Here is a 56,327-nt window from a genome sequence, read left to right as displayed (position 1 = left end):
CCGGATCCGGCGCGGGCGGCACCGGTTGCACACCGCGCTGCAGCTGCTGCGCCGAATCCATCTGCTTCTTCGTCAGGTCCTGCACCACGTCGACCTGATCCCCCACCTGCAAATAGGCGCTCGCGATACGCGCACCCGCCGAATTGGCCGAGCTCGCCGCGCTGCCCTGCCAGATGCTGTCCAGCGCATTCGCGAACCGCTGAATCTGCTCCGAACGCTGCGGCAGCTTCGTGTTCAGCTCCGATGCGGCCTGCCACGACGGGTGCAGCTTGCTCACATCCGCCGCGGACCACATATCGTAGATCTGCTCGCCGGTGTACGCCACGACAATCCCCCTACTTCGTCTTTTTCAGCGTCGTCACAATCTCATCGGCTGCTTTTTTGGCCATACCGCACGCATAATCCCCGTTTTTGGTCTTGTCGTCGTTATACCAAATGTTGACGACCATCTTGTCTGTCACGGCGAGGCCGAGACCGCACCCGCCATTCTTGCGATTGTCCGTGGAATCTCCCACGACCGCGGAGTATCCCTGCACACTGCCCGGAACGAAGTAGGGCCACACGCCCTTCTTCTTGTAGAGGTCACTCGGTGAAAAACTCGGCTGAGGCCCGTAGTTCAAGGTGTTCCCCTCGGCGACGCCATCGGCCCCCGAGTCCGTCACCGCACAAACCGTGCCCAGGGAGTCCTTTTTCGGTTTCGCCTTCGGATGAGCGATTCCCAGTGCGTTGACTTCACTCTTCCCCAGCAGGAGACACACGTTCCGCTCATCGAGATACGGCTGGATATTCAGCGGCCGCGGCACCGAAGGCCCCGCTGCCGGATCGACCTGCGCCGAACCGGCACTCGAGGCAGGGGTCGAATCCCCGGCACTGCCGGAGACCTCACTCGAGCAGGCGGTCACCGAACCCAGCAGCACCAGGCCGGTCAGGACCGCGAGCACTCGCCGATTCGTCACAGTTTTCCCCTATAGTCCCGGAACAGCACGCTGCTCTGGTGATCGTTCTCGCGATACCCGTCGAGGGCCGCCTTGATGTGGTCACGGTAGCCGACCAGGTCCGCCCGCACCTGTTCCAGCCGTTGCACGAGTTCCCCGCCCCGCTGTTTCAGCGCATCGGCGTGCAGCACGCTTCCCTCGGGATCCGGGGCAGGCGGCTCGGCCCGTTCCACCCGCTTGGCGGTGACCAGATCATCATCCGCGGCACTCGCCATATCGGCGACCTGCTTGTGCAGGGCGCGGAGCTCATCGATGTCCACCCGGACCTGCTGACCACCGCCAGGAGCCCCGCCCTGATCGGCCATGTTCGCCCGGATCTGCTGCTGCAGCTCCTCCGGGGACTTGTGCTGCTTGTCCGCTCCCGGACCGGTGTAGGTGTACCCGCCATGGGAGTCCGGCGGTGCCTGCGCGCCATCGATCGCGTCACCGGCATTGGGCAGATTCGCCCCGCCCGGCCCCGAATGCGGCGTACTCATGCGGCACTCTCCCCTGTTCTGCTACTGCGCGGAGAGTAGCATTCCGACTTCGCAACTCGCAGGGATTTCGGCGAAATACACACGAAAATGCCCCGGCACCGTATCGGTGCCGGGGCATTTCCTCGGAGTTCTCGCTCAGGCCTTGCGGGTGCGCTTTGCCTTGCGCGGCGGGGGAAGCGCTCCCTCGGCACGCAGTTTGGCCGCGTGCGAGGCGAGTGCGTCGACCAGGTCCTGGACGTTGGCGTTGTCCGGGCGGACATCCACCCGCAGGCCGAACTCGACGGCGGTCTCGGCGGTCTTGGGGCCGATGCACGCGATGAGCGAGCGCGCGTGCGGTTTCCCTGCGATACCAACGAGGTTGCGCACGGTCGAGGAGGAGGTGAAGCAGACGGCGTCGAATCCGCCGGTCTTGATCATCTCCCGGGTCTCGGCCGGCGGCGGCGCGGCCCGCACGGTCCGGTAGGCGGTGACATCGTCGATTTCCCAGCCACGGTCCCGCAATCCGGCCGCGAGGGTTTCGGTGGCGATGTCCGCGCGCGGCAGCAGCACCCGGTCGACGGGGTCGAGAATGTCGTCGTGCGGCGGGAAGTCCTGCAGCAGTCCTTCGCTCGACTGGTCACCGGAGGGAATGAGTTCCGGAATGATGCCGAAGCCACGGACCTTTTCCGCGGTGGATTCGCCGATGCAGGCGATCTTCACGCCGGAGAACGCCCGCGCGTCGAGGCCGAATTCGGCGAATTTCTCCCAGACCGCGCGCACCGCGTTGGCCGAGGTGAACACGACCCACTGGTAGCGGCCGTCGACGAGACCCTTGACGGCGCGCTCCATCTGCGCGGGAGAACGCGGCGGTTCGACGGAGATGGTCGGCACCTCGGAAGGAATCGCACCGTGGATACCGAGCCGTTCGGACATCTCCCCGGCCTGTTCCTTGGTGCGGGGCACCAGGACCTTCCAGCCGTAGAGCGCGCGGGATTCCCACCAGGACAGCTTGCCCCGGTTGGCGACCTCGGCCCCGACGGTGACCACGAGCGGACCGACGAGTTCACCGGCGTCCCTGGCCAGGGAGTCCAAAGTGGACTCGACGGTGCGCTGCTGGTGCCCGGTTCCCCCGGAGGTCACCGCGACCGGGGTGGAACCCGCGTGCCCGGCCTCGATGAGCGAGCTGGCCGCTTCGGCGAGGTTCGCACCGGCGGCGTGCAGGACGAACGGCCCCGGCGATGCGGCGAGCACCGGCCAGTCGACCTCACCGCGGATATCGGCCTCGGTGTGCGTGGAACCGAGCGCGATTCCGGCGTAGGTGGGCACCGCGGTCGAGGAGGAGACCCCGGGGATCACGTCGAAGGCGATGCTGGTCCGGGAGACCGCTTTCGCTTCGGTGACAGCGGATTCGAGGGTGAACGGGTCACCGTGAATCAGCCGGACGACGTTGTTTCCCGCTTTCGCCTCGTTCACCAGATCCTTGGCGATATCGGCCTGTTCTCCCGCCGCGGTGCGCAGTTCGGCCTGCTCGCCGATCGAATCGAGAATGGCCTGCGGCACGTCGGCGTCGTGCACGACGAGTTCGGCGTTCGCGAGCAGGGTGCTCGCCCGGACGGTCAGCAGTCCGGAATCGCCGGGGCCGGAGCCGACGAAGGCTATCCGGCCTTGTGTCTTTCCGCGCGTCATCTTTCCTCTTACTCCATCATCAACAGGTCGATCCAGGTTCTTCTTGGTTACTGCCCAGCCCAGTCGGCACTGCGCTTTTCAGTTGACACTGGGCAGCGAAACCGCGCCACGGTCCAGCAGTTCAGCCGCGACCTCGCGCCCCAGTGCCTCGACTCCGGCGAGCTCGCCGAGTCCGGAAGCCCGGAGCAATTCGTCGTCCGGAGTGGCCGCGACCCCGCGCAGGGACACCCGCTCCACGACCTTGCCCTGCTCATCGAGGTCCTCGACGACCTCGGCGAGCGCGCCGACCGGGGCCTGACACCCCGCTTCGAGCGTGGCCAGCAGCGCCCGTTCCGCGGTGACCGCGGCGCGAACGCGCGAATCGTCCAATGTGGACCGGAGCAGGTACTCCACGTCCACGTCCTCGCACCGGCATTCCACGGCGAGCGCGCCCTGGGCCGGTGCCGAAAGCATCTGCAGCGGGTCCAGCAGTTCGGTCACCTGACCGAAGTTGCCGGTCCTGCGCAGCCCGGCCGCCGCGAGCACGACCGCATCCACCTCACCGTCGTGCACCTTGCGGATGCGGGTGTCCACGTTCCCCCGGATCCCGACCACCTCGAGGCCCAGCCCGAGCGCACGCAGCTGCGCGGCCCGTCGCGGGGAACCGGTGCCGATCCTGGCCCCCGGCGGCAGCTCACCGAGGGTGAGCCCGTCCCGCGCGATCAGCGCGTCCCTCGGGTCCTCCCGTTCGGGCACCGCGGCCAGCGAGGTCCGCGGGTCCGGCCCGGTCGGCAGGTCCTTGAAGGAGTGCACCGCCACGTCGACGGTACCGGTGGCCAGCGCGTCGCGCAGTGCGTTGGTGAACACACCGACCCCGATCTCGCTGATCGGCCGTTCCCGGTCGGCATCGCCGGGGGTGCGGATGGTGACGATCTCGGTCTCGGTTCCCGCGGCGCTGAGCCGGTCGGCGACGAACTCGGCCTGGGCGAGCGCGAGCGCGCTGCCCCGGGTCCCGATGTGCAGCCGGTTGGTGGAATTCGATCGCACCGCGCTCAACGCGGCCCTCCTTCGGTTTCGGACACCGCGACCGGCGCGTTCGGGTCGAGGTTGAACAGCTCACGCAGCGCGTCGGCGTACTCGATCCCACCGGGATCCGAGGCGAGCTCCTTGACCCGGACGGTCGGGGTGTGCAGCAGTTTGTCGACCACGCGGCGCACGGTGTAACCGAGTTCGGCGCGCACCTGGTCGTCGAGTTCCGGCAGCTTGGCGTCGAGCCGGAGCATCTCGGCGTCGACGACCTCGGCTGCCCGCTTGCGCAGGGCGGTCACGGTCGGGGTGACCGCGGCGGAGCGCTGCCCGTCGAGGTAACCCTTCACTTCCCTGGTGACGATCTCCCGCGCGATGCGGGTCTCCTCGCCGCTGCGGCTGTTCGTGAGCCGCCGCTGCAGCGATTCGATGTCCACGATCGTGGTGCCCGGCAGCTCGGCAACCTCCGGGGCGATGTCCCTCGGCAGCCCCAGGTCGCACAGCACCAGCCGATCCCGCACGGCACTGCGCACGGTCTCCGCGTCGAGCACGACCTCACTCGCCCCGGTCGCGGTCACCACGACATCGGCCGAGCGCAGCTGCTCGGTGAGGGTGTCGAGGCCCGCGGCGCGCGCGTCGGTGCCCTCGGCCTCGATATTGGCCGCGAGCCGCCGCGCGTTGTCCATGGTGCGGTTCGCCACGATGATCTCGCCGACCCCGGCACGCCGCAGGTGCGCCGCCGCGAGCCCGCTCATCGCGCCCGCGCCGACCAGCAGCGCGGTGCGGCCCTCGAGCCCGCCGAGCGCGCCCTTGGCGTCCTCGAGCGCCTCCGAGACCACCGAGGCCCCCGCGTGGTCGATCCCGGTCTCGGAATGCACCCGCTTGCCGACCCGCAGCGCGGTCTGGATCAGCTCGTGCAGCACCTGGCCGACCGCGCCGCGCTCGGTCGCCGCCTGGTAGGCCGCGCGCACCTGGCCGAGGATCTGCGGCTCGCCGACCACCATGGAGTCGAGCCCGGAGGTGACACTGAACAGGTGCTCGATCGCGGCACCCGAGTAGTAGACGTAGAGGTTGTCGACGAGCTCCTGGGTCTCGCACCCCGCCGCGCGGGAGAGCACCGAGCTCACATCGGAGAGTCCGCCGTGGAAGGTCTCGACCGCCGCGTACACCTCGACCCGGTTGCACGTGGACACCACGGCGACCTCGGAGACGTTGGCGCAGCCGAGCAGTTCGTCGAGCAGCTTCGGCAGGTCCGCACCGCTGACCGCGGCCCGCTCGAGGGTGCGCACATCCGCGGTCCTGTGGGAGAGCCCAACAGCAAGCACGCTCATGACGGGTTCGTCACCATCCCGTTCGTTCCTTCTTCGGCCGCACGCGTGCCGGCCCGCCGCGCCACGTGGAATGACAGGATCTGCATCTCCACGGCGAGGTCGACCTTGCGTACCTCTACATCGTCCGGCACCACGAGCTCAACGGGTGCGAAGTTCAGGATGCACCGCACGCCCGAAGAAACCAAACGCGCGCACACCGACTGCGCCGAGGAGGCGGGCGTCGCGATCACCCCGATCGTGATCCCGCGCTCGGCGCACACCTCGGTGATGTCCTCGATATGCGAGACCTGGATGCCTCCTACCGGCACACCCAGCAGATCCGCGTCCACATCGAACAGCGCGCGAACCGGGAAACCCCTTCCCGGGAAGCCGCCGTAGTTGGCCAGAGCGTGACCAAGATTACCGATCCCGACGACCGCCACGGCCTGGTTCGCGGTGAGGCCGAGGACACGTTCGATCTCCTCGGTGAGCACCCGGACGTCGTAGCCGACCCCGCGGGTGCCGTAGGAACCGAGATAGGAGAGGTCCTTGCGCAGCTTCGCCGAGTTGACCCCGGCAGCGGTGGCCAGTTCCTCGCTGGACACGCTCGTGACCTCGGTTTCGGTCAGCGAGGAGAGCGCACGGAGGTACACGGCGAGACGGGAGACCGCGGCCTCCGGAATCGGACCGTGCTGCCCGTGTGCACTCTTGGCCACGTACTCGCTCCCGAGGGGTTCATGCTTGACCGGCGCGCAGGCGGGAATGCCGCGCGAATGCGCCCTGAACCAAGGTATCCAACTCGGGAACGATTACACAAAACGGCTGGTCAGCCGGTTACAGTGGCTTGTCGATGATGAAGATCGTGGCGTTGGCCGCCTTGATGTTGCCGCAGATCACGTTCGCCTTCGCGCCATCGGACCCGGTCACGGTCAGCTCGTCGCCGGACCCGGAGACGCTCAGCTTGCCGTTGCCCGCGAGCGTGCTGAACTGCTTGCCCTCGGTCAGCGAGGACCGGTTCTGCTGCTCGGTGAGCACCTGCTGGCGCAGCTTGTCGGCGCTGTTCGGCGCGGTGGCGCTGTCGGTCGTGGCGAACACGGTGTAGTGCTCACCCTGCTTGTTCAGCTCCGGCCCGAGCCCCGCGCGCTGCACGGCTTCGGAGAAGTTGGCGAGCATCGGGATCTTCGCGATGGCCTCGGCGGCGGGGAGATCGCCGGTCTGCGTCTGCGGCAGCTTCGAGCAGGCCTTGCCGAACGGCGCGCCCGCCTCGTTCGAGGAGCTTGCCGGGCTGGCCGAGTTCGCGCCGTTCAGCGGTGCCATGGCGTTGCCGTCGCTGACCTCGTTGCCGCCCTTGGCGGGCTCCTCCCGGTTCGTGCAGCCGGCGACCGTGACCGCCGCGATGATCGCAAGGGCGACCGCACCGGCCGGCTTCTGGAACTTCCGCACTTCTGCCTCCTCCTTCATCCGCCAGCCCTATCTTCCCCGCACGGCTTCGCCGGGTTATCGGTGGGTACGGCGAACCGGCTCGGTGAACACCGTGGAGACCGGGCCGTCCTCGTCGTAACCGTTCTCCGCGAGCCAGCGGATGAGCACCGAACGCACGCTGGCCAGGGTCGGCCGCTGCCCGGGATCGGAGTGCAGCACCTCGCCGAGCAGCCCGGCGTGCACGCTGTGAGCTGGCAGTTCGCGCGGATTCTCGGCCCGGGCCGCGGCCATCAGCGCGGCCATCGGCGTCTCGCGGGTGCCCCGTGGCGGCTGCCCGCAGAGCGCGAAGCTGACCGTGGCCGCGAGCTGCCAGGCATCCGAGGCGGGCGAGGCGCCCTCCCCCGAAGCGGTCTCCGGCGCGAGGAAATCGGGTGTGCCCATCATCATGCCGGTCTGCGTGAGCGTCGAGTCGCCCGCGCTGCGCGCGATCCCGAAATCGATCAGGTGCGGCGAGCCCTCCGGGTCGAGGATGATGTTCGAGGGCTTCACATCCCGGTGCAGCACACCCTGCTGGTGGGCATCGTCCAGCGCACCGGCCATGGTCGCCCACAGCCGCGCGGCCGCGATGTCGTCCAGCCCGCCACCGGCCGCGCGCACCGAATCGGACAGCGAGGAACCCGCGATGTACTCCATCACCAGGCCCATGCCCTCGGGTTCGCTGGCGATGTCGAAGATCTTCACGCAGTTCGGGTGCCGGACCGCGGCCAGCGCGCGCGCCTCGCGCATCATCCGCTCCTCGGTCTCGGCGTCCGGGGCGTGCGCGAACTTCACCGCGACGGTGCGGCCCAGGTTGGTGTCCTTGGCCAGCCACACGGTGCCGAACCCGCCCTTGCCCAGCTGGCGGATCTTGCGGAACCGGCTGCCATCGGCCGGGATCGTCTCCGGGTCCTCCTCCATGAACGGCAGCGGGCCCGGGGTGTCCGCGAGCCGGTCACCGGGCAGCTCCGGTTCGGGTTCGGGCTCCAGCTCATAGCGCGGCGCCGGGATGCGATCGATCACCGACCAGCGCGGCGCACCGGGGAGCAGCACCAGCAGTGAGCCGATGAGCAGCATCGGCACGTAACCGAGCCAGGCGGAGACCATCACGTTCGCCGGGAGCCCGAAGGTGGCCAGGATCAGCAGCACGTGCGGGATCCACAGGCACAACCGGCCCGGCCAGCGCGGTCCACGGCGGAACGCGGCGCGGGCGAGCAGCGCGATGCAGATCAGCCCGACCAGTGGCACGCCGACCAGCAGTGCGACGTAGATGACCTCCACCGCGCGGCCGTTTCCCGAGGAGGTCAGCGCGTGCCAGACGTTCGGGCCGCCCATGAAGTACGAGCCCTGCTGGCGCACGAAGCAGGACCGGCCGCCCGTGCTGATCCGCCCGGAGCCGAGCACCTGCCCGAGCGCACGGAAGGCCAGCCAGGGCAGCAGGGTCGCACCGACCAGGCCGAGGACGCCGAACACGGTCAGCAGCGGAGCCGGATAGCGATTGCCGGTCCCCTTGCGCACGATCGCGAAGATCAGCGCGATCAGCACCGGTACCAGTGCGAACACCGCACCGGCGAGCGCGGTCGTGGAGAGCCAGTCCCCCTTGCAGAGCGGGAACGGGATGATCCTGTGCAGCGAGGTCAACAACGCAGCGACGAGATCGGTCACCAGGTCCACTTCCCCGCTCTCCTCGGGCTGCCACGTACAACTCTCCCCCACGATAGATGGCGACCACAGCGACGGATGTAATGGTGCGCACCCGTGTCGCTACCCCGAATGGCGGTAATTCCTCATCGGGCCCCCGCCGACCACCGCTGGAACAGGCGCGCGTAGGCCCCCTCCTGCTCGAGCAGTTCGGTGTGCGGGCCGAGTTCGGTGATCCGGCCGTCCTCGACGACGGCGACCCGGTCGGCCGAGCGCGCGGCCCCGAGCCGGTGCGCGATCACGATCACCGTCCGGCCCGCCAGGGTCGCGGCCATCGAGCGGTCGAGCTCCCGTGAGGAGTCCGCGTCGAGCAGTGAGGTCGCCTCGTCGAGCACCACGATCCGCGGATCGGCGAGCACGAGCCTGGCCATCGCCAGCTGCTGGGCGCGCGCGGCCCCGACCGTGACCGCGCCGTCGACATCGGTGTTGGTCACCCCGCCGGTGATCATCGTGTCCAGTCCGGCGGGCAGTTCGCCGAGCCAGTCACCGAGACCTGCCGTGCGCAGGGCGGCGCGCAGCTGCTCGTCCACCGAGTCCGATTCGGTGATCGCGAGGTTCTCCCGCAGGCTCGCGGAGAACACGTGCTGTTCCTGGGTGAGCAGCACGACCTGCTCGCGGATCCGTTCCAGGCCCAGTTCGGTCACCGGAACCCCGCCGATCCGCACCGATCCGCCGGTGGGCTCGTACACCCCGGCGATCAGCGCGCCGAGGGTGGATTTCCCCGCACCGGAGGGGCCGACCAGCACCATCCGTTCCCCTTCGGCGATCTCCAGATCCACCCCGTGCAGCACCTCGTGGCCTGCGCGGTAGCCGAAGCGAACCCCCTGCAGCCGGACCTCGTGCCCCTCGGGTGCCGCGCTCGGCCGCGCGGTTTCCCCGTGGTCGGCGCGCAGCTGCTCGACGCCGAGGATCCGGCGCAGCGCGGCCGAGCCGGTCATCAGCTCATCGACCCACTTCAGCAGCTCGTAGAGCGGGTCCGAAAGCGCTTGCGCGTAGAGCACCACCGCGGCGAGGGCACCGATACCCACCAGTCCGGACTGATAGCTCCACCAGCCGATGAACAGGATCGCGAGCAGCGGGAGCACGTAGGCAAGCTCGGCACCCGCGTCGAAGGCACCGATCAGCCGCGCCTGTTTGCGCCCGTTCGGCCGGAGCACGCCGAGCACGAGCGCGTTCACCTTGACCCGGCGCGGCGCCCTGCCCAGCTGATCGAGCACCCGGCCGCCGTCCACCGTCTCCGCGATGGTGGCCTGCGCATCGGCCGCCGAGGCGAGCTCGATATCGATCGCGGTCCGCATCCTCGGCCGGTACCAGCGCACCGCGACCACGAACACCGGGACCGCGATCAGCATGCCCAGCGCCGGAAGCGGAGCGGTGAGCAGCATTGCGACCGCGGTGAACAGCACCGTCACCGTGGCGACCAGGATCTCGGGCACCGCCTTGCTCAGCCCTTCGTCCAGCTTGTCCACACCCGAGGTGGCCCGGGACATCAGGTCACCGCTCGAGGTGGACTCGACCGTTGCCAGCGGCAGGCGCAGCGTGGCGGCCACGAATCCCTGCCGCGCGCTCGCGAGCAGTTTCTCGCCGAGCATGATCCCGCGCAGCCGCGCGTACCGCAGCAAGACCGCCTGCACGATGAGGACCGCGAGGAAGGCCAGCGCGATACTGTCGACCGTCTCCACCGTGGTGCCCGCCACGACCGCGTCGAGCAGGTGCCCGAGCAGCCGGGGCGCGATCAGGCCGACGACCGTCGAAGCGGCGAAGCAGCCGAGCGTCACGGCGAAGGCCGCCTTGTTCGCCAGCGCGGTGTCGATGATCCAGCGCCGGACACGCGCCGCGTCCGCGAGCGGGAACCTGCGCATCACACCGGCTCCCGTTCGTCCGCGGACACGGGATTCACCCGGAGCCGCACATCCGCCACGTCCGTCCACAGTGGACTCTGACTGAACACCACGGTCGTCTTCCCCGCGCGCAGCCGCGCGATCCGGGCAGCGATGCGGGCCTCGGTGTGCGCATCGACCGCCGAGGTCGGTTCGTCCAGCACCAGTACATCCGGATCGGTGGCCAGCGCCCTGGCCAGCACCAGCCGCTGGCGCTGACCGCCGGAAAGCGACCGGCCCCGCTCATCGAGCAGCCCGTCCGGAATCTGCTCGAGTACCTCCTCGGCCTGCGCGGCATGAACGGCGCGGCCGACCGGTAGCCCGCCCTCGGTGGCCAGTTCCTCCCGCGCCGGCCCGGAGAACAGCAGGTCACCACCCGAAGCGAGGATCATCCGCGCGCGCAGCTCGCCGCGGGGCACCTCGGCGAGATCGACCCCACCGGCAAGCACCCGGCCACCCGGCTCCGTCTCGCCGAGCCGGACCAGCCGCTCAGCGAACCCGGCCGCGTCCGCTCCGGCGTCCACCACGGTGAGCCGGCCTGCCGGGAACACGAGCCCGGTCTGCTCGTCGCGCAGGTCCAGGTCTCCGGGTGGCAGTGCGCGCGAGCCTGCCGGTTCTGCCGGTTCGGTACCGATCTCCAGCACCCGGCACACCTTTCGTGCGGCCACGAGCGCCGAGGTCACCGAGTCGATCGCGGCCGTGGTCACGGCGACCGGCACGACCAGATAGGCGGCGGCCCCGTAAAAGGCGATCAGCTCGCCGACGGACAGCTCACCGGCCACGACCAGGCGGGCACCGAGCCAGGTGATCGCCACGGTGACCAGACCGGGAAGCAGCACCTCGCCGAAGGAGAACCAGGAGTCCACCCGGCCGACGGCGACCCCGGCCGCCCGCACCCGTTGACTCGTGCGGTCGAACCGTTCGCCGAAGGCACGCTCACCGCCGATCCCGCGCAGCACCCGCAGCCCGGCGACGATGTCGGCCGCCATGGTGGCCGCCGCGCCCACCTGCTCGCGCTGGCGTGACTGCCTGCGCTGCAGCGGGCGGACCAGCGGGCCGATACCGAGCACCGCGAGTGGCACTCCCACGATCACCAGGGTGGCCAGCAGCGGTGAACGCGGGAACAGCAGCACCGCGACGACCACGAACGAGACGAGCGCACCCACGATCGCGCCGATAAACTCCGCGAACTCGGCGATGTGGTACCCGTCGGTCGTGCCCGCGGTCGCCACCTCGCCACCGCGCAAGCGTTTGCGTACCGCGCCACCCACCTCGGCGGAGTGGTCGTGCACCAGCTCCTCGACATCCCAGGCGATGTGCGTCCAGATCAGGCCGGACAGATAGGGCCCGAAGGCACCGCCGAGCAGCATGGCCGCACCGAGCGCCGCCATCAGCAACACCTGCGAGACGAGGGCGTCGAAGTCACCCTTGGCGATCCCGTCATCGATCGCGGTGCCGATGACCAAGGGCAGCACCGCGGTCGGCACGATCTCGACACTGCCGAGCACGACAGCGCCGAGAAGGAGACCGGCGCGCCTGCGCAACAGCGACCGGAGGAAGCGGACCGGGCCGCGTGAATCAACACCCCGCACGACTGCGCAGGCTAGCCACGGAGACGGGCGCCCAACCACTGATTTTACGGCGTCACCGCCCCCGGAACCGCGCCATGCACGGGGCAATTATTCGGTTGTGGACAGGTCATCATCCAACGGCGCCCCCAATCCGGCCCGGTGTCCCGGACGGGTTCGGTGTCAGCGGTTCGTGGCCCCGGTGACCGCGCTCGCCCACTGCTCGCCCGCCACCACCACGTGATCGAGGAACCGCAGACCGAGCGTGGCCGCCGCGTCCATGAGGACCTGGCTGGAGCGCTTGTCCTGCCAGCTCGGCTCCGGGTCGCCGGAGGGATGGTTGTGCGCAAGAGCGAATCCGCGGCCGTCCTGGCGGAGCACGACGTTCAGGATCTCCCGCAGCGGGAGCGGGACCTGATCGATACAGCCCTCGGCGAGCACGATCCGGTACCGCAATCGGTCCCGCGCATCGGCCACCAGCACCACGAGCCGTTCGGTGCGCGCGCCGAAGAACAGCGGCCGGGCGACCGCGGCGATCTCACCGGCCTCGTGCAGTTCGGAGGCCGGCTCCGCGGGTTCTCGTGCCCGCGAGGCGAGATGGAAGGCCGCGACCAGGCTGGCCGCCTTCACCGTTCCAACCCCGGTCATCCTGGCCAGCTCCTCGGGGCGGGCGTTCGCCAATCGCTGCAGGCCACCCTGCTCGGCGAGCAGCTGGGCGGACACGTCGAGCGCGCTCGCCCCCACCTTGCCGTTGCGGAGCAGCACCGCCAGCAACTCGGCATCCGTGAGCGCCTGCGGGCCCAGCGCGAGCAACCGCTCCCTCGGACGCTGATCCCCCGGTATTTCCGTCATCGGTATCGACATCGTCTTCTCCCCTCAGTTTTCGGCTGATGCCCGGCATGATGCCCGGGAGCACCGACAGAAACGTGGCCTTCGCCACGGGAGAGCGCGCGATCGGCGGAGAAGAATTGCCGTCGTAGCGTTGCGTAGACTGAATGCACCGAGTGATCACATACGGCGACGGTAACTTCATCCACTCGTGGGGTGACCAGGTATTGATCTCAGGGCATGATACTCATCGATGGTTGCCGAACAGACCGGAAATGACGCATGCTCGCAGTCAAGCGAGCCGTTCAGAACCGTCTGCGGCTTGAACAGACTCGGCTCCGGCAAGCGGAGTGCAGATCAGCGAGCGGAGAGGGGCACGCACCATGGTCGCGCCGGCAAGCGCAGAGACACCGGCTGGTGTCGACCTGCGCAAGCTCGCCGCGCGCCTCGCATGGACGTTCCTGTTCACCGTCGGCCTGGTGCTGTGCTGCTCGGCGATCGCCTCGGCCGCCGAGAAGCCCTCCGACGGGCAGAGTGGCCAGCAGCAGGAAGAGCACGCCGATAGCTCGCCGGGCCTGCTCGGCGGGCTGACCAAGGGCCTGACCGGAACACTCGATTCCACGGTCCGCAGCCTCCCGGTCGTCAACCAGATCGTGCGAACACCGGAACCGGAAACGCCCGCGCCGAAGCCCTCGCACTCCTCGAGCTCCGGCGGACACTCCAGCGGTGGCCTCATCGAGCTCCCGATCCACGGCCACCAGTCGCCGAGCCACGTCGACGCGTCCCCGAGCGCCAGTGGTTCGTACGTCTCCGTGCCGGAGAAGCCGAGCAAGAGCGAGCCGGCACCGGCCAAGCAGGAACAGCAGACGGCGGCCAAGCCGAGCAAGCCCGTCGAGCACACCACGCAGCGGCACACCGAACCCACGCACCCGGTGGCGGCCTCGGTCGCCTCCAACCAGCAGATGAGCTCGGCGAAGCCGGATATCAAGCCGGACACCTCGAAGACCACCGAACAGCGGCACAAACAGCGGCTTCCCGAGCCGGTGCCCGCCGATCAGGGCGGGCCCACGGCCACCCAGGGACATTCCTCCGGGTCCGGCGGTGGCGATCGGGGCGGAAACGGCGGAATGTTCGCCATTCCCGCCCCTGCCGATCAGCTCACCGTTCCCTCGGCGCGGCTCGCCGACGCGGCCTACACGGTCCGGCATCCGAGAACCGCGCCGAGCAGGCCGAGCGTCTCCCCCGACTGACCTCCGAGGCGAGTTCCGCGGGACCCGTGTGTCCACGCACCCCTCTCCCGGCCGGCTATCGCGGCCGTTCCTCGCTATTCCCGCACGAACCCAACTGACCGCCGGCGCCCCAACAGGCTCCCGATCGGTTCACCGCGCCCGAACCGATCGGGTATCGCCCCGAACGCCAGGCCGCGCGTTGCCCCACGCGCAGGCCGCATCGGGGCAAGCGGACCGGGTGCCGAGTCGTGCCCCCGACTCGGCACCCGGTCTCGCCATTTCCGGAGCCTTTCAGAGCTCATTTCGGAGCCCTTCCCGGAGCCCTTCCGGAGCTCCTTCAGACCACCGGCAGATCCGGTGCCTCGACCACCCCATCGGCACCGTGCAGCCGCGCCGAAGCCGCCGCGATCACCCGCACACACTCGCGCAGCTGCTCGGCCCGCTGGGCGAACGGAACCCGGATCCACCGCTCCAGTCCGCCGTGCGCGCCGAACCGGCCACCGGGAACGAGCCACACCCCGTCCCGCTCCGCCTCCACGACCAACCGGGTGCTCACCGGCTCGGGCAGCTCGCACCACAGCGAGAGCCCGCCGCCCGGAACCCGGAAGCTCCACTGTGGACAGTTCGCGCGCAGCAGGCGCACCAGTTCGTCCCGGCGTTCGCGCAACAGCTCCCGCCGCTCCCCGAGGTCTCCGTCGAGCAGTTCGGCGAGCAGCAGCTGCTCGAAGATCGGCGCACCCAGATCGGTACGCGCGAGCCGCTCGATCACCTCCCGTTCCGCCCGCACCCAGCCGATCCGCAGGCCGCCCCAGTGCGATTTGCTCGCCGAACCGATCGTGATGACCTGACCGGGCGCGAGAGCGGCGAGCGGACGCGGCGCCTCGGCTCCGGTGTAGTCGAGCTCCACGACGGTCTCGTCCACCACGAAGGGGATCTTGGCGCGCCGCAGAATCCGGCCGAACCGTTCCCGGTCCGGCTCGCTCATCCGGTGCCCGGTGGGGTTCTGGAAATCGGGCACCACGTACCCGATCGCCGGATTCGCGGTGCGCAGCGCGGTTTCCACGGCCGGGAGATCCCAGCCGGACGCGGTCATCGGCACCGCGAGCGGACGCAGCCGGGCCCGTTCCACGGCGAGCAGCGCGTTCGCATAGCTCGGCTGCTCGATCAGGCAGCGGGCCCCGGGCGCGGTATACACCTCGAAGATCCGGGACAGCGCGGTGAGCGCGCCCGTGGCGACGAGCACCTGACCGGGTTCGGTCGGCAGGCCGCGCGCGGTGAACCACTCCGCGATCCGGGCTCTGGTCTCCGGGACGCCGAAGGCCGTGTATCCGCTCGTCTCGAGGAACCGGGGGAACCGCAGCCGCGCGGCCTCGAAGGCACGCATCAGCCAGGGCACCGGTTCCGGGGCGGCGCGGGCGAAGTCGATCACGCCAGGGCCCGGCTCGCCGAGACCGAGCCGTGGCGTGTCCCCCGGAAGGCTCGCCCAGGATCCGGAACCCTGCCGGGAGTGCACGAACCCGTCGGCGCGCAACCGGTCCAGCGCGGCGCTGACCAGGGTGCGGCTCGCCGGAAGGGCGCGCGCGAATTCGCGTTCCGCGGGCAGCAGGGTGCCGATGGCCAGGCTCCCCTCGATGATCAGTACCCGCAGCGCGGCCGCGAGCTCGGCGGCGGTGCGCCTGCTGCCCTCGGCATGCCAGGAGCCGAGCAGGGCGACCAGTTCGCGCGCGCCGATCCGCGCCGTCGTCGGATGTGTCACCCGGCCAATTATCCCCGATTGGCCTTTGGTTCGCAGACCAATTATCCGCGATGCTGGTCTCATGGCTGTCGATCTGTCCCCGGTCGCCATCCGGGTCGCCGCCCCGCGCAGGCTCATTCAGCTGTTCGCCGGGCTCGCCCTGTATGGCTTCACCAATGCCATGGTGGTGCGCGCCGACCTCGGCCTGGATGCCTGGAACGTGCTCAACCAGGGCCTCTCCGATCGGCTCGCTCTACCGTTCGGCCTGGTCACCGGGCTGGTCAGTGTCGTGGTGCTGCTCGCGTGGATCCCGCTGCGGCAGCGGCCGGGATTCGGCACCATCGCCAACATCGTGGTGATCGGGGTGGTCGTGCAGCTCGGCTTGCTGATCATCCCGCCGCAGCACTCGCTCGCCTGGCGCATCGCGCTGCTGGTCGGCGGCATCGTGCTCAACGGCGTGGCCACCGCGACCTACGTCGGCGCGCGCCTCGGCCCCGGCGCCAGGGACGGGCTGATGACCGGGCTGCACCTGCGTACCGGGTACTCGATCCGCCTGGTGCGCACCGGCATCGAGGTCACCGTGCTGATCATCGGCTGGCTGCTCGGCGGGACCGTCGGGATCGGCACCGTGCTCTACGCGCTGTCCATCGGCCCGCTCACCCAGTTGTTCCTGCGCGTGGTCGCGTACCGGGGGCGGTAGCCTCGGGCGCGTGTCACCACGGATCGAATGCGCCGAGGCCGATGGGGTCGGGGTCGACGGGCGAACGCGCCCGAGCGAGGACCGGATCGCCGTGCTCGAGAACGCCGTCATCCTGCTCGACGGCGCGACCAATCTCGTGCCCGGCAGGCGCAGCGGCGGCTGGTATGCCGAGCAGTTGTGCACGGAACTGAGTGCGCGGCTGCGCGCCGAACCGGATGCCGGACTGGTCACCGTGCTGGAGACCGGTATCGCCGAGGTGGCCGAGCGGTTCGGGCTGGTTCCCGGGGATTCGCCGTCCGCCACGGTGGCCATGCTGCGGGTGGGCGCCGACCGGGTGGACGCGCTGGTGCTCGCCGACTCGCCCGTCGTGCTGCGCACCAGCGAGGGCATCGAGGTGCTCGCCGACGACCGGCTACGTGAACTGCCCCGATCCGGTGGCGGCTACCGGAAACGGCTCGCCGAGGGCGGTGGATTCGGGGAGGGGCACCTCGCCGCACTGCGCGCCGGTGCCGAGGCGACCGGGCGACTGCGCAATGTGGACGGTGGCTTCTGGGTCGCCGAGGCGGATCCGGGCGCTGCGCGGCAAGCGGTGACCGGAAGCTGGCCGCGGGGCCGGGTGCGTGCCGCGTTACTGGCCAGCGACGGGGTCTCCTGCGCGGTGGACGACTACGAAATCCTGGACTGGGCCGGGGTTTTCCGGCTGGCCGCCGAACAGGGACCGGGTGCGGTCATCGAGGCCGTGCACACTGCCGAGCGCGCGGATCCGGACGGGGCGCGCTGGCCGCGGCCGAAGGTCTCCGACGACAAGGCGCTCGCCTACCTGGACCTGGAGCCGACCGGATGAGCGCGCGCAAGAACATCAACACGATCGACTGGTTGATGCTCGCGCTCGCGATCATCTCCGTCGGCCTGCTCATCTACGCGATCTTCTACAGCAACAATCCGGAAACCGAGCACTGGATATTCGTCGCGGACACCTCGATCTGCGGCCTTTTCCTGCTCGAATTCCTGTGGCGCTGGCACAAGCACGGCTGGGAGAAATGGTTCCCGCTGCGCAACTGGTACGAAATACTGGGCATGATCCCGGTGGCCCATCCGGCACTGCGCGGATTCCGGCTCATCCGGGTCGTCGTGGTGCTCATGCGGCTGGGCCGGGCCGCCGACCGGGCCTTCGGCGAGCAGTTCACCCAGCGGCTCATCGAGCGCCTTTCCGCCCCGATCGTGCGGGCCATCAAGAAACCGATCACGATCGCCGTGCTGGACGAGGTCGTCAAGGTGCTGGAAACCGGGAACTACCCGCAGAATCTGGCGCGGTCCCTGGAGGAGAACCGCACGGAACTGCGCACGATCGTCGCGGAGAAGCTGCGCGAGGATCCGCAGGCCGGACGGCTACGCAGGCTTCCGTTCCACGACGAGGTGGTGCAGGGGGTCATCGACACCGCGTTCCGGATCGTGCTCGAGGTTCTCGGCGACCCGCGCATCGACGAGTTCTTCGCCGATGTGGTCAAGGAGAACCGCGAGCAGATCCGCCGTGCCGTGCAACTGGGGCTGCACGAGCAGGAGGACGAGGATGCGGAGCAGGAGTTACCGGTGAAGACCCAGCACCGGGTGCTCGAGGAGGAGCAGCACCACGGGCCGAGCGTGACCATCAAGGAAGGGCATCGAGCTCCCTGAACAGGTCGACCGCCAGCGCGTCCACGGTCCTCTCCGGATGCTGGGCGTCGGGCGCCAGGTTGCCCATCATCGCCAGCGCCGTACCCGAATCGGGGCAGAAGAGCGCATAACTGGAGAAGCCACCGGTTCCCCCGTCGTGCCCGAGAATGGCGCGCCCGCTCGGCAGGGTGCCGTGGATCCAGTCCAGGCCGAGGCCGACCTTGCTCGCCGGATCCGTGAAGTGGACTTTCTGGGTGTTCCGGATCGCCGCGGCGAACGGCCCGGATTCCGGGGCGAGCTGATGACCGAGATAACGCAGCTGATCGTTGACCGTGGAATACGCCGAGCAGCCGGCCGCAGCGAAGGTTTCCCCTGTCCAGTCGGGAACCGCCTGGCCCTGGCTGTATCCCTGCGCCTTGCGCTGCCGCTGTTCCGGATTCAGGCACAGCGCGGTGTCCCGCAGCCCGAGCGGGACTGTGATCGTGCGCAGCATCTGGTCATACCGTGAGGAAAGCGCCTGACCGAGAAGCGCGAACCCGAAATTGGAGTAGTCGAATTTGGTACCCGGAACGCTTCCCAGTTTCGTCTCGGCGAGAAACCGCGCCAGATCCGCACGGGTGATCGCGCGATAGGGATCGAGCGGATCGAACCCGGGAACCTTGTCGATGTTCGCGGGCAACCTCGGCAGTCCGGAGGAATGCGTCGCGAGGTCCACCAGCCGGATTTCCTTGCCCTGCGCGGTGGGAACCGGCCAAGGAACGCGGTTGCGTACCGGTTCGTCGAGCCGGACCACACCGCGCTCCACCGCCTCGGCGAGCATCAGCCCGGTGAACGTCTTCGTCACCGAACCGAGCTGGAACACGGTGTCCCCGTCCGGGCGCGCCGAGCCCGCACCGGCGAGCCGTCCGGCCCCTTCGACGTACTGCGTGCCGCCGCGGAGCACCCCGCAGACGAGACCGGGAAACCCATAGGAGATCCCTTTGTCGAGATAGCGCCGCAGCAGGGCAGGCACATCGCCGGTGGCCGCATTGCCCGCCGTGGCGCTGCCACCCGCGAGCGCCACCGCACCCACTCCGGCCAGGCTCGCCCCGAGGAACCGCCGTCTGTCGAACGTCATACTCCGTCCTCCTCAGCCGTGGGACTCTGATTTACGAGATTCCGTAATGGGAGGGCCGCGGTGGCGACCACGACGAGCAGCGGGATCACCCGCGCCCCGGGGACCGCGTAGCGCCCGCGGCCCGTGGTCTCCAGCCAGCCGGCCGCGACGAGTTGCTTGAGGTGGTGATAGAGCTGCCCGGTGGTGCCGAGTTCGGCGAGTTCGGCGAGTTCGGCCGCGGTCCTGGTGCCCGCGAGGATCTTCTGCACGAGCAGCATCCGCACCGGGTGGCCGAGCGCGGCGAAGCTGCCGGAGAGCTCGGACCAGTCGATGCCGAGCAGCCAGTCCGTCGGTGCGCCCTGCTGCCAGCGATAGTGCTCGCCGTTGGGCAGCGCGGTTGCCCCGGTGAACAGTACCTGCCCGGAGTCCTGGGCACCGCGCTCGAGCAGGCCGTTGAGCGCCCAGAACGTGTCCTCGCCGAGTTGCCCCGTCGCCGCCTCGATCCGCGCGACCCGCTCCTCGAGCGCCGCGAGCCGGGCGGCGGTCCCCTCTCGGCCAGACATGCAGGAACTATAAATATTACGTAATTCATGTGCAAGTGCCACAGGGGTGAGTTCGGTTGGTAGAAACGGGTCATGGCACATGGCAGCCTCGCGGACCTGCTCCGCCGGATCGACCGCGGCGGTTACGGTCAGTACCGCCGGTTGAGCGGAACCTGGGAGCTCGACCGGATCGGCATCGAGGTGCAGCGGGTACAGGCGGATCCGTTCGCCCCGCCCTCCCGGATCCGGGTCACCGTGCCCGCCGAGGTCGCCGATCTCTCGCCGGAGTTGTGGCGCGGGAAGGCCCGGGCCACCGCGCTCGCTTCGTACCTGGTGCGCCGGTTGGCCGCGAATCTGCGCGGGGGCGCGTTCCGGGTGGACGCGGGCGGCCAGGAGGTGCTGGCCCGGTCCTCGAGCGAGGTCGCCGATGGCGTCGTGCACTTTCGCATCGGCATCCAGCTCCCCGGCAAGGGCCGCACCATCGACGGGGTGACCGCGCACCGCCTGCTGTGCGAGCAACTACCGCAGGCCGTACGGAAAGCGCTCGATTTCCGGTACGAAACGGCCCGCGAATTCGTCGAGACGATCGAGGACTCCGCGGCACTGCGCGACAAACTTCCCGAGCTCGGCCTGGTCGCGTTCGTGGCCGATTCGGCGCTGCTTCCCCGGCGCAGCGGAATCGACGACCGGCCACTCGAATCGGGCGGAATTTCCTTCCGGTCGCCGGAATCGCTTGCTGCCAAGGTCGAGCTGCCGAATCGCGGAACCGTCAGCGGAATGGGAATTCCCGAGGGCGTCACGCTGATCGTGGGCGGCGGATTCCACGGAAAATCGACCCTGCTGCGCGCCATCGAGCGCGGTATCTACGACCATGTCCCCGGTGACGGCCGTGAACTCGTCGTGGCGCGCACCGATACCGCGAAGATCCGTGCCGAGGACGGGCGCGGTGTCGAACGCGTCGACGTGCGCCCCTTCGTCGGCGAACTGCCGACCGGTTCGGACACCGGCGACTTCTCCACCGAGAACGCCTCGGGTTCCACCTCCCAGGCGGCTTCCATCATCGAGGCCGTCGAAGCCGGGGCACACACCCTGCTCGTGGACGAGGACACCGCGGCGACCAACCTGATGATCCGGGACGCGCGCATGCAGGCGCTCGTCGGCAAATCCTCCGAACCGCTCACCCCGTTCGTGGACCTCGTCCGGCCGCTGCACGCCGAGCACCAGGTGTCCACGATCATCGTCATGGGCGGCTCCGGTGACTACCTCGACATCGCCGACCGCGTGCTCATGCTCGACTCCTACATCGCGAGCGAGGTGACCGAGCAGGCCCGCGCGATCGCCGCGACCCCGACCGGGCGCGCCGTCGAGGCCAGCACCTTCGGCCCGATCCGGCATCGCAGCCCCGAGCCCGGTTCCGTGGACGCGCGCGGTAAGAACGGGCGGACCAGGATCCGCAACCGCGGCACCGACACCCTCCTGCTCGGCGAGAGCGAGATCGACCTGCGCGCACTCGACCAGATCGTGGATCCCAGCCAGGTCACCGGAATCGGGCTCGCCATCGAGAAACTGGCCCGGTCCGGCGCCCTCACCGACACCATCGCGGCCGCGCTCACGCACTACGCGGCCGAGCTCGCCGATGTTCCCGCACTCGCGGCGGGCAGCACGGACGATTTCGTCGTACCGCGCGCACTCGATATCGCCGCGGCGCTGAATCGCTTACGCACCTTGCGCATCCGAGACCTGAAGTCGTGATCGGCTCCGCGGTCGTACTCGGGGCCGGAGTGGCCGGGCTCGCCGCGGCGGCCCGGCTGCGCGAACACGGCTGGCGGGTCGAAGTGCTGGACCGCGCGGCGGGCCTGCCGGAATCGGGGATCCCGCTGGCGGTTCCCTGTCCGGAGCTGGACGGGCCGGAGTACCGGGTGCGCGAGCTGCACGCGGACGGCCGGGTGCGCGCCGAGGGGACCCGCATGGTCCAGATCACCGAGTACGGCACCTTGCTGCGTGGCCTGTACGAGGCATCCGGCGATGTGGTGCGGTTCGGGGTGGATGTGACGGATCTGGGGCAGTTGAGCGGACACGATGTGGTGCTGGCCGCGGATGGGGCCCGCAGCATGGTGCGCAGGGCGCTGTTCGGGGAGGGTTATGAGCCGCGCCCGGTTCGCGGTGCGACGTGGTTCGGGATCACCGGCACGCCGGTGGCCTCGGTGACCGAGACCCGGGGCCACGGTGCGCGGCTGCTGTCCTTCCCGCTTCCCGATGGCCGCACCGGATGGTTCGCTTCCGCGCGCACGGGCGAGGTTTTCCGGGACTGGCAGGGATCCCTGGCCCGGGACGGCGAATGGCTGGCGCATTTCCGCTGCCGCCCGCTGCCCCGCTACGCGGTCCGGCACATCGCGCTGCTCGGCGATGCGGCGCACCCGCTCGATCCGGAGGACGGTCTGTGCGCGGCACTCGGCGACGCCCGCGCGGTCGCGGACGCGCTCGCCGCGGCCGGGGAGGTCCCCGCCGCGCTCACCGCCTACGACCGGGCGCGCCGGAAGCAGGTGCAACGGTTGCTGCGCACCGAACGACTCGCGTTCCGCCTCCGCTGAAGCCGCTCAGGGGTTCAGCGGTTTGCGCCTGCGGGTGAGCAGCACCGCGATCGCGCGCCAGCCGAGCAGGAAGACGCCGAGGAAGATCCCGGCCACGATGATGAACGAGACCTCGGTGCCCTGCCCGGAGACCACGCGCAGCACCATGCCGAGCACGAGCGTGGCCAGCCAGACCGGAACACCGGTCCGGGGCACCGAGATCGGTGCGCGCCAGGCGAGGCAGGCCACCCAGCCGATGACCGTGCCCGCGAGGAAAGGCCACAGCGTCTCGGCGATACCGGACACGGTGATGCCCTCCGCGTGCGAACTTCGCCCGATCACCACGAAGACGAGCACGACGAGCACATCGAGCACGGCGGCGCTGAGCACGGTCCTTGGCGACATGCCTCAAGTGTGGCTCACCCGGCCGGTGCGGGCGCGCGCAGGTGCTCAGGCTCACCCATGTGATGCGGCATGCGCCAGCCGCGTGCGAGCTCGGAGGAATGCACGGGCTGCCCCTCGCCGAAGTACTCGCAGAACTTCATGATCAGCGGATCCCACTTCAGCGGGTCGATGTAGTCGGTGCCCGGGATGACCAGGTCCTCGTCGACGTGCACCCGCCGCGTATCGGCCTGGAAGGCAGTGACCCCGCGCCGGAAGAACGGCCCCGCGTCGACCACCGCGCACTCGATCTGCACCGGGCACTCCAGGATCCGGGCGGCGCCGACGATCTCGGATTCCTGTTCGGTGAGCCCGGCCGCGCCGAACTTGTCCGGCTCATGAGTGTATCCGCGCGCGATCTTGTGTTCGGGCACCTCGGGTTCCCCGGTGACCAAGGCGATCCGGTTCACCGGCGCGGCCTGCTGCGCGGACGGGAGGTTCAGCACGCATTCCCGTTCGCGCAGCATGTTCCGCGCGGTCCGGGAGGAATCGTTCATGCCGAGCATGCATGTCGTGCCGAGCCACCAGGCCGAGGACATCGGTCCGATGTTCGTGCTCCCGTCCGGATTCCTGGTCGTGATGAGCACGACGGGAGTGCCGAAATAGAACACCTTGAGATCGATCGCTGTGTGCATGCCCCGATCCTGCGCCGACTTCCGTGACCGGTGCTGGCGGAAAACGGTCACGGCAACCGGTTCGGCGTCGCCGGGTCGAGGCGGGCGAGCTCCCCGGATTCGAGCGCGGTCCACACCGAACCGTGCGCGTCCACGGTGATCCCGTGCGGTTCGGTGTCCGGGGCGATCGGGTGCACCGCGACGGTGCCATCGGCGTGGATCCGGCCGAGCGCCCCGGAACCCCATGCGGTGAACCAGCAACCGCCCGCACCGTCCGGAGTGACCGCGTGCGGCCGGCTCGCGCCTTCGGGAAGCGGGAATTCGGTGATCCGTCCCGCGGCGTCGATCCAGCCGATCCGGTCGGCGAGCAGTTCGGTGAACCAGCAACCGCCGGAATCCGCCGCGATCCCGACCGGTCCGGCGGACTCGGTCGGCAGCGGATGGGTGCGCACCTCGCCCGCTACCGTCATGCTGGCGATCGCGTTGGCCTGGTTCAGGGTGAACCACAGCGCGCTTTCCGGGCCGGAGGTGATCATCGCGGGGAAGTTTCCGGTGCCGGGCAGGGGAAATTCCGTGATCTCTCCGCCCGGCGTGCAGCGGCCGATGCGGTCGGTGTTCATCTCGGTGAACCACAGTGCCGCGTCCGGACCGCACGTGATGCCGTACGGCCCGGCATCCGCGCTCGGCAGGCCGAACATACGCACCGTGCCCTCGGCCGTGATCCTGCCGATCCGGTGCGTCTGCCGTTCGGTGAACCACAGGGCTCCGTCCGGGCCCGCGGTGAGCACGAGCGGCTGGGACCCCGGCGGATCGAGGCGGTACAGCGCACCCGTCGCGGTACCGATCCGCCCGTGCTCGATGTCGGTGAACCAGGCGAGCCCATCCGGACCGATCGCGATCCCGTACGGCGCGCTGTCCCCATCGGCGACCGGGATCCGGGTGATCATGTGGCCGAGCTTAGCCGCGCACCGAGTTATCCACAGGCCTCATGCAGTTGTGCACAGACAAACCCCAGGTCAGCGGATTTGTGCAGAGTCTGTGGATAACTTGTACACAGTGGGGATCGACGTTCGGCGCCACCTCGGGCATGCTCGCGCCTGTGCGGAATGTACTCGTGACCGACGGCGGGCTGGCGACCGAGCTGGAGGCGCGCGGCCAGGACCTGTCCGACCCGCTGTGGTCGGCGCGGGTGCTGCTCGAACAACCGGAAGCGATCACCGAGGTGCACCGGGCGTTCTTCGCGGCGGGCGCGGTCATCGCCACGACGGCGAGCTACCAGGCCAGTTTCGAAGGCTTCGCCGCACGCGGGCTGGACGCGGCACAGACCGGGAACCTGTTGCGGCGCAGTGTGGAACTGGCCCGCGCGGCCGAGCCCGTCGACGGGATCCGCCGCTATACCGCCGCCTCGGTCGGGCCGTACGGGGCGGTGCTCGCCGATGGCTCGGAATACCGCGGCCGCTACGGGCTCGGCGTCCCCGAGCTCGCGGCATGGCACCGGCCGAGGCTGGAAACGCTCGCCGAGGCGGGTCCGGATCTCCTCGCGCTCGAGACGATTCCCGATCTGGACGAGGCGGACGCTTTGGTGCGGCTGCTGCCCGGTCTCGGTGTTCCCGCCTGGCTCAGCTTCACCATCGCCGAGGGGCGCACCCGGGCGGGACAGCCGCTCGCCGAAGCGTTCACCCTCGCCGCGGAAGTCCCCGAGGTCGTGGCGGTCGGGGTGAACTGCTGCGCCCCCGACGAGGTTCCGGAGGCCGTGGCACTGGCCGCCGAGGTCACCGGGAAGACGGTGGTCGCCTATCCGAACAGCGGTGAGGGGTGGAACGCGGAAACCGGGACCTGGACCGGCGATTCCCGGTTCTCCGCCGCACAGGCGCGTTCCTGGATCGAAGCGGGCGCGGGCATCATCGGCGGCTGCTGCCGGATTCGCGCGGGCGATATCGCCGAACTGGCCGCAGAGTGCGTCTGAGGGCTCTCGTCCGTCGCGAGCGGGAGTCGGGTCGGCGGTGCCTCTGCGGGACACCCGCACCCGGGATCAGCAAGCCGGAGGAAAGAACCACGTCGATCTGACATGTGAAGGTACTTCGCCGACGTTCATGCGAAGGTACTTCGCCGACGCTGCGGCGCAGCGGGACACGGAGTCCTCAGGCGTGCTCTTCGTCCACAAGGGATAGCTGGGTCCAAGCGACATCGTGCCAGGCGCCGAATTTCCAGCCGATCCGGCGATAGGTGCCGACCGGCTCGAAGCCCATGGCGCGGTGCAGCCCGGCGCTCGCTTCGTTGGGCAGCGTCATCCCGGCGACCGCCGTGGTGAACCCGAGCGCGGCGAGCCGGGGCAGCAGCACCCCGTACAGTGCTTTGCCGAGCCCGGCACGACGGTGTTCCCGATCGAGGTAGACGCTCACCTCGCAGGCCCATCGATAGGCGGCGCGCGCCATGAACCGGCCAGCGTAGGCATAACCGAGCACGGTGCCCGCGTCCTCGGCGACCAGCCACAGGTGCGCCGCCGCGATGCGTTCGGCCATTTCCCCGGCACCCGGTGGTGTCGTCTCGAACGAGATCACGGTGTCCCGTACGTACGGCGCGTACACCTCGGCGCACGCCGCCGCATCCGCCTTGCCCGCGTCCCTGATCAGCAACCCCATGGCCGTCCAGCGTATGCCTTTCCCGCTACACCGGGGTTACGGCTACGTTACCGCAGCACGGTGTTCCGCAGCCCCGGCGCGGACGCGATCTCGGCCGCGGTGAACCGGTCGCGCACCCACTTCCCGGCCGAGAACAGCCGGGTCTGATCGGAGTAGTGCGGGGAGCTCGGATCGGCCGACTGCGAATAGGTGAGCAGCGTGGACGCCCGCGGCCCCCGCGCGGTGAACTCCACCGACTGAATGGAGCTGGAGCCGTGCACCACCTCGGTGTTGCCGCGCTTGGGATCCCACTGCGGCGTGATCACATCGAGCACCCCGAGTGCTTGCGGCCCGCCGTGAATCGGGATGCGTTCCCCGTTGCGGACGACGTACTGCCCCGCGGCCAGCGAGGTGTCCAGCGCGAGCCCGGCCGCGCGCAGTTCGCCGACCGCGTCCCGGAATGCCTTGCGCACTCCCGGGTCCCCGATGTTCAGCGTGTTCGGTGTGCTCAACGGGTGCCCTGGATCGAAGGGCACCAGCCACGGTGATCCGAGCTTGGCGACCTTCAGGAAGAATCGCTGGAACAACAGTGATCCCTTGCTCTGCAGGGAGAATCGTCCATCCCATGTGGACAGTGCGGAGCAGGCAGGCGAACCGGGCTCGAGTTCCGCGCACAACCGCGCGGTGTCCCGTCCCGCGAGCACCGCGGCCCTGCTGGTGTCCCGGAACAGCAGCTCTCGCATATTCGCCTCGGTGAATCCCTTGCCGGGCAAGCCATCCGTACCCGCGATCCGGCGCTGCGCGGTCAGGGTCCCCTCTTGGGTGCGGAGGCTGCGCTGGGTGCCGATATCGCCCATGGTCCGCGGATAATCGGTGAGCGGCTGGGCCGGATTGGTCAACCAGGCGCTGTCATTGGAGTTCGTCACGAAATCCGGGCGGCTCAGCTGCGGCTGTTTCGCCGGGCCGAGCAGCCCGGGCTGAACCGCCTCGGGATCGGTTGCCGGGCCGCAGTCCGAACGGGCCCCGTCCAGCACTGCGGTCCCGGTCGCCGCGTAGAGCTGCTTACCGAGCGCGGTCCCGCAGCGCGCCACATCGGAATCGGTGACATTCGGCGAGGCCTGCACATCCGAATACAGCGCGTTCCCCTGGCTGTCGCTGGCGATCGTGTTCACCCACGGGGATCCCTGGGTGGCCCGCAGAACCTGCGCGGCTCCCTTCGTGTTCCGCGCGGTGTCCAGGCCGAACCAGGTGTTGAGCGCCCGCATGTTCGCCGCGTTGACATCGTGCACCGAATACGCGGTTTTCCCCCAGGGCAGCGCGGTCCCATCGGGCATCGCCGTCACCACCGGCCCGTAGCGCGTGCGGTACACGGTCTTGCTGACCGGTTTCGCATCCCGCACCGGAACGGTCACCCTGGTGGCGCGCATCCGCTCCGGTTTGCCGTTCACCAGATAGCTGTGCGGATCCCCTGGCACGGTGGGATTCTCGAACAGGCTGTAGTTCGCGGAGGTGGAAACCGTGTGACTCCACGCGAAATCCGCGTTGTGCCCGATCTGCACGAGCGGGAACCCGAGCAGGCTCGCCCCGCTCACGTCGAACTTCCCCGGAATGGTCAACTGGTTCTGCCAGAATCGCTGCGAACCGTGCCAGGGATAGTGCGGGTTGCCCAGCAGCACGCTGGAGCGCCCCGGCGCGCTGCCCGCGCGGCCGATCGCGATCGCATTGCTGCCCCGATCCCGGTTCGCGTTACTGTTCCGCACCGAGGCGAGCACGTTTCCGCGGCTGGTTTCCGGGTCCGGGCGCGCGTTCACCATCGCATCGGCGAAGCTGTCCGTCCCGCCCGCGGTGGTCGCGTAGACGTGCCGGTACACGTCGAATTCGGTGATCGGGCGAACCCAGGGTTTCCCGGCACAGCGCGGATCGCCGATCTTCCCTGCGGCCAGGTATTTGTTGTAGCCCTGCACATAACCGCGCACCAGCTCGCGCACCTCGGCACGCGGGCCGTACGGCGGCGGGGCGGCGAGCATCCGGCGCACCGCACCCGTCGCGTCGAGCGAGCGGAAGAAGGCATCACTGTCCACATTGGACCTCGCGCCGGTGAGCCCGCTGTCCGGCTTCGCCTCGGCACCGAGGAACCGGGACCGTTCTCCGCGCACCGAGAGATAGACATCGGCGAGCGTGCAGATGTTGTCCTTGGCCGCGGCGAATCCGGATCCGTACCCGAGACCGGAGAAATCCCGCGCCAGGATGTGCGGGATTCCGTATTCGGTGTAGCGCAGGACCGCGCGCGAGCCGGGTGGCAATCCCTGCTCGCTCGCGGTCGCCGGGGTGGCGCCGATGCCGATGACCAGGGCGGTGAGCAATGCGAGGAGCAGCGTCCGATTGCGCATACCCCGGAAAGTTACGCCAGATCCGGCACCGGGCACATCATCCTAAGGAACCAATTCCGGGAAGGTGGCGCCGCGAATGCCGCAGAATGAACAGCGTGCCACTCCCGGCGAACACGGCGAGCGCCACCAGCAGCACCACGTAGCTGACCACCGCGCTCAGCGCCGCGAGCACCGCGGGAAGCAGGAAACCGGCATAGGCGAGCGCGTAGTAGACCCCGGTCAGCTCGGCCAGATCCGTCTTCCCGGCCAGCCGCTGCAGTTCGAGCAGGCCCGCCACGATCGCGATGCCGTAGGCGAAACCGAGCACGAACGCGGTACCGAGCGCGAGCCAGGGCGAATCGAAGATCGCGGCGACCGCGCTGACCACGAGCCCGAGGGTGAGCACGATCATCGCCACGACGACCGCGCGGGCACTGGTGTGCCGGTCGAGCCGTTTCGCGATCGGCTGGATCCCGATTCCCGCACCGAGCGCGCAGATCGTGAGCAGTGTGGAGTACGCGAGCCCCCAGTTGCCCAGTCGGTCCGCGACGACCTGCGGCATGGTCGCGTACGCGATGCCGAGCGAACCGAAGATCCACGGAGCCATCGGCGTGATCACCCGGCGAAACCGGGGATGGCGCACCCGGCCGAATCCGCCGGAGGGCCCTTCGATGCCACCGGTTTCCCTGGTCCCCGGAAGCACCGCGAGCACGGCGATCGTGAGCACGATGTGCACCAGATAGGGCAGTTCCATCGGGAACGGGGCCCACTGGGCGAGCACCCCGGCCACTCCGGGGCCGAGACACAGCCCGAGGGTGAGCCACAGCGCCGCGCGCCGGGTGCCCAGATCGGCCGCACTGCCCGGCTCCGCGTCCGCGAGCTCCTTGACCCAGGTGGAGCCGACCGCCATCGCCACGGCGACCCCGAATCCGGAGACCAACCGCCCCGCGGCGAGCCAGCCGAGGCCGAGCTCACCGAGGGCGAGCAGCACCGAGGCGGCAAGGGAGAGCAGGGTTCCCGCGAACAGCACCGGTTTGCGCCCGTACCGGTTCGCGAGCCGTCCGGAGGTCAGCAGCCCGGGAACCAGGCCGAGTACATAGGCGCCGAGCAATACGTCCACGGTGACCGCCGAGTACCCGGCCTCCCGGTACATGACGAGCAGCGGGGTGAACTGGTTTCCGCCCCAGCCACAGCAGAACATCGCCGCGGCCACGGGGATCCAGCCGCCGGTCCTGGTGACGGACGGCTGATCGAGTGTCGCGGTCATTGCCGGTGCGTCCGGTCGAGGTGTTCGCGCAGCGCCGCGCCGAATCCGGGGACATCGGCCTGTTCCACCTTGCGCAGCAGCCCGAGATGGTCGGTGAGCACCACCTCGTACGGCGTGGGACCGGGGCCGAGCGCGTGCATGCTCATCCGCCGCTGCCGATCGGCGAGCGTCACGTAGAACCGCATGGTCAGCTTGTTCCCACCGGCCTCGACGATCGCGCGGTGAAAGGATTCGTCGGCCTCGGCGAAGGCAGCGAGGTCATCGCGTTCGGCGTGCCCCTCCTGCACCACGAGCGCGGCGCGCAACCGCTCCACCGCCTCCTCGATCCCGCCGCGCGCGGCAAGCCTGCGTACCGCCGCGGTCTCGATCGCCTCGCGCGCATCGAGCACATCCTCGGCCTCGCCGGGCGGAACCGGCACCACGACGGCGCCACGCTTCGGGATCAGGGTGAGCAGATCCTCGGCCTGCAGGCGCAGAAACGCTTCCCGGACCGGGGTTCGGCTGATCCCGAGGCGTTCGGCGATCTCTCCCTCGCTGAACAGGTGCCCGCCCGGCAGTTCCCCCGTCAGGACCAGTTCCTTGGTGACCGCGTAGGCGCGATCGGCCGCGGGCTCAACCACGATCGGCTCCCAGCACAGATGCAAGCATGTATCTATGCTATCTCCGCGCGGTGACCACGCCAATGCGGCAGTGGTCACAGGGCGCTAGGAGCTCTTCAAATGGCGGGCGATCACCATGCGCTGGATCTGGTTGGTGCCCTCGAAGATCTGCGGCACCTTCGCCTCGCGCATGTACCGCTCGACCGGGAAGTCGCGGGTGTACCCGGCGCCGCCGAACACCTGGACCGCGTCCGTGGTCACCTTCATGGCGGCATCGGTCGCGACGAGTTTCGCGATCGATGCCTGCTTGGCGAACGCCAGACCGGCATCGCGGCGGCGGGCCGCGTCCACGTACATGGCGCGCGCGGTCTCCACGGCCGCCGCCATGTCCGCGAGCAGGAATTCGATGCCCTGGAAATCGGCGATCGGCTGGCCGAACTGGTTGCGCCCCTTGGCATAGGCGACCGCCTCGTCGAGCGCGGCACGGGCCAGGCCGACCGCGCAGGCCGCGATGCCGAGGCGCCCGGAATCCAGCGCGGACAACGCGATCGGCAGCCCCTGTCCCTCGTCGCCGAGCAGCCGGTCGGCGTCCACCTCGACGTTCGAGAAGACCAGCTGGGTGGTCGGCGAACCGGTGAGCCCCATCTTCTTCTCCGGTGGTGTGGCTTCGAGCCCCGGACTCGCGGCGTCCACCAGGAAGCAGGAGATCCCGCGCGAACCGTCTCCGGTGCGCGCCATCAACTTGTAGTAGTCGGCGACCCCGCCGTGCGTGATCCAGGCCTTCGTTCCGTTGATCCGGTACCGCGCGCCCTCGGCCTCCGCGCGGGTGCTCATCGAGGCCGGATCGGAACCCGCGTTCGTCTCGGAAAGCGCGTAGCCACCGAGCAACTCCCCGCCGAGCATGTCCGGAAGCCAGCGATCCCGCTGCGCATCGGTGCCGTACTCGGCGAGCGCGTAGCAGGACATGGTGTGCACCGAAAGGCCGACACCGACGGTCATCCAGGCCGCGGCGAGCTCTTCGAGACAGGCCAGGTACACCTCGTAACCGAGCCCGGCACCACCCCAGCGCTCCTGGTACGGAAGGCCGAGCAGCCCGCTGCGCCCCAGCAGCCGGAACTGCTCGCGCGGAAACCGTTCCGCCGCCTCGTATTCGGCACTGATCGGCGCAAGCTCCTCGCGCGCGATCTCGGTGACGAGCTTGAGCAGATCGGCCGCTTCCTGGTTGGGCAGGAGTCGTTCGACTGGCACCACAAACCCTCCGAAAGTCCCCACGTAATCTTCTCGGGGAACTTTACCCGCGCCGTATCCAAGGAGTCCACGTGATCGTCGTCGGCGGAGAATCGCTCGTTGACCTTGTGCCAACCGAGCACGGGAGGCTGATGGACCCGACACTCGGCGGCGGCCCGTACAACGCCGCGCTCGCCGCCGGACGCCTCGGTTCGCCGACCGCGTTCTGCTCGCGCCTTTCCACCGATCGGTTCGGCGCCGAACTGCTCGCCCGCCTCGAGGAGTCCGGAGTGCGCACCGAACTGCTGCAGCGCGGACCGGAACCGACGACGATGGCGGTGGTCTCGCTCGACGAACAGCGCACGGCCAGCTACAGCTTCTACGTCGCGGGCACCGCGGACCGGCTGTTCACCGATCCGGGCCCACTGCCCGCCGAGGTCACCGCGCTGTCGCTGGCCAGCTTCGGCGCCATGGTGCTCGAACCGGGGGCCAGCGCCTACGAGGTGATGCTGCATCGCGAAGCGGCCCGCGGGATCGTCACCATGCTCGACCCGAACATCCGGACCGCGCTGATCTCCGATGCCGGGGCCTGCCGTGCACGGTTCCGCTCCTGGCTGCCCTCGGTCGGGGTGCTCAAGCTCTCCGATGTCGACGCGGAATGGCTCGCCGGGGACCAGCCGGTCGAGGAAGCCCTCGAGCAGTGGTGCGCCTCGGGCCCGGCCGCCGTGGTGTTCACCAAGGGCGGGGACGGCATCGAACTGCGCACTCCGAACGGGGACCGGATCGAGGTGCCCGCGGTGCCGGTGACGGTCGCGGACACCATCGGCGCCGGGGACACCGTGCACGGGGCTTTGCTTGCCTGGCTGGACAAGAACGGGATCCAGGACCGCGCCGCGCTCGAGTCGCTGACCGCCCAGCAGTGGTCCGAGGCGCTGCGCTATGCCGGAAAGGCCGCGTCGATCACCGTTTCCCGCGTCGCGGCGGAACCCCCGTACGCAGCGGAAATGGTGTGAATATCGCCACCGAACGCTGCGTGATTTCTCACGTCGTTATGCTTAATCGCGCTGCGAAGACTAGCGTATGCATCGAACACACTAGGACTGAAACCCCAACGGGGTGGTGTACGGGTCGGGCCGTCGCGAACCTACCGGTTTCCCAGACGTCCGCATGCGCGCACGCCCCGTCCAACGCGTGAAGAGGAACGTGCATGCCAGACGCGGCCAACCCAACCCAAACCGTCGCGCTGCGCCACGACGATGGTGAATACGAGCTTGCGGTACGCCAGCCCACCGAGGGCGCGCCGGGCCTCGACCTGGGCAAACTGTTGGCGTCGACCGGATACGTGACCCTTGATCCCGGTTTCGTGAACACCGCTTCGTGCTCCTCGGAGATCACCTATATCGATGGCGATGCGGGTATTCTTCGTTACCGCGGGTACCCGATCGAACAGCTCGCGGAGCGGTCGAATTTCATCGAGGTCTCGTATCTGCTGATTTACGGCGAACTGCCGACCAAGGCGCAATACGAGGATTTCGCCGAGCGGATCGCGCGGCACACCTTGCTGCACGAGGACCTCAAGCGATTCTTCGACGGCTTTCCCCGCGACGCACACCCGATGCCGGTGCTCTCCTCCGCGGTGTCCGCTTTGTCGACCTTCTACCAGGACTCGCTGAACCCCTTCGACGAACCGAACGTCGAACTGTCCACCGTGCGCCTGCTCGCGAAGCTGCCGACGATCGCCGCGTACGCCTACAAGAAGTCGGCGGGCCAGCCCTTCCTGTACCCGGACAACTCGCTGGGGCTGGTGGACAACTTCCTGCGGATGACCTTCGGGCTGCCCGTGGAGCCCTACGAGATCGACCCCGATTTCGCCAAGGCGCTGGACCTGCTGTTCATCCTGCACGCCGATCACGAGCAGAACTGCTCCACCTCGACCGTGCGGCTCGTCGGCTCCTCCGAGGCCAACCTGTTCGCCTCCATCTCCGCGGGCATCAACGCCCTGTTCGGCCCGCTGCACGGTGGTGCGAACGCCGCGGTGCTCAACATGCTCGAGGGCATCCGGGACAACCACGGTGATGTGGACACCTTCGTGAAGAAGGTGAAGAACAAGGAAGACGGCGTGAAGCTGATGGGCTTCGGGCACCGGGTCTACAAGAACTACGACCCGCGCGCGAAGATCATCGCCGCGACCGCCGAGCGGATCATCGGCAAGCTCGGTGGCGACGACGAACTGCTCGACATCGCCAAGAAGCTCGAGCAGCGGGCCCTCGAGGACGACTACTTCGTGGAGCGCAAGCTCTACCCGAACGTCGACTTCTACACCGGGCTCATCTACCGGGCCATGGGCTTCCCGACCAAGATGTTCACCGTGCTGTTCGCGCTCGGCCGGCTGCCCGGCTGGATCGCGCACTGGCGGGAGATGATCAACGACCCGGCCAACAAGATCGGCCGCCCGCGCCAGCTGTACACGGGTGCCGCCGCCCGCGACTTCGTGGAGCTGGACAAGCGCTGAGCTGACAGCGCACCACACGCTCGCCCTGGTCTGCCGCGTCAAGGGGACATCCCCTTGTGCACGCGGTGACCAGGGCGAAATGCTGTCCGGGCAAGGGTTTTCGGGGTTTCAGCGTTTCGCGGCCCAGCCGTAGCCGAGCCGATAGCGGTCGGCGACCATGATCAGCTCGTCCACCTCGAGCACCCTGGATCCGGTGCTCGCGATGCGGGTGACGGTCAGGACCGGGATCCCGTCGGCGAGGCCGAGCGCGGCGCGCTCCTCCGCGGTCGGCATGCGGGCGCCCACCTCCTCGGTGTATTCGGTCGCCGCTTCGATCCCTGGACAGGGCCCGGTCTGTTCCAGTGCGGTGCCCTGGGTGAGTTCCCTCGGCAGCCGGGCGGTGGCGAGCACGACCGCCCGCCGATCGGCGCGCAGCACCCGATCCCGCACCGTGACCTCCATATCCGGTTCGATGCCGAGGATCGCCGCGATCCGCGCATCGGCCGGTTCGAACCACACCCGCACCGCCCAGGTTCCGGTGAACTCCCCTTCCGGTGCTGTCCGCGCGAGCCGGTCGATTCGCGGCCGAGGGCTCGCGATCGCACCACGGCCGTGTTCGACGTGCACCAGCCCCTCATTGCGCAGCAGCTGAATCGCCTGGCGGACCGTCGGCCGGGAAATCTCGTACTCGCTCGCGAGCGTGCGCTCCGAAGGCAACACCTGGCCAGGTTCGATCTGGGCCGCGCGAATACGTTCACGCAGCCGGGCGGCAACCCGCTGATACTGCGGTGTCTCGATTCCAGCCATCAGCTCCATCGTATGCGGCGGACTCGAACTTGACTAGTAGTCTAGTCTACTTCTAGATTGGTCAATACCACTTAGACGAGTTGCGTGAGCCGCACAGTGAGGAGCCCCCGACGATGCACCCTTGGCCGCCCGAGGACTGCCCCGATGAACCGGTCGCCGATCGCGCCACGTTCGACGCCATACTGGACACCATCGTGACCGAGTGCAAGCCGCGATTGTTCGCCATAACCCAGGAATTCGGCGACCGCATGGACGGCCGGATCGCCTGCTGGGGCCTGCAGTTTCCAGAGCACGTTCGGTTGGTGTTCGATATCGTCGACGCGCGGAAAGTTCCGATCCGGCTCCCCACTCGGGGGCACGCTCTCCGAATGTTCGCCAAGCCCGGTGCGCCGGGAGTTCCCGATGTACGCGCGCGGCTGACCTGGCTGGACCAAGGATGACTGGTCGTGGTCACTACCTGACCGCTTCGGTAGCCGCAGCTCTTCGATCACGGACCCCACGGTGAACAGGTCCTCGAAACGCTGCTTTTGCCGACACCACAAGGCATACACCCGATCCACGGTCACCGCATCCAACCGCGCCCGCTCCCGATCACAAACACAGATCGCCTCGATAAGCGAATCCTCATCGACCCCAGTGCTCATGAATTCATGAGATACCACAAATTGATTTAATTCACAGTCCGTTCAGTGTCCGACTGACCAGATCAGCCACCGTGGCAACCAATTCCGGTGAGCGCGCAACGCCGTAGCCGAGCCGGTGGGCCAGCACATCCTCGGCGTCCAGCGCACCCGCATTGCGCACGGCGAGTACGACCTCGGCCGCGGTGTGCGTGGTACCCGGAAGGGTCCTGCCGAGTTCGGGATCCAGTTCGGCGAGCGCGGCCGCTCCGTTGTTCTGTGTTCCGGACAAGGTCAGTTCGCTTGTCGCACAAGGGGAACCGGTCACCCCGCTCGCCCTGATCGCGGCATCGGCGACCTCCCGGGCACCCAGCTGGTTCCCGCCATGCACGAGGAGAATCCCGTCCCGCGCATCCACCCGGTATCGCGGCCACGCCCACAAACCGTCCACTGTGGACCCGAACAGCAGGTGCTGCGAATCGAGCGGAAAGGCGCTCGAGGAGCGGGTGACCAGACCGGCCCGCTCGTCACCGGGCAGCACGGACCAGGACCGCGGCCGGTGCGGATCGGTCACCCGGATCACCACGCGCGCCCGGATCGAGCACTGCGCCCCGGTACGCAGATCGGTGGCGAGCGCGCCGGTGGCCAGCAACGCATCGGCGCGCAGGTGGGAAAGGATCCGCGCCCCCGCACCCGCGGCAGTACGGCACAGGGCGAGAACATAACCGGTCGAGTCCGGGATCCAGACGGTGAACGCGAGCAGCGCACCACGCAGATCGGTTTGCCGCAGGCCGGGAAGCAGCGCAAGTGCCTCGGCGACCGGGATCCGCCTGGAGGGTGGCAGCAGCCGCGCGGGTATCCGGGCACCGATCCGCTGCCCGTCGGCGATCCGCAGGCGAGCGGCCAGCGAGCGCCCGGAATCCGCGCCGTACAACGGAAAGACGACCGGCAGCGGGCGCACCAAGGCGGGCGCGATCCGCAGCTGCGCCGCCTGCTCGGCCATCGCGCGCCTGCCCAGCGCGAAAACCGGTGGTTCAGGAAAACTCGCCGCGGCCAGGTCACCGGGTGCCAGCAGACAGACCGAAAGCCCGCGCGCGGCGGCATCGAGCGCGGTCGCCGCGGCTACCGCGCCCTGTCCGGCGACGAGCACGTCGACACGTTCCCCCGCGGCGAGCGCCTCCAGTTCCCGCGCCCGCCGCGCGGCGTTCAGGGCATCAGATACGGACAAGCATCTTGCCCGTATTGGCCCCGCTCAACAGGTCGATGAAGGCCTGCGGGGTGTTCTCCAGACCGTCCACAATGGTCTCCCGGTAGCTGACGCTGCCGTTGACCACGAGCGGGGCGACCTCCTTGGTGAACTCGCCCGCCATATCGTAGTTGTCGCTGACGATGAACCCGCGGATGGCGATCCGCTTCGAAACGATGAAGAACAGGTTCCGCGGTCCGGGCTCGGGCTTTTCGTTGTTGTACTGGGAGATCGCGCCACATGCGGCGATCCGGCCGAAATCGTTCATCGCGAACAGTGCGGCCTCGAGGTGGTCCCCGCCGACGTTGTCGAAGTACACGTCGATGCCGTCCGGAGCCGCGGCACGCAGCGATTCGGCGACCGGGGCGTCCTTGTAGTTGAAGGCCTCGTCGAAACCGACTTCCTCTTTCAGGTAACGGACTTTCTCCGCCGAGCCCGCGCTGCCGATGACCTTCGACGCGCCGAACTGCTTGGCGAGCTGACCGGCGAGCGAACCGACCGCTCCGGCCGCGCCTGACACGAAGACGACATCCCCTTCCTTGAATTCCGCCATGCGAATCAGCCCCACATAGGCGGTCATCCCGGGCATACCGAGCACCCCGAGGTAGGCCGAGGAGGGCGCGGCCGCGGTGTCGATCTTGCGCGCGCTGCCCGCGGAGACGATGGCCTTGTCCCGCCAGCCGAGGCCGTGCAGCACATGGTCACCTACGGCGAACTTCTCGCTGCGGGATTCGAGAACCTCGCCGACCGCGCCGCCCCACATGGCCTTGCCGACCTGAAACGGCGGGGCATAACTGCGCCCCTCGTTCATCCAGCCGCGCATCGCCGGGTCCAGGCTGATGAACTCGTTGCGCACCAGGATCTGCCCGTCCTCGAGCCCGGGAAGCGGGGTCTCGACCAGAGTGACGTTCTCCAGCTTCGGCCACCCGCTCGGCCGGGACGCAAGGTGAAATTCGCGGGCATTCTCGGTCATTCTCGTTCCTCCATGTGTTCAGCGAAAAAGGAAAGCACCCGCCGCCAGGCGTGCTCGCTCTCCTCGTGGCAGTAGCCGAATCCGGTGAATTTCGCGAGCACGTTCAGCGGGCCGGCGATCCGGTTGGCGAAACTGTGCCCGGCGTTCGGATATTCCATGACATCGTGCGGGATGTTCCGCTCGGTCAGTTCGGTCTCCAGTTTCTCCGCCGCTCTGGGAAGGGTGCGGTCCTTCTTGCCGAAGCTCGCCACGATCGGGCAAGCCTCGTCCAGGACGGAGAGATCCTTGGGCAGCTGCCCGTAGTACGGAGCCGAGGCGTCGAAGCCTTTCGCGGCGGCGACGAGCGCGAACCCGCCACCCATACAGAATCCGACGACCCCCACTTTTCCGGTGCAGTCCGGGCGATCGGCGAGCAGGCCGCGTGCGGCGTCGATATCGTCGAAGGCCTGGCCCCGCCCGGAGAGCATGGCGCGGAACACGGTCTTGATGCACCGGATCCCGCCTCGGCTGTACAGGTTCGGGGCGAGTGCGAGATAACCGGAGCTGGCGAACCGCTCGGTGATCGCCTTGGTGTCATCGGAGAGGCCGATCGCATCGTGGATGACCACGACACCGGGATGGCTACCGGCACGCAGCGGCTCGGCGAGATAGCCGTCGATCTGATCGCCGGAGATGGTGGGAACGGTGATATCCATACACCAAGACCGTACTCACCGGTAGCTCATCCGAGAAGCCGTGTCAGGAACCCGATCAGGTCAGCTCGGACCTCCTCGGCATTGGTCTCGTTGAACAGTTCGTGCCTGCCCCCTGGGTAGATCCGTTCGGTGAACGCGAGACCCCGGATCCGGTCCATGCCCGTCCTGGTCTCGGCGATCGGCACCAGCTCGTCCTCGTCCCCGTGCACCCACAGGCAGGGCAGCGCATCGCCGAGCGGATGGTCGAAGTCGATCGTGGTCAGGCACCGGTCGATCGCCTCGAGGGTGGCGCGCTTGAACGGGCCGTGCCAGACCAGTGGGTCCTGGGTGTAGGCCTGCCCGACGGCCGGATCCCGGGACAGCGTGGACACATCGATCGGCTCGTCCGGGATCTCGTCGTACTCGAGCTGATCGACCGCCTGCCAGGTGCCCAGCACCGGGCTGGAGAGCACGAGCGCGGTCAGATCCTCCGGGAACCGCTGGGCGTACCGCGCGGCGATCATCCCGCCGAGCGAGTGGCCGAGCAGCACCAGCGGAAGGCCGGGATATTCGGTGCCCGCCCACTGCGCGACGCGCCGCACATCGTCCACGACCGGTTCGAAGTCCTCGATGAGCACCCGCTCCCCCTCGGACTCCCCGTGCCCCACGTGGTCGGCGCCGACCACCGCGGCCCCCGCCGCGCACAGCGCCTCCGCGAGCGGACCGTATCGGCCGAGGTGCTCACCGTAACCGTGGGAGAGCACGACCAGGAATCGCGCGGAGGAATTCGGCCAGTGCCGCACGGCAAGGGTTCCTGCATGACCCGGCAAAGCGAGCGAATTCATGGCTCAAGTCCAGCACAATCACCAGAGTGAGCGACGCCTCACCCAATAGTGTGAAACAATTAGTACAGACGTCACCACGGAGACGTCATTTCCCTCTCACAGTTCAAGAGCGCGGGAAAGGGGCCAGACGAACGTGATCAAGGTGCTGCTTGCCGACGACGAGGACCTCGTCCGATCAGGGCTGCGCATGATCCTGTCCAGCGCGGGGGACATCGAGATCGTCGCCGAATGCGATGACGGGATCGGGGTTCCCGAACTCGCGCTCCGCCACCAGCCGGACGTCGTACTGCTCGACATCCGGATGCGCACCACGGACGGGCTCGCCGCACTGCGCAAACTGCGCACCCTGCCGCATCCGCCCTCGGTGGCCATGCTGACCACGTTCGACGTGGACGAATACGTGAGCGAGGCACTGCGCATCGGGGCGAGCGGTTTCCTGCTCAAGGACACCGATCCGCACCAGCTCGTGCGCGCGGTACGGGATCTGGCCGCGGGCGGGGCGGTGCTCGATCCCGGGGTCGCCGCGCGGGTGCTGGCCACCGTCGCCGACGGGGAACGTGCGGCCGAACCGGCGCGGCGGATGCTCGACTCGCTTTCCGCGCGGGAACGCGATGTTCTCGCGCTGATCGGCCAGGGGCTCTCGAACGCGGAGATCGGCGGGCGGCTGCACCTCTCCGAGGCCACCGTGAAGGGCTACGTGTCCTCGGTGCTCGGCAAGATCGGCGCGGTGAACCGGGTGCAGGCTGCACTCGTCGCCTATCGGGGCGGACTCATCGCCTGACGCGGTACCGTCCGGTTATGACGGCCGATGTGCAGGTACCTGAAGTGACTGGGGTTGTCGGTGGCGGGACGATGGGCGCGGGAATCGCCCACGTGCTGCTGGAGCGCGGTTCGCAGGTGACCGTCGCCGAGGCTTCCGCGGAACGTGCCGCGGCGGCCCGGGACGCGGTCGCGGCCTCGCTGAACAAGGCCGCCGAGCGCGGCAAGCTCGGCATCACCCCGGAGAAGCTGCTCGCCCACCTGTCCACAGTGGACTCGATCGCCGGGCTGCCGGAGAACGCGGGCCTCGTCGTGGAGGCCGTCCCGGAACGGCTCGAGCTCAAGCAGCAGGTGATCGCCGAACTCGGCACGGTCTGCCCGGACGCGGTGCTCGCCACGAACACCTCCTCGCTCTCGATCGGCGCCATCGCGCGGGCAGGCGCGCGCGAGCGAGTGGTCGGCATGCACTTCTTCAACCCGGTCCCCGCGCAGCAGCTCGTGGAACTGGTGATCCACGAGGACCTGGACGAGCGGATCCTGGCCAGTGCCCGGACCTTCGTGGACGCGCTCGGCAAGACCGGCATCGAGGTGCGGGACTTCCCCGGATTCGCCACCTCCCGGCTCGGTGTCGCGGTCGGGCTCGAGGCGATCCGGATGCTGGAGGACGGGGTCGCGAGCGCGGAGGACATCGACACCGGGATGACGCTCGGCTACCGCTGGCCGATGGGCCCGCTGCGGCTGACCGACCTCGTCGGGCTCGATGTGCGGCTGGCCATCGCCGAACACCTCGCCGTGGAACTCGGCCCGCGGTTCGAGCCGCCGAAGCTGCTGCGGGAGAAGGTCGAACGCGGGGAGCTGGGCCGCAAGAGCGGTCGCGGATTCTTCACATGGTGAAGTTCACCGTCCGGCCCTACACCATCGAGGACCGCGAACCGGCCTTCCAGCTGCGCAGGCTGGCCTTCGGCGGGCCACGCATCAGCGCCGGCTGGGAGGCCTCGCGGGACGGATGGCGCGGGTTCGTCGCCGAGGATGGCGGGCAGCTGGCCGGATTCGCCCGGGTGCACGCGCACGGCCAGTTCTTCGGCGGCCGATCGGTGCCGATGGGCGGGGTCGCCGCGGTCTGCGTCGCCCCGCACGCGCGCGGACACGGGATCGCCGGGCAGCTGCTGCGCGCCTGCCTCGAATCGATGCGCGAACACGGCCAGGCGATCAGCGCCCTTTTCGCCTCGGTCCCGCCGCTCTACCGTGCCCATGGCTGGGAGTACTGCGGGGTCGGGCAGTCGGTGTCACTGCGCCCGGAATTCCTGCGGCTGGCCGGGAAACCCGTCGGCGAAGCGAGCATCCGCAGGCCGCGCGAGTCCGATGTGGACAGCATGCGCAAGTGGTACACGGAATTCGCCTCCGGGGTGGACGGCATGCTCGACCGCACTGAGCTCGGCTACCCGGCAGCGGATGTGCTCTCCGCCGATGTGTGCGAGCTCGTGGACGGCCGCGGTTACCTGACCGCGCGCCGGGAGAACGAGCCCTGGCTGCAGGTGCAGGACTTCATCGCCCGCGACCGGGACACCGCGCTTGCCCTGTTCGGCTCGCTGGCCAGCTGGTCCGGGCAGCTGGACGAGATCCGGCTGCCGGTGCTCGACCCCGCGGTGCACGACCTGGTGCTCGGCTGGCCAGAGTTCAGCACCGTCTACACGCATCCCTGGATGCTGCGCGTCGTGGATCTGGAGGCCGCGCTGCACGCCCGCGGCTGGCCGAGCGCCGAGCTGCTGCGCCCGGCCGCGGTGGACATCGAACTGATCGACGAGGTCGCGCCCTGGCAGGCCGGGCGGTACCGGATCGAGGTGGACGGCGAGGTCGGCGTGCACCGCGGCGGCAGCGGTGCGGTCCGGTTCACCGCGCGCGGGATCGCCGCCTGGTTCGGGGGCACCGCGACCATGGATTCGCTGCGGCGCAACGGGCTCGCCGCGGGTGACCGGGAACACGACACGGTGCTGGACACGCTCACCGGTGCACCCAGGGTGCCCAGACTCGGTAACCATCAGTGGTGACCTGGCCACAACCAGCGAAAAACACCAGCGGACTCAGCGCGGTCTCAGCTTGGTGGGTAACACTGTGTTCATGCGGATCCTTGTCGTCGACGACGATCGTGCCGTGCGCGAATCGCTGCGGCGCTCGTTGCAGTTCAACGGCTACCAGGTGGAACTGGCCGGAGACGGCCAGCAGGCGCTGGAGCTGATCGCCGATGCGCGCCCGGACGCGATGGTGCTCGACGTGATGATGCCCCGCCTCGACGGGCTCGAGGTGTGCAGGCGACTGCGTGGCGAAGGCGATGACCTGCCCATTCTCGTACTCACCGCACGTGACGCGGTCTCCGACCGGGTCTCCGGGCTGGACGCGGGCGCCGATGACTACCTGCCCAAGCCGTTCGCCCTCGAGGAACTGCTCGCCAGAATGCGCGCCCTGCTGCGCCGTTCGGCTGCCGAGGCCGAGCAGGCCAACACCCCGGCGATGCGGTTCGCCGATCTGGAGCTGGACCCCGGCACCCGCGAGGTGCGCAGGGGGGAGCGCTCGATGAGCCTCACCAGGACCGAGTTCGCCCTGCTCGAACTGTTCATGGCACACCCGAAGCAGGTACTGACCAGGGGCCGCATCCTCGAGGATGTGTGGGGCTACGACTTCCCCACCTCGGGAAACGCGCTCGAAGTCTACGTCGGTTACCTGCGCCGCAAGACCGAGGCGGACGGGGAACCGCGGCTGATCCACACCGTGCGCGGCGTCGGTTACGTGCTGCGCGAGACCCCGCCGTGAGGTCATCGAGGTGAGGCAAGCAGTACCGGGCAGGCGGTTCTCGCTGCGGGCGAGGCTGACCCTGCTCACCGCCGTATGCGTGGCCGGAGCGGTCGCGGTCGTCTCACTCGGTGCCTTCCTCACCGTGCAGTCCAATCTGTACGGCCAGGTCGGCACCGATCTGCTGCAGCGCGCCTACGCGGCATCCAAGCAGGCACCGAGCCCTGATCGCGGCGGGCTCACGCTGACCTTCGGCAACCAGCTCGCGGTCTCGGACACCAGTTTCGACGTGGTCGACGTGAACGGCGACTCGCACGTGGTCGGGCGGAATCCGCGCGCCTTCAACGACTCCCTCATCGGTCCCGCCGAGCGGGAGGTCGCCGCGGGCACCGCGGCCTATTCCACCCGCGTGGAGCAGGGCAGACAGGTCGTGGCGGTGCCCTATCTCGACGGCTACGCCCTGGTGGTCGCGCAATCGCTCGGCCCGCAGAAGGAAGTACTCAAACGGCTGGCCCTGGTGCTGATCGTGGTCTCCGGGGCGGGGATCGTGGTCGCCGCGCTCGCCGGGACCGCCGTGGCCCGTGGCGGGCTGCTCCCGGTGCAGCGGCTCACCGCCGCCACCGAACGGGTCGCCGCGACCAATGACCTGCGCCCGATCCCGGTCACCGGGGACGACGAGCTCGCCAGGATGACCACCAGTTTCAACGCGATGCTCGCCGCGGTCGCGCTCTCCCAGGAACGACAACGCCAGCTGGTCGCGGACGCGGGGCACGAACTACGCACCCCGCTCACCTCGCTGCGCACCAATGTGGAACTGCTCGTCGCCTCGGAGAAGGCCGCGAGCTCGCACAGCGGTCCGACGCTCACCGAGACCGACCGCGAGGAGATCTACGCGGACGTGCGCGCCCAGCTGGACGAGCTGACCACGCTGATCGGGGATCTGGTGGAACTCGCCCGCGAGGACGGGGCCGAGATCGTGTCCGAGCGGGTCGAGCTGAACGACGTCGTGGAGCGGGCCGTGGAACGCGCCCAGCGCCGCGCGGGTGACGTCCGCTTCGAGGTGAGCCTGTACCCATGGGTGCTCGAGGGCGATCCGGCCACGCTCGAGCGCGCGGTACTGAACCTGCTGGACAACGCGGTGAAGTTCAGCCCTTCCGAGGGCACCGTCGCGCTGCGCATGGCGCCGACCGGGGACGGCACGGTGACCATCGAGGTCGCCGACTCCGGGCCCGGGATCGCCGATGTCGATCTGCCCAAGGTCTTCGAGCGTTTCTACCGGTCCTCCGAGGCGCGCACCATGCCCGGTTCCGGGCTCGGGCTGGCCATCGTGAAGCAGTCGATCGTGCGGCACGGCGGTACCGTGTTCGCCGGGCGTTCCGCGGACGGCGGCGCGCTGCTGACGATCCGGTTACCCGGCGGACCGGTCTGAGGGGCGACCACGGACCGCGCGCGCCGTTGGGCCGTTCGGTGAGCTTGATCGGCCACCTGGGCGAGATGTTCGAGTCTGTTGGATTCGGTGCGTGTGCGGCCGCGGAGCTCGGTGACGAACTGGTCTCATGTGCGCCTGTTGTCGGCAACAATGCCGTCTTTCCGTCCCACTCTCAAGTGTTCGACTGTGTAGAATCTTGATTGTTCCACGGTCGGGGCGAATAGAGGTGGCACAGTGCTGGCGCGGCAGCGGCAGTCGCTGATCCTTGAACAGGTGCGCAAAACGGGCGCGGTCCGGGTCAGCGAACTCGTCGAGCAACTCGGGGTTTCCGATATGACGGTGCGCCGCGACCTGGATGTGCTCGCCGGACGTGGACTTGTCGACAAAGTGTACGGCGGAGCGACCTCGGTCGTCGGGAACAGCACCGAAGAACCGGGCTTCGAGGCGAAATCGGTGCGCCAGCTCGTGGAGAAGGAAGCGATCGGGGCACTCGCCGCGAAGATCGTCCGCCCCTCCACCGCGCTCGGCCTCTCCGCGGGAACCACGACCTGGACCCTGGCCCACTACCTCGCCGACATCCCCGACCTGACCATCGTCACGAACTCCACCCGGATCGCCGAGGTGCTGCAGAGCCCGCACCGCCCGGACCGGACGGTGGTGCTCACCGGCGGGGTGCGCACCCCATCGGACGCGCTCGTCGGGCCGATCGCGGTGAACACCATGGCGAACCTGCACCTGGACCTGCTCTTCCTCGGGGTGCACGGGATGGCGGCCCGGTCCGGGTTCACCACGCCGAACCTGGAAGAGGGCCAGGCGAACCGGGCGTTCATCGACGCGGCCGCACGCACCGTCGTGCTCGCCGATCACACCAAGTGGGGCACCGTCGGCATCTCCACGATCGCGGACCTCACCGAGGCCGATGTCCTGGTCACCGATGACCGCATCGAGGAGGATGCGCGTACCGTGCTCTCCGAGCACGTCGGTGAGCTGCACATCGCCGCCCCGCACCGCAGGGGCTCGGCGACCGCGTGACACCGATGAGCCAGAGCCGCTGAGAACCCAGGCCCGATGAGAACGGAGAACACCCGCCGCGTGCGCAAGACAACCGCGAAACTCGCCGATGGCCGCGAGATCGTCTACTTCGACGACTCCCCGGACGCGCCCGCGCGCACGGCCGTGGACACCAGGGACCTCCCGGAACCCGCGCCGTACTCGGAGATCCGGCTCGATCCGCTCTCCGGGGAATGGGTCGGCCTCGCCGCGCACCGGCAGACCCGCACCTACAAACCGCCCGCCGAGGTCTGCCCGCTGTGCCCCTCGGCGCCCGGGCATCCGAGCGAGATCCCGGAATCCGATTACGACGTCGCCGTCTTCGAGAACCGCTTCCCCTCGTTCGCGACCGAGGTCCCGGAAGTCAAGACCGAGGTGGTGCCCGGCATTCCGCTGGTGCGCAGGGCTCCGGGACGCGGGCGCTGCGAGGTCGTCTGCTTCACCTCCGAGCACTCCAGCTCGTTCGCCGAACTCTCCCCCTCCCGGGTGCGCACCGTCGTCGACGCGCTCGCGGACCGCACCAGCGCGCTCGGCGAGATCCCCGGGGTGGAGCAGGTCTTCCCGTTCGAGAACCGCGGCGAGGACATCGGGGTCACCCTCTCGCATCCGCACGGGCAGATCTACGGCTATCCGTTCATCACCCCGAAGACCGAGAAACTGCTCGCCCGCGCGGGGGAACACAAGCGCGCCACCGGAAGGGCGCTGATGGGCGATCTGCTCGCCGGGGAACGCGCGAGCCGGGAGCGGATCATCGCCGAATCCGAGCACTGGACCGCGTTCGTGCCCGCGGCCGCGCGCTGGCCGGTCCAGGTGCAGCTGGTCCCGCACCGGCAGGTCCCGGACATTCCCGCGCTCACCGAGGCCGAACGCGAGGACTTCGCTCCCGTGTACCTCGACGTGCTGCGCCGCCTGGACGCGCTCTACGACCTGCGCCTGCCCTATATCGCCGCCTGGCACCAGGCCCCGGTACACACCGGGCGCGAACTCGCCTGGCTCTACCTCGAGGTGTTCTCCATTCGCCGGAGTGCGGATAAATTGAAGTACCTGGCGGGCTCGGAGTCCGGGATGGCGGTGTGGATCAACGACGTCACCCCGGAACAGATCGCCGAGAAGCTGAGGGCGGCCGGGTAGACGACAGGGAGGCGCCGTGGACACCGAGGAACCGGACCGAGCACCACGACACCTCAGGGGCGGCCTGTTCTTCGGCGCGCTGCTGCTCGTGCTGGTCATCGGCGGGCTCGCCGGTGCCGTCGGCGGTTACCTCGCCGGGTCCAACGAGCAGCCGAGTACCCAGGCACCGACGCCCAACTCCCTGGACGCGCCGCCACCCGCCCAGCACACCGCTGCCGCGCCCGCGGGCACCGTGGAGGCCGCCGCGCAACACGTGCTGCCGACCGTCGTCGAGCTACAGTCCTCCGGCGGGCGCGGTGGGGTGACCGGTTCCGGCGTGGTGTTCAGCCATGACGGGCTGATCCTGACCAACGAGCACGTCGTCACCGGGGGCGGCGGGGATCCGCTCGTCGCCTACTGGCAGGACGGGCGCACCGCGACGGTCCGGGTGGTCGGCACCGATCCGACCTCCGATCTCGCCGTGGTGCGCGCCGAGGGCGTCGGCGAGGTTCCCGCGGCGAACTTCGGGCGTTCCGACGATCTGCGGGTCGGCCAGCAGGTCGTCGCCTTCGGTGCCCCGTTCCGCCTCGCGGGCACCGTGACCACCGGGATCGTCTCCGCGCTGCACCGGCCGACCCGCGCGGGCGGCGGCCAGGGTGAACAGGCGACCGTGATGGACGCGGTGCAGACCGATGCCGCGATCAACCCCGGTAATTCCGGTGGCCCGCTGGTCGCGCTCGACGGCACCGTGGTGGCCATCAACTCGGCGATCTACAGCCCGCCGACCAGTGGGCTCGGCAACGGTGAGGAGCCGCGCGGCAATCTCGGGCTCGGTTTCGCCATCCCCATCGACCAGGCCAAGCGGATCGGCAGGGATCTCGCCGAGAAGGGCACCACCACCCAGTCCGTGCTCGGGGTCAGCGTGCGCGACGATCCCCGCCGCGGCGCCGTGGTCATCGAGGTCACCCCGGGCGGCCCCGGCCAGCGCGCGGGCATCCAGACCGGCGAGGTGATCACCGGGGTGGACGGGCGCCCGATCGATTCCGCGGACGCGCTCGTGGCCGCGGTGCATGCCGCCGCACCGGGCACGACGCTGAGCCTCGCGGCCGGCTCCCGCACCGTGCGCGCCACCCTCGACGGCAAGCAGGTCGGGCGGCGCTGAACCGGTTTCCCGGCGGAGAACCGGACGGGCGTACCCGTTACGGTGTTCCGTATGGAACGAAGCACCCTGCGGGTCGGGCGCGCACTCGTGGTCATCGTGGACGACCGGGTCACGCACACCGAACACGAAGACACGATGGGACCGCTTGTCACCGAGCTGCTCGAGGAAGCAGGGTTCATCGTCGACGGAGTCGTCGAGGTGCGCGGTGAGGCCGTCGACATCCGTAATGCGCTGAACACCGCCGTCATCGGCGGTGTGGACCTGGTCATCACCGTCGGCGGGACCGGGGTCTCGCCGCGGGATGTCACCCCGGACGCCACTGCCGGTGTGCTGGACCGGCCGATCCCGGGCATCGCCGAGGCACTGCGCTCCTCCGGCCTCGCCGCGGGCGCGGTCGACGCGGGCATCTCCCGTGGGCTCGTGGGCGTCTCCGGGAGCACCCTCGTGGTCAACCTCGCCGCTTCCCGTTCCGCGGTGCGCGACGGTATGGCGACGCTGGCCTCCCTTGTCCCGCACGTGATCGAGGAACTCTCCGGCCTCTGATCCGGACACCTGCGGGGAGACGGCCGTGGGCACCTTCGTCCTCATCCCGGGCGCGGGATACGCCGCGAGCTGCTGGGATCCGCTCGCCGCCGAATTGCGCGACCGCGGGCACACCGCGGTCGCCGTCGAGCTGCCGAGCGCGGACGAATCCTGCGGCCTCGCCGAGTACGCCGAGGCCGTTGTCCGGGCCGCCGCCGGGTATCCGGACCCGGTGCTGGTCGCGCACTCGTTCAGCGGCTTCTTCGCCCCGCTGGCCTGCGCGCGGTTGCGCGTCCGCTCGCTCATCCTGCTCGCTGCCATGGTGCCGGTCACGGGCGAGCGGCCGCGGCAGTGGTGGGTGAACACCGGCCAGGTGGCCGCCCAGCGCGCGACCGGGTTCGACCACGAGGACCCCGAGGAGCTCTTCTACCACGGCTTTGCACCCGAGCTACGGGCCAAGGCCCGGGAATGCGAGCGCGCGCAGGCGGGCACCCCGTTCGATCAGCCATGGCCACTGGAGGGCTGGCCGGATGTGCCGACCAGGTTCGTCCTGTTCCGGGAGGACCGCCTGTTCCCCGCCGCGTTCATGCGCCGCCTCGGACGCGAGCGGCTCGGCCTGACCGCCGAGGAGCTGCCCGGCGGTCACTTGGCCGTGCTCAGCCATGCGACCGAGCTCGCCGCCCACATCCTGGGCGAGTGATCAGGCTCGGTCGATCAGGCGCCGCCGCCCTGGGGTGGCTTCGGTTCCTCCGGCTTGTCCTGCTCCCCCGGTTTGGCCGCGGAGTCGTTACCCGCCGCCGAACCCGAACCGCCCGCGGAGTCCTCGGGGCGTTCGAGGGCGTCACCGATCTTGCTGCTCACCGAGTTGATCTGGTCGCTGTAGCGCCCGCCGGTCGCCTTGTCCAGGCTGGATGCCGCGGTGTCCACGCCCTTGGCCGCGAAATCCGCCGCGCGCTCGGCGATCGGGCCCGCCTTGTCCGCGACCTTCTCGGCGAGCGGACCCGCCTTCTCGGCCGCCTCGGCCGCGAGTTCGGTCGCCCTGTCCCTTGCTTGGTTGGCGAAATCCTTCGCCTTGTCCATGAAGCTCATGAGCTCGCTCCTACCTCGTCGTACTCTGGGACAATACCGGCATGCGGCCAGATGAGCAGTCCGAACAACGCGAGCGCGCGGCCAGGCGCGCCCGGCTCGAAGCGGTGTTCGGTTCGGTGCTGCCGGACACCACCGCCGATGAGCGCGATGAAGCCGGTCGGCATGGCCGGACGGATGAGGAGTACCTCAGCGACCGTCCGCCACACCACGGCTGACACCCGGCCGGGAACCGCTCCCTCAGCTGGAGTTGCGTTCCCGGAGCAGATCGCGGATCTCGGTGAGCAGCTCCGTCTCGGTCGCCTCGGCCACTTCCTCCTTCTTCCTGCGGTCGAGGATCTTCTTCAACGGCACCACGAGGAAGAAGTAGACGGCGGCGGCGATGATGAAGAAGTTGATGACCGCCGTGATGATCGCACCGAGGTCGATCGTCGATTTCGGATTGCCGTCCACGAGCTGGAGCGCCAGCCCCTGGATGTTCGTGCCGCCGATCGCCGCGATGAGCGGCTTGATCAGGTTGTTCACCACCGCGGTGACCATCGCCGTCGTGGCGGTACCGATCACGACCGCAATCGCCAGCTCCATGACGTTGCCGCGTGAGATGAACTCCTTGAACCCCTTCAACATGGGTAATTCCTCTCCCGAAGTACCAATATCCCTACTGGAGCGTAACGGTCACCTCCCGATGCAGTGAGGACGCCGCGACCCGGTGGGCTGTGTCGGCGGGCAGCGCGAGCACCACGAGCCTGCCGTCCCGGTCCCCCTTGGCCGAGCTGGCCGACGCGGCCGACTCCGCCGCCGGGGGCACGGTGACCACGCGGGCCCCGGTCGCGAGTACCTGCCCCTGGCCGGTATCCGCGTCCCCTGCGATCACGTCGACGAGCGTGCCGGGGTGCAGCAGCCCGGCGATCGCCGTGTCCCCGAGCCGCACCGGGACCGCCACCCGTCCCGGCCCCGCGCTGGCCGGACCGGCGAGCCGGGTGTCGGTGAGCTGTTCCCCGGCGCGCGCGGCACCGGCGAGCGCCCTGCCTTCGGCCTGACCCACGGAGGTGAGCGCCCCCGCCGGGATCGCGTTCGCCGGCGTCAGGCGTACCCGGAGATCGGCGGCACGCAACCGGACTCCGGAGTCGAGGTCGTGTGCCGTGGTCAGCACCGGGCGCATCGGTCCCGCGCTCGCGGGCCCGGGGAGCAGGGCGAGCACGATCGCGAGCACGAACAGGGCACCGGCGAGCAGCCGTCTGAGCAACACCGTGCGCGGCCACAGCCGGTTCGCCAAGGCCGGTCCCAGTCGCTCGCGCAACGGCGTACGCAGGGAGTTCGTTGTCATGCCCCGACGTTAGCCAGGAATCGCCCGCCCGGAACCCCGCACCGGAAATCTGTGGATGAGCACCCCGCCTGTGGACAACCCGGCATACAGACTCGGCGCTCGGCTCAGTGGCAGGAACGGCTCCTGCCGAGGGTTTCCACGGCACCCGCGCCGGGCCGTGTCCACTGCGGAACCGGGCGGCTGGTCGGTCCCCAGGTGGGATTCCCGTCCGCGTCCGAGCGCCAGGACCAGCAGATCGGCACACCGTGTCCGCCGGTCGGCGCACCGGCATCGGGGGCTTCCGGCCAGCCGTCCGGAGAGTCCTCCCAGGGTTCGCGGCGACCGTAGGGCGTCAGGTCGAGCAGCCCGAGGGACCCGTTGGCCGGTTCGTTCCCCCGGGCGGTCGTGGAATAGGTGAGGAAGGTCCGCTCGCCATCACGAAGGAAACAGCAGAGGTACCCCATGTCCCCGCCGACGGGCTCGGCCACTCCACGCACCGAATACCAGGGCTGGGCGTAGCCCATGAACTCGACATAAGCGGCCACCTCGTCCCATTCGCCCGTGGTCAGGATGGCGAGCGAGACCCCGCGGGCGTTGAGGTAGACGGCATCCTTCAGATGCCAGGCGGTGGTCGTGCAGCCCTCGCACTGCCCCTGGTGCGGCGCACCGTCGTACCACATGTGCTTGTAGACCACGAGTTCCTCGCGGCCCTGGAACAGCTCGAGGAACGGGACCGGTCCGTCCGGTCCGGACACCTCGACCGATCCGTCGAATTCCACCATCGGCAACCGCCTGCGGGCCGCGGCGAGGGCGTCCCCGGCCCGGGTGTGGGCCTTCTCGCGGGCCAGGAGCTCATCCCTGGCGGCCTGCCAGGTGGCCTGGTCGACCACGGGTGGGCGACCGGGCAACGCGGTGGCCGGGTTGTTCGGCGTCATGGTGTCCTCCGTGCCGTCGTTCGAACGTTGACGCTTACCCGTCGAACGGCGCACGGCGGAATCGACAAGCCGCCGGGCAGAGGTTCAGGAGGCGGCCTTCGTCGTCGAGGAAGACGAAGAGGAGGAAGAGGAGGAAGAGGAGGAAGAGCTGCTGGAACTCGAACTCGAATCCGAGGACTTCGCGGAATCACTCGAACCGGAGGACGACGAGGACGAGGACGAGGACTCCGTGGAGCTCTTCGCGGACTCGCTCGCGGTGTTCCCGTTCGACCTGCTGTCCGTGCGGTAGAAGCCGCTGCCCTTGAATACGATGCCGACCGAGCCGAACAGCTTACGCAACTTGCCGGAGCATTCCGGGCAGGTCGTCAGCGAGTCCTCGGAGAACGACTGCACCTGCTCGAACCGGTGTCCGCATTCGGTGCACGCGTATTGGTAGGTGGGCACAGAGAAGTCCTTTCACTTAGCACTCCCCAGCGTAGAGTGCCAGACACCATTTTGCGCTATGTGTTCCACAGCGCGCAAACGAACCCAGGAAATATCACAGTGCCCGCAGCCCGCCGCGCGGGGTGAGCACGTGACTCATCCGCACGTCATGGTCCTCGGCGGGCAGCTCGGTGAGGAATTCCTCGTCCCGGACCACGGCGATGAGCGGGCACCCGAGCCCGCCGATGCTCCGGTCGTAATAGCCGCCGCCCTTGCCGAGCCGAACCCCGCGGGTGTCCACCGCGAGTGCGGGCACCAGCATCGCCGAGACCTCCGCGAGCGCCTCCGGGCCGAGCGCCTCGGTGTCCGGTTCGCCGATCCCGAACCGGCCGGTGCGCAGCATGCCTTCGTACGGCGCCCAGTGCAGCACCTCCCCGTCGATGACCGGGAGCAACACCCGCGCTCCGCCGCCGCGCAACGCGTCCAGCATGCCGACGTCGCCGGGCTCGGTGGCCAGCGGCACGTAGGCGCACACCGTGCCCCCGAGTCGCGCCACGCCGACCGCCTCGGCGAGCAACCGCGCATCTTCGTTGCGCTGCCCCGGATCGAGCGCACGTCGCTGCGCACGCAGCGACGCACGCCAAGCCGCCTTGTCCACGATTCCCTCACCAACCGGTTAGGCTCGCGTGCATGAGCTCAGCGAGCACCTTCCATACTGCCATCGTGCCCGCCGCGGGACTCGGTACGCGCTTCTTGCCAACGACCAAGGCCGTTCCGAAAGAACTACTCCCCGTGGTGGATACGCCGGGCATCGAGCGGATCGCGGCCGAGGTCGCCGAGGCGGGCGCGAACCGCATGGTCATCGTGGCCAATGCGGACAAGGCAGCGCTCGCCGACTACTTCCGGCCCCAGCCCACGCTCGAGGCCACGCTCGCCGACCGAGGCAAGAACGACCTGCTCGCGAAGGTCCGCAGGGCTCCCGATCTGATCGAGGTGGTCACCGCGGAACAACCGGAACCGCTCGGCCTCGGGCACGCCGTCGGTTGCGCTGAAGGCCAGCTGGGACCCGAGGACGAGGCGGTCGCGGTACTGCTCCCCGACGATCTGGTGCTCCCGGTCGGGGTGCTGAACAGAATGGCGCAGGTGCGCGCCGAGTATGGCGGAAGCGTGCTGTGTGCCTTCGACATCCCGCGCGAGCAGATTTCCCCGTTCGGGGTCTTCGACGTCGAGGAGACCGCCGAAGCGGACGTCAAACAGGTCAAGGGCATGGTCGAGAAACCGGCCCCGGAGGACGCGCCGTCGACGTTCGCCGCGGCCGGGCGCTACCTGCTCGACCGCGCGATCTTCGACGCGCTGCGCCGGATCACCCCGGGAGCGGGCGGGGAACTGCAGCTCACCGACGCCGTGGCGCTGCTGATCGAGGAAGGGCATCCGGTGCACATCGTGGTGCACCAGGGCAGCAGGCACGACCTCGGCAACCCCGGCGACTTCCTGAAAGCCTCCCTCGACTTCGCCCTGGACCACCCCGACTACGGGCCCGCGCTGCGTGCCTGGCTGCATGAACGGCTCGGCTGACATGAGAGCAGTTACCGAACAGCTCGAGAAGGTGCTCGCCGCCGCGGTGCGGCCCTCCCCCGTGCGCGTCGCGATCTCCGAGGCGCAGGGGCTGATCTGCGGTGAGGAGGTCGTCGCGGAGCACGCCCTTCCCGGGTTCGACCAGGCAGCGGTGGACGGATACGCCGTGCGCAGCGTGGATGTGCGCACCGCGGGGACCGAACCGGTGCAGTTGCCCGTCGTCGGCGAGATCCCGCCCGGATCCCGCCAGCCACGGCGGCTGCAGCCCGGCCAGGCGGTCCGGGTCGCGACCGGTGCCCCGCTGCCCACGCTGGCCGACGCGGTCGTCCCCCTCGAACAGACCGACGGGCACCACTCCAAGGTCACCGTGCACGAACCGGTCCCCTCCGCCGCCTACGTGCGCCGGACCGGCGAGGACGTGCAGACCGGGGACGTCGCCGTGCGCAAGGGCTCGGCCATCGGATCCGCCCAGGTCGGCCTGCTCGCCGCGGTCGGAAGGGACAAGGTGCTGGTGCACCCGCGGCCCCGGGTCTCGATCATCTCCGTCGGCGACGAGCTCGTGGATGTGGACCGCACCCCGGGCGCGGGCCAGGTCTACGACGTGAACTCCTATGCCCTCGCGGCCGCGGCACGGGATGCGGGAGCCGAGGTGACCAGGGTCGGCATCGTGACCGGTGAGGCCAAACGTTTGCGGGAGGTCGTCGAAGGCCGGTTGCTGCTCTCCGAGGTTGTCGTCGTCGCAGGTGGGGTCGGTGGCGCCGCGGGTGACGACGTCGCATCCGCTCTCGCCGAACTGGGCAACATCGACACCACCCGGATCGCCATGCATCCCGGTTCCGCGCAGGGCTTCGGCAGGCTCGGCCCCGATGCGGTGCCGACCTTCCTGGTGCCGGGCAACCCGATGAGCGCGCTCGTGGTGTTCGAGGTGTTCGTGCGCCCGCTCATCCGCGCCGCACTCGGCAAGAAGAGCCCCAAGCGCAGGGAGATCTCCGCGAAATTGCTCTCCCCGCTCAGCTCGACCGAAGGGCGCGCGGGCTTCCTGCGTGGCCAGCTGCTCCGCGACTCGACAACCGGGGAATACCTCGTGCAACCACTCGGCACATCCGGTGCGCACCTGCTCGCCGCACTCGCCGAGGCGAACGCGCTGATCGTGGTGCCCGAGGAGGTCACCGACATCACCGCGGGCGAGAACGTCACGGTGAGCTTCCTCGCCCAGCGCGGGTGACGATGTCGTCGGCGATCGGCAAGGACCCGACGCTCGGGGACGGCGGGCGCCATCCCGGCTGGCCGGTCGGCCTCGGCCCGCTCACCGTGCCCGGCGGCACCCTGCGGTTGCGCAAACCCCGGTACCGGGACGCACGGGCGTGGAGCACCATCCGCTGCCGCGACATGGCCCACCTCGCGCCCTGGGAACCCACCGTTCCCGGCACCTGGGCAGAGCGCAATTCGCGCGCCGTCTGGTTCTCCCAGTGCTCCGGGCTGCGCGCACTCGGCCGCAGGGGAGCCTCGTATCCCTTCGTGATCACCGTGGATGGCGTTTTCGCCGGTCAGGTCACCATCGGCAACATCGTGCGCGGCGCGCTCTGCTCCGCCTGGGTCGGCTACTGGGTCGCCGCCGACCGGGTCCGCGGCGGACTGGCCACCGCATCCGTCGCCCTCGCCGTCGACCACTGCTTCCACCGCGGCGGACTGCACCGCATCGAGGCCACCGTGCGCCCGGAGAACACCGCGAGTATCGGCGTGCTCACCGGACTCGGGTTCCGGGAAGAGGGACTTTTCCGGCGCTACCTCGACGTGGCCGGGGACTGGCGCGACCACCTGTGCTTCGCCATCACCGCCGAAGAGACAGGCGAGGGACTCGTTTCCCGGCTCATCCGCTCCGGGCGCGCCGAATTTCGCCCTTGATCACATTCGGCGCGTCCTACCGAACGTTTGTGACTCCTGTGACTAACGTTGCGTCATGACGGTGCGCGGGAGTCGGGGAGGTGAGATGACATGCCTAGCTCATTGCTCGTCGGTGCACTCGTGCTGGCATGGCTGGTCGTCCTAGTACCGATGATCGCGCGGAAACGCCAAGTCGTAGCGCGGACCGCGGAAAGCGCCCTCGCCGCACGCGTAGTGCAGCGCACCGCGGGATCCGATGCCGCTGCCGAGGAGACGCAAGTGCCCGAAGCCGAGAATCTCTCCGTCGCCGACGACGAATCCACCGCCGAACTCCCCCTGCCCGAAGAGCGCGAGCAGGAACAACCGCCCGCCGAGTTCGAGCAGTCCGCCGACGAGCTCGCCGAAGAAGACGAGCGCGCCGACTACTACGAGGCCGACGAGGACACCGAACTCGAGGACGAACTCCCGCCGAGCGAAGAGGACGACTACGTCACCCGGCCCTACCGGCCAGGACGTGGCGGCTACAACGCCGAGGCCGCCGAACTCGCCGCCGCCGCCAAGTACGCACTCCGGCGCAAGATCGTCTTCGGTCTGCTCATCGCCATCGCGGCAAGCGTCATCCTCGCCATAGCCATCGCGCCCATCATCTACTGGGCCACCGGCGCACTCGGCGTCACCCTCGTCGGATACCTCACCTACCTGCGCAGGCAAGTGCGCATCGAGAACGACATCCGGGCCCGGCGCGCCGCCCGCCAGCGGCCCGCCCAGCACGTCGAAGAAGAGCAGCCCGAACAGGAACCCGCTCCCGAAGTACGGCACCACACCCCCACGCTGACCGTGCATCCCGGCGCCACCGTGGTCGACCACGACGACGAAGACCCCGCGTTCGCCGAGCTCGACGACCCCGAGGTCCTGCCCTATCGCAGGGCCGCCGGGCAGTGAGACCCGCCCGCGAGGGCACCGGACCCGACTGCTAAGCTTTTCGGGTACCAGGGGCTGTAGCGCAGTTGGTAGCGCGTCTCGTTCGCATCGAGAAGGTCAGGGGTTCGATTCCCCTCAGCTCCACGCAAATGGAAGGCTCGTGCTCGCGGAGA

Annotated in this window: 59 protein-coding genes and 1 tRNA gene (1 of these 60 running past the window's edge); 25 read left to right on the top strand and 35 right to left on the bottom strand. The window is 69.2% G+C overall.

Going from position 1 to position 56,327, the window contains the following annotated elements:
• From AD72_RS36640 to AD72_RS16580, 12 genes are all read right to left on the bottom strand, one after another.
• Nucleotides 1-325 carry the 5' portion of a hypothetical protein gene (locus AD72_RS36640; RefSeq protein WP_051898695.1) on the bottom strand. It extends 884 nt beyond the left edge of the window, so only the first 325 of its 1,209 coding nucleotides appear in the window; its start codon is at nt 323-325; its stop codon lies off the left edge, out of view.
• Nucleotides 326-335: 10 nt separating this feature from the next.
• Entirely contained in the window at nt 336-941 is a 606-nt protein-coding gene (locus AD72_RS16630) for a DUF3558 domain-containing protein (RefSeq protein ID WP_031467435.1), read from the bottom strand.
• 11 nt (nt 942-952) lie between these two features.
• Entirely contained in the window at nt 953-1,471 is a 519-nt protein-coding gene (locus AD72_RS16625) for a hypothetical protein (RefSeq protein ID WP_031467434.1), read from the bottom strand.
• 135 nt (nt 1,472-1,606) lie between these two features.
• Complete coding sequence (locus AD72_RS16620) at nt 1,607-3,136, bottom strand: bifunctional uroporphyrinogen-III C-methyltransferase/uroporphyrinogen-III synthase (protein ID WP_031467433.1); 1,530 nt, start codon at nt 3,134-3,136, stop codon at nt 1,607-1,609.
• Between the two features lie 78 nt (nt 3,137-3,214).
• On the bottom strand, nt 3,215-4,171 hold the full coding sequence (gene hemC / locus AD72_RS16615) for a hydroxymethylbilane synthase (RefSeq protein WP_031467432.1): 957 nt from the start codon (nt 4,169-4,171) through the stop codon (nt 3,215-3,217).
• The gene (locus AD72_RS16610) at nt 4,168-5,472 is read right to left on the bottom strand and encodes a glutamyl-tRNA reductase (RefSeq protein WP_031467431.1); all 1,305 of its coding nucleotides are present in this window, start codon (nt 5,470-5,472) and stop codon (nt 4,168-4,170) included. Before AD72_RS16610 ends, hemC begins: the two co-directional genes overlap by 4 nt.
• On the bottom strand, nt 5,469-6,167 hold the full coding sequence (locus tag AD72_RS16605) for a redox-sensing transcriptional repressor Rex (RefSeq protein ID WP_037346145.1): 699 nt from the start codon (nt 6,165-6,167) through the stop codon (nt 5,469-5,471). The genes AD72_RS16610 and AD72_RS16605 overlap by 4 nt, the downstream gene beginning before the upstream one ends.
• A 118-nt stretch (nt 6,168-6,285) precedes the next feature.
• Nucleotides 6,286-6,894, bottom strand: coding sequence for a fasciclin domain-containing protein (locus tag AD72_RS16600; RefSeq protein WP_197284995.1), 609 nt, complete (start codon nt 6,892-6,894; stop codon nt 6,286-6,288).
• Nucleotides 6,895-6,948: 54 nt separating this feature from the next.
• A complete protein-coding gene (locus AD72_RS16595) occupies nt 6,949-8,583 on the bottom strand; it encodes a serine/threonine-protein kinase (protein ID WP_231644866.1) in 1,635 nt (544 codons plus the stop codon).
• Between the two features lie 113 nt (nt 8,584-8,696).
• Entirely contained in the window at nt 8,697-10,472 is a 1,776-nt protein-coding gene (locus AD72_RS16590) for an ABC transporter ATP-binding protein (protein ID WP_031467427.1), read from the bottom strand.
• The gene (locus AD72_RS16585) at nt 10,472-12,082 is read right to left on the bottom strand and encodes an ABC transporter transmembrane domain-containing protein (protein WP_051898692.1); all 1,611 of its coding nucleotides are present in this window, start codon (nt 12,080-12,082) and stop codon (nt 10,472-10,474) included. The genes AD72_RS16590 and AD72_RS16585 overlap by 1 nt, the downstream gene beginning before the upstream one ends.
• Nucleotides 12,083-12,241: 159 nt before the next feature.
• Nucleotides 12,242-12,922, bottom strand: coding sequence for a JAB domain-containing protein (locus tag AD72_RS16580; RefSeq protein ID WP_231644865.1), 681 nt, complete (start codon nt 12,920-12,922; stop codon nt 12,242-12,244).
• 347 nt (nt 12,923-13,269) lie between these two features.
• Between AD72_RS16580 and AD72_RS16575 the strand changes: the two genes are divergently transcribed.
• Nucleotides 13,270-14,136: a hypothetical protein gene (locus AD72_RS16575; protein ID WP_031467424.1), complete on the top strand. Its 867-nt coding sequence runs from the start codon at nt 13,270-13,272 to the stop codon at nt 14,134-14,136.
• A 316-nt stretch (nt 14,137-14,452) separates the two neighbouring features.
• Here AD72_RS16575 and yczR read toward each other — a convergent pair whose 3' ends face one another.
• Nucleotides 14,453-15,871, bottom strand: coding sequence for a MocR-like transcription factor YczR (gene yczR, locus AD72_RS16570; RefSeq protein ID WP_051898691.1), 1,419 nt, complete (start codon nt 15,869-15,871; stop codon nt 14,453-14,455).
• 61 nt (nt 15,872-15,932) lie between these two features.
• On the opposite strand from yczR, the gene yczE reads away from it, so the two are divergent.
• Genes yczE through AD72_RS16555 form a run of 3 tightly spaced genes read left to right on the top strand, consistent with a single transcriptional unit; the run spans nt 15,933 to nt 18,224 of the window.
• On the top strand, nt 15,933-16,550 hold the full coding sequence (gene yczE, locus AD72_RS16565; protein WP_031467422.1) for a membrane protein YczE: 618 nt from the start codon (nt 15,933-15,935) through the stop codon (nt 16,548-16,550).
• Between the two features lie 10 nt (nt 16,551-16,560).
• Nucleotides 16,561-17,394, top strand: coding sequence for a hypothetical protein (locus AD72_RS16560; RefSeq protein ID WP_031467421.1), 834 nt, complete (start codon nt 16,561-16,563; stop codon nt 17,392-17,394).
• A complete protein-coding gene (locus tag AD72_RS16555) occupies nt 17,391-18,224 on the top strand; it encodes an ion transporter (protein ID WP_037346142.1) in 834 nt (277 codons plus the stop codon). Before AD72_RS16560 ends, AD72_RS16555 begins: the two co-directional genes overlap by 4 nt.
• On the opposite strand, the gene AD72_RS16550 is transcribed toward AD72_RS16555, so the two are convergent.
• A complete protein-coding gene (locus AD72_RS16550) occupies nt 18,199-19,320 on the bottom strand; it encodes a serine hydrolase domain-containing protein (RefSeq protein ID WP_037346139.1) in 1,122 nt (373 codons plus the stop codon). The two genes, AD72_RS16555 and AD72_RS16550, sit on opposite strands and share 26 nt — an antisense overlap.
• The gene (locus tag AD72_RS16545; protein ID WP_037346137.1) at nt 19,317-19,862 is read right to left on the bottom strand and encodes a helix-turn-helix domain-containing protein; all 546 of its coding nucleotides are present in this window, start codon (nt 19,860-19,862) and stop codon (nt 19,317-19,319) included. The genes AD72_RS16550 and AD72_RS16545 overlap by 4 nt, the downstream gene beginning before the upstream one ends.
• A 72-nt stretch (nt 19,863-19,934) precedes the next feature.
• Here AD72_RS16545 and AD72_RS16540 point away from each other — a divergent pair, with 72 nt between their 5' ends.
• Together AD72_RS16540 and AD72_RS38055 are read left to right on the top strand one after the other, a co-directional pair.
• A complete protein-coding gene (locus AD72_RS16540; protein ID WP_051898690.1) occupies nt 19,935-21,593 on the top strand; it encodes an ABC-ATPase domain-containing protein in 1,659 nt (552 codons plus the stop codon).
• Nucleotides 21,590-22,432, top strand: a complete 843-nt coding sequence (locus AD72_RS38055) for an NAD(P)-binding protein (protein ID WP_031467416.1) — start codon at nt 21,590-21,592, stop codon at nt 22,430-22,432. The genes AD72_RS16540 and AD72_RS38055 overlap by 4 nt, the downstream gene beginning before the upstream one ends.
• 6 nt (nt 22,433-22,438) lie before the next feature.
• Here AD72_RS38055 and AD72_RS16530 read toward each other — a convergent pair whose 3' ends face one another.
• Genes AD72_RS16530 through AD72_RS16520 form a run of 3 tightly spaced genes read right to left on the bottom strand, consistent with a single transcriptional unit; the run spans nt 22,439 to nt 24,413 of the window.
• Nucleotides 22,439-22,816 (bottom strand): DUF3054 domain-containing protein, encoded by a 378-nt coding sequence (locus AD72_RS16530; RefSeq protein WP_031467415.1) that lies wholly within the window; start codon nt 22,814-22,816, stop codon nt 22,439-22,441.
• 14 nt (nt 22,817-22,830) lie between these two features.
• Nucleotides 22,831-23,487: a flavin reductase family protein gene (locus AD72_RS16525; RefSeq protein ID WP_031467414.1), complete on the bottom strand. Its 657-nt coding sequence runs from the start codon at nt 23,485-23,487 to the stop codon at nt 22,831-22,833.
• A 47-nt stretch (nt 23,488-23,534) separates the two neighbouring features.
• Nucleotides 23,535-24,413 (bottom strand): Vgb family protein, encoded by an 879-nt coding sequence (locus tag AD72_RS16520; protein WP_031467413.1) that lies wholly within the window; start codon nt 24,411-24,413, stop codon nt 23,535-23,537.
• Nucleotides 24,414-24,553: 140 nt separating this feature from the next.
• On the opposite strand from AD72_RS16520, the gene mmuM reads away from it, so the two are divergent.
• A complete protein-coding gene (mmuM, locus tag AD72_RS16515) occupies nt 24,554-25,432 on the top strand; it encodes a homocysteine S-methyltransferase (protein WP_031467412.1) in 879 nt (292 codons plus the stop codon).
• A 175-nt stretch (nt 25,433-25,607) separates the two neighbouring features.
• Here mmuM and AD72_RS16510 read toward each other — a convergent pair whose 3' ends face one another.
• The 5 genes from AD72_RS16510 to AD72_RS16490 all read right to left on the bottom strand — a co-directional run bounded on the left by AD72_RS16510 (nt 25,608) and on the right by AD72_RS16490 (nt 31,570).
• Nucleotides 25,608-26,108 (bottom strand): GNAT family N-acetyltransferase, encoded by a 501-nt coding sequence (locus AD72_RS16510; protein ID WP_031467411.1) that lies wholly within the window; start codon nt 26,106-26,108, stop codon nt 25,608-25,610.
• 47 nt (nt 26,109-26,155) lie between these two features.
• The gene (locus AD72_RS16505) at nt 26,156-28,477 is read right to left on the bottom strand and encodes a penicillin acylase family protein (RefSeq protein ID WP_031467410.1); all 2,322 of its coding nucleotides are present in this window, start codon (nt 28,475-28,477) and stop codon (nt 26,156-26,158) included.
• Between the two features lie 37 nt (nt 28,478-28,514).
• The gene (locus tag AD72_RS16500) at nt 28,515-29,723 is read right to left on the bottom strand and encodes an MFS transporter (protein WP_031467409.1); all 1,209 of its coding nucleotides are present in this window, start codon (nt 29,721-29,723) and stop codon (nt 28,515-28,517) included.
• A complete protein-coding gene (locus AD72_RS16495) occupies nt 29,720-30,343 on the bottom strand; it encodes a GntR family transcriptional regulator (RefSeq protein WP_031467408.1) in 624 nt (207 codons plus the stop codon). The genes AD72_RS16500 and AD72_RS16495 overlap by 4 nt, the downstream gene beginning before the upstream one ends.
• 84 nt (nt 30,344-30,427) lie before the next feature.
• Nucleotides 30,428-31,570 (bottom strand): acyl-CoA dehydrogenase family protein, encoded by a 1,143-nt coding sequence (locus AD72_RS16490; protein ID WP_031467407.1) that lies wholly within the window; start codon nt 31,568-31,570, stop codon nt 30,428-30,430.
• Nucleotides 31,571-31,641: 71 nt separating this feature from the next.
• Between AD72_RS16490 and AD72_RS16485 the strand changes: the two genes are divergently transcribed.
• Both AD72_RS16485 and AD72_RS16480 read left to right on the top strand, forming a co-directional pair.
• Nucleotides 31,642-32,562, top strand: a complete 921-nt coding sequence (locus AD72_RS16485) for a carbohydrate kinase family protein (RefSeq protein ID WP_031467406.1) — start codon at nt 31,642-31,644, stop codon at nt 32,560-32,562.
• 194 nt (nt 32,563-32,756) lie between these two features.
• Nucleotides 32,757-34,061: a citrate synthase gene (locus AD72_RS16480; protein WP_031467405.1), complete on the top strand. Its 1,305-nt coding sequence runs from the start codon at nt 32,757-32,759 to the stop codon at nt 34,059-34,061.
• 108 nt (nt 34,062-34,169) lie between these two features.
• Here AD72_RS16480 and AD72_RS16475 read toward each other — a convergent pair whose 3' ends face one another.
• The 6 genes from AD72_RS16475 to AD72_RS16450 all read right to left on the bottom strand — a co-directional run bounded on the left by AD72_RS16475 (nt 34,170) and on the right by AD72_RS16450 (nt 39,205).
• On the bottom strand, nt 34,170-34,847 hold the full coding sequence (locus AD72_RS16475; protein ID WP_231644864.1) for a GntR family transcriptional regulator: 678 nt from the start codon (nt 34,845-34,847) through the stop codon (nt 34,170-34,172).
• Between the two features lie 71 nt (nt 34,848-34,918).
• Entirely contained in the window at nt 34,919-35,491 is a 573-nt protein-coding gene (locus AD72_RS36635) for a hypothetical protein (protein ID WP_156365230.1), read from the bottom strand.
• A gap of 31 nt (nt 35,492-35,522) precedes the next feature.
• Entirely contained in the window at nt 35,523-36,695 is a 1,173-nt protein-coding gene (locus AD72_RS16465; protein ID WP_051898688.1) for an FAD-dependent oxidoreductase, read from the bottom strand.
• The gene (locus AD72_RS16460; protein WP_031467401.1) at nt 36,682-37,686 is read right to left on the bottom strand and encodes an NADP-dependent oxidoreductase; all 1,005 of its coding nucleotides are present in this window, start codon (nt 37,684-37,686) and stop codon (nt 36,682-36,684) included. The genes AD72_RS16465 and AD72_RS16460 overlap by 14 nt, the downstream gene beginning before the upstream one ends.
• A complete protein-coding gene (locus AD72_RS16455; RefSeq protein WP_031467400.1) occupies nt 37,683-38,381 on the bottom strand; it encodes a dienelactone hydrolase family protein in 699 nt (232 codons plus the stop codon). The genes AD72_RS16460 and AD72_RS16455 overlap by 4 nt, the downstream gene beginning before the upstream one ends.
• 26 nt (nt 38,382-38,407) lie before the next feature.
• Nucleotides 38,408-39,205 (bottom strand): alpha/beta fold hydrolase, encoded by a 798-nt coding sequence (locus AD72_RS16450; RefSeq protein WP_031467399.1) that lies wholly within the window; start codon nt 39,203-39,205, stop codon nt 38,408-38,410.
• A 133-nt stretch (nt 39,206-39,338) separates the two neighbouring features.
• Here AD72_RS16450 and AD72_RS16445 point away from each other — a divergent pair, with 133 nt between their 5' ends.
• From AD72_RS16445 to AD72_RS16400, 10 genes are all read left to right on the top strand, one after another.
• A complete protein-coding gene (locus AD72_RS16445) occupies nt 39,339-39,986 on the top strand; it encodes a response regulator (protein ID WP_031467398.1) in 648 nt (215 codons plus the stop codon).
• 17 nt (nt 39,987-40,003) lie between these two features.
• Nucleotides 40,004-40,858, top strand: coding sequence for a 3-hydroxyacyl-CoA dehydrogenase family protein (locus tag AD72_RS16440; protein WP_031467397.1), 855 nt, complete (start codon nt 40,004-40,006; stop codon nt 40,856-40,858).
• Nucleotides 40,852-42,012, top strand: coding sequence for a GNAT family N-acetyltransferase (locus AD72_RS16435; protein WP_051898687.1), 1,161 nt, complete (start codon nt 40,852-40,854; stop codon nt 42,010-42,012). Before AD72_RS16440 ends, AD72_RS16435 begins: the two co-directional genes overlap by 7 nt.
• Nucleotides 42,013-42,082: 70 nt before the next feature.
• Entirely contained in the window at nt 42,083-42,772 is a 690-nt protein-coding gene (locus tag AD72_RS16430) for a response regulator transcription factor (protein ID WP_026197897.1), read from the top strand.
• Nucleotides 42,773-42,782: 10 nt separating this feature from the next.
• Entirely contained in the window at nt 42,783-44,180 is a 1,398-nt protein-coding gene (locus AD72_RS16425) for a sensor histidine kinase (RefSeq protein ID WP_031467395.1), read from the top strand.
• 234 nt (nt 44,181-44,414) lie between these two features.
• The gene (locus AD72_RS16420) at nt 44,415-45,212 is read left to right on the top strand and encodes a DeoR/GlpR family DNA-binding transcription regulator (RefSeq protein ID WP_020501098.1); all 798 of its coding nucleotides are present in this window, start codon (nt 44,415-44,417) and stop codon (nt 45,210-45,212) included.
• A gap of 36 nt (nt 45,213-45,248) precedes the next feature.
• A complete protein-coding gene (galT, locus tag AD72_RS16415) occupies nt 45,249-46,361 on the top strand; it encodes a galactose-1-phosphate uridylyltransferase (protein ID WP_425480771.1) in 1,113 nt (370 codons plus the stop codon).
• 16 nt (nt 46,362-46,377) lie between these two features.
• On the top strand, nt 46,378-47,502 hold the full coding sequence (locus tag AD72_RS16410) for a S1C family serine protease (protein WP_051898686.1): 1,125 nt from the start codon (nt 46,378-46,380) through the stop codon (nt 47,500-47,502).
• A gap of 51 nt (nt 47,503-47,553) precedes the next feature.
• Nucleotides 47,554-48,045 carry a MogA/MoaB family molybdenum cofactor biosynthesis protein gene (locus tag AD72_RS16405; RefSeq protein WP_037346130.1) on the top strand — a complete coding sequence of 164 codons (492 nt, stop codon included), beginning with the start codon at nt 47,554-47,556 and terminating at the stop codon, nt 48,043-48,045.
• 25 nt (nt 48,046-48,070) lie between these two features.
• Complete coding sequence (locus AD72_RS16400) at nt 48,071-48,724, top strand: alpha/beta fold hydrolase (protein WP_031467391.1); 654 nt, start codon at nt 48,071-48,073, stop codon at nt 48,722-48,724.
• 14 nt (nt 48,725-48,738) lie between these two features.
• On the opposite strand, the gene AD72_RS16395 is transcribed toward AD72_RS16400, so the two are convergent.
• The gene (locus AD72_RS16395) at nt 48,739-49,113 is read right to left on the bottom strand and encodes an antitoxin (protein WP_051898684.1); all 375 of its coding nucleotides are present in this window, start codon (nt 49,111-49,113) and stop codon (nt 48,739-48,741) included.
• Between the two features lie 41 nt (nt 49,114-49,154).
• On the opposite strand from AD72_RS16395, the gene AD72_RS37195 reads away from it, so the two are divergent.
• Entirely contained in the window at nt 49,155-49,328 is a 174-nt protein-coding gene (locus tag AD72_RS37195; protein ID WP_197284994.1) for a hypothetical protein, read from the top strand.
• A gap of 22 nt (nt 49,329-49,350) precedes the next feature.
• Here the strand turns inward: AD72_RS37195 and mscL are convergent, their stop codons facing one another.
• From mscL to AD72_RS16370, 5 genes are all read right to left on the bottom strand, one after another.
• Nucleotides 49,351-49,737, bottom strand: coding sequence for a large conductance mechanosensitive channel protein MscL (gene mscL, locus AD72_RS16390; protein ID WP_031467389.1), 387 nt, complete (start codon nt 49,735-49,737; stop codon nt 49,351-49,353).
• 31 nt (nt 49,738-49,768) lie between these two features.
• Nucleotides 49,769-50,437 carry an RcpC/CpaB family pilus assembly protein gene (locus AD72_RS16385; RefSeq protein ID WP_063890762.1) on the bottom strand — a complete coding sequence of 223 codons (669 nt, stop codon included), beginning with the start codon at nt 50,435-50,437 and terminating at the stop codon, nt 49,769-49,771.
• Nucleotides 50,438-50,541: 104 nt separating this feature from the next.
• On the bottom strand, nt 50,542-51,351 hold the full coding sequence (locus AD72_RS16380; RefSeq protein ID WP_031467387.1) for a DUF899 family protein: 810 nt from the start codon (nt 51,349-51,351) through the stop codon (nt 50,542-50,544).
• 84 nt (nt 51,352-51,435) lie between these two features.
• Nucleotides 51,436-51,795 (bottom strand): FmdB family zinc ribbon protein, encoded by a 360-nt coding sequence (locus AD72_RS16375; RefSeq protein WP_031467386.1) that lies wholly within the window; start codon nt 51,793-51,795, stop codon nt 51,436-51,438.
• 94 nt (nt 51,796-51,889) lie between these two features.
• Nucleotides 51,890-52,432: a 5-formyltetrahydrofolate cyclo-ligase gene (locus tag AD72_RS16370; protein WP_031467385.1), complete on the bottom strand. Its 543-nt coding sequence runs from the start codon at nt 52,430-52,432 to the stop codon at nt 51,890-51,892.
• 32 nt (nt 52,433-52,464) lie between these two features.
• Here AD72_RS16370 and AD72_RS16365 point away from each other — a divergent pair, with 32 nt between their 5' ends.
• The 5 genes from AD72_RS16365 (at nt 52,465) to AD72_RS16345 (ending at nt 56,298) form a co-directional block, all read left to right on the top strand.
• Entirely contained in the window at nt 52,465-53,349 is an 885-nt protein-coding gene (locus AD72_RS16365) for a UTP--glucose-1-phosphate uridylyltransferase (protein WP_031467384.1), read from the top strand.
• 1 nt (nt 53,350) lies between these two features.
• Nucleotides 53,351-54,574 (top strand): molybdotransferase-like divisome protein Glp, encoded by a 1,224-nt coding sequence (glp, locus tag AD72_RS16360; protein WP_197284993.1) that lies wholly within the window; start codon nt 53,351-53,353, stop codon nt 54,572-54,574.
• A 2-nt stretch (nt 54,575-54,576) separates the two neighbouring features.
• Nucleotides 54,577-55,254 (top strand): GNAT family N-acetyltransferase, encoded by a 678-nt coding sequence (locus AD72_RS16355; RefSeq protein WP_031467382.1) that lies wholly within the window; start codon nt 54,577-54,579, stop codon nt 55,252-55,254.
• A gap of 90 nt (nt 55,255-55,344) precedes the next feature.
• Entirely contained in the window at nt 55,345-56,175 is an 831-nt protein-coding gene (sepX, locus tag AD72_RS16350; RefSeq protein ID WP_031467381.1) for a divisome protein SepX/GlpR, read from the top strand.
• Nucleotides 56,176-56,225: 50 nt separating this feature from the next.
• Nucleotides 56,226-56,298: transfer RNA gene (locus AD72_RS16345), tRNA-Ala, on the top strand.
• The last annotated feature ends 29 nt before the right edge of the window (nt 56,299-56,327 follow it).

It is taken from the genome of Sciscionella sediminilitoris (assembly GCF_000737195.2).
Classification (GTDB): Bacteria; Actinomycetota; Actinomycetes; order Mycobacteriales; family Pseudonocardiaceae; genus Sciscionella; species Sciscionella sediminilitoris.
This window is presented reverse-complemented; position numbering and strand designations above follow the sequence as displayed.

Coding starts and splice junctions, on each gene's coding strand:
- glp (WP_197284993.1), top strand. CDS start 53,351: ATGAGAGCAGTTACCGAACAGCTCGAGAAGGTGCTCGCCGCCGCGGTG.
- AD72_RS37195 (WP_197284994.1), top strand. CDS start 49,155: ATGCGGCCAGATGAGCAGTCCGAACAACGCGAGCGCGCGGCCAGGCGC.
- AD72_RS16555 (WP_037346142.1), top strand. CDS start 17,391: ATGAGCGCGCGCAAGAACATCAACACGATCGACTGGTTGATGCTCGCG.
- AD72_RS16550 (WP_037346139.1), bottom strand. CDS start 19,320: ATGACGTTCGACAGACGGCGGTTCCTCGGGGCGAGCCTGGCCGGAGTG.
- AD72_RS16525 (WP_031467414.1), bottom strand. CDS start 23,487: ATGCACACAGCGATCGATCTCAAGGTGTTCTATTTCGGCACTCCCGTC.
- AD72_RS16590 (WP_031467427.1), bottom strand. CDS start 10,472: ATGCGCAGGTTCCCGCTCGCGGACGCGGCGCGTGTCCGGCGCTGGATC.
- sepX (WP_031467381.1), top strand. CDS start 55,345: ATGCCTAGCTCATTGCTCGTCGGTGCACTCGTGCTGGCATGGCTGGTC.
- AD72_RS16475 (WP_231644864.1), bottom strand. CDS start 34,847: ATGGCTGGAATCGAGACACCGCAGTATCAGCGGGTTGCCGCCCGGCTG.
- AD72_RS16405 (WP_037346130.1), top strand. CDS start 47,554: ATGGAACGAAGCACCCTGCGGGTCGGGCGCGCACTCGTGGTCATCGTG.
- AD72_RS16510 (WP_031467411.1), bottom strand. CDS start 26,108: ATGGGGTTGCTGATCAGGGACGCGGGCAAGGCGGATGCGGCGGCGTGC.
- AD72_RS16460 (WP_031467401.1), bottom strand. CDS start 37,686: ATGACCGAGAATGCCCGCGAATTTCACCTTGCGTCCCGGCCGAGCGGG.
- AD72_RS16545 (WP_037346137.1), bottom strand. CDS start 19,862: ATGTCTGGCCGAGAGGGGACCGCCGCCCGGCTCGCGGCGCTCGAGGAG.
- AD72_RS16480 (WP_031467405.1), top strand. CDS start 32,757: ATGCCAGACGCGGCCAACCCAACCCAAACCGTCGCGCTGCGCCACGAC.
- yczE (WP_031467422.1), top strand. CDS start 15,933: ATGGCTGTCGATCTGTCCCCGGTCGCCATCCGGGTCGCCGCCCCGCGC.
- AD72_RS16455 (WP_031467400.1), bottom strand. CDS start 38,381: ATGGATATCACCGTTCCCACCATCTCCGGCGATCAGATCGACGGCTAT.
- AD72_RS16575 (WP_031467424.1), top strand. CDS start 13,270: ATGGTCGCGCCGGCAAGCGCAGAGACACCGGCTGGTGTCGACCTGCGC.
- AD72_RS16580 (WP_231644865.1), bottom strand. CDS start 12,922: ATGTCGATACCGATGACGGAAATACCGGGGGATCAGCGTCCGAGGGAG.
- AD72_RS16620 (WP_031467433.1), bottom strand. CDS start 3,136: ATGACGCGCGGAAAGACACAAGGCCGGATAGCCTTCGTCGGCTCCGGC.
- AD72_RS36635 (WP_156365230.1), bottom strand. CDS start 35,491: ATGAGCACTGGGGTCGATGAGGATTCGCTTATCGAGGCGATCTGTGTT.
- AD72_RS16450 (WP_031467399.1), bottom strand. CDS start 39,205: ATGAATTCGCTCGCTTTGCCGGGTCATGCAGGAACCCTTGCCGTGCGG.
- AD72_RS16540 (WP_051898690.1), top strand. CDS start 19,935: ATGGCACATGGCAGCCTCGCGGACCTGCTCCGCCGGATCGACCGCGGC.
- AD72_RS16500 (WP_031467409.1), bottom strand. CDS start 29,723: ATGACCGCGACACTCGATCAGCCGTCCGTCACCAGGACCGGCGGCTGG.
- AD72_RS16530 (WP_031467415.1), bottom strand. CDS start 22,816: ATGTCGCCAAGGACCGTGCTCAGCGCCGCCGTGCTCGATGTGCTCGTC.
- AD72_RS16505 (WP_031467410.1), bottom strand. CDS start 28,477: ATGCGCAATCGGACGCTGCTCCTCGCATTGCTCACCGCCCTGGTCATC.
- mscL (WP_031467389.1), bottom strand. CDS start 49,737: ATGTTGAAGGGGTTCAAGGAGTTCATCTCACGCGGCAACGTCATGGAG.
- AD72_RS16435 (WP_051898687.1), top strand. CDS start 40,852: ATGGTGAAGTTCACCGTCCGGCCCTACACCATCGAGGACCGCGAACCG.
- AD72_RS16430 (WP_026197897.1), top strand. CDS start 42,083: ATGCGGATCCTTGTCGTCGACGACGATCGTGCCGTGCGCGAATCGCTG.
- AD72_RS16520 (WP_031467413.1), bottom strand. CDS start 24,413: ATGATCACCCGGATCCCGGTCGCCGATGGGGACAGCGCGCCGTACGGG.
- AD72_RS16365 (WP_031467384.1), top strand. CDS start 52,465: ATGAGCTCAGCGAGCACCTTCCATACTGCCATCGTGCCCGCCGCGGGA.
- AD72_RS16385 (WP_063890762.1), bottom strand. CDS start 50,437: ATGACAACGAACTCCCTGCGTACGCCGTTGCGCGAGCGACTGGGACCG.
- mmuM (WP_031467412.1), top strand. CDS start 24,554: ATGCTCGCGCCTGTGCGGAATGTACTCGTGACCGACGGCGGGCTGGCG.
- AD72_RS16440 (WP_031467397.1), top strand. CDS start 40,004: ATGACGGCCGATGTGCAGGTACCTGAAGTGACTGGGGTTGTCGGTGGC.
- AD72_RS16355 (WP_031467382.1), top strand. CDS start 54,577: ATGTCGTCGGCGATCGGCAAGGACCCGACGCTCGGGGACGGCGGGCGC.
- AD72_RS16395 (WP_051898684.1), bottom strand. CDS start 49,113: ATGAGCTTCATGGACAAGGCGAAGGATTTCGCCAACCAAGCAAGGGAC.
- AD72_RS16380 (WP_031467387.1), bottom strand. CDS start 51,351: ATGACGCCGAACAACCCGGCCACCGCGTTGCCCGGTCGCCCACCCGTG.
- AD72_RS16610 (WP_031467431.1), bottom strand. CDS start 5,472: ATGAGCGTGCTTGCTGTTGGGCTCTCCCACAGGACCGCGGATGTGCGC.
- AD72_RS16625 (WP_031467434.1), bottom strand. CDS start 1,471: ATGAGTACGCCGCATTCGGGGCCGGGCGGGGCGAATCTGCCCAATGCC.
- galT (WP_425480771.1), top strand. CDS start 45,249: ATGAGAACGGAGAACACCCGCCGCGTGCGCAAGACAACCGCGAAACTC.